General features: G+C 44.0%; 57 protein-coding genes, 1 tRNA gene, 3 pseudogenes and 1 riboswitch (2 of these 62 running past the window's edge). Of the genes and pseudogenes, 21 read left to right on the top strand and 40 right to left on the bottom strand.

Features of this window, described 5'->3' with window-relative positions:
* From KHQ79_RS08740 to betB, 3 genes are all read right to left on the bottom strand, one after another.
* Positions 1-20: the 5' end (the start) of an MOSC domain-containing protein gene (locus KHQ79_RS08740; RefSeq protein ID WP_225514844.1), read on the bottom strand. It extends 559 nt beyond the left edge of the window; only the first 20 of its 579 coding nucleotides appear in the window; its start codon is at positions 18-20; its stop codon lies off the left edge, out of view.
* 88 nt (positions 21-108) lie between these two features.
* Positions 109-1,317: a choline dehydrogenase gene (gbsB, locus tag KHQ79_RS08735; protein WP_032732389.1), complete on the bottom strand. Its 1,209-nt coding sequence runs from the start codon at positions 1,315-1,317 to the stop codon at positions 109-111.
* Between the two features lie 16 nt (positions 1,318-1,333).
* The gene (betB, locus tag KHQ79_RS08730; RefSeq protein WP_060399357.1) at positions 1,334-2,806 is read right to left on the bottom strand and encodes a betaine-aldehyde dehydrogenase; all 1,473 of its coding nucleotides are present in this window, start codon (positions 2,804-2,806) and stop codon (positions 1,334-1,336) included.
* Positions 2,807-3,004: 198 nt separating this feature from the next.
* On the opposite strand from betB, the gene gbsR reads away from it, so the two are divergent.
* From gbsR to ktrB, 4 genes are all read left to right on the top strand, one after another.
* The gene (gene gbsR, locus KHQ79_RS08725) at positions 3,005-3,547 is read left to right on the top strand and encodes a transcriptional regulator GbsR (RefSeq protein ID WP_003242257.1); all 543 of its coding nucleotides are present in this window, start codon (positions 3,005-3,007) and stop codon (positions 3,545-3,547) included.
* A gap of 206 nt (positions 3,548-3,753) precedes the next feature.
* A complete protein-coding gene (bslA, locus tag KHQ79_RS08720; protein ID WP_225514842.1) occupies positions 3,754-4,299 on the top strand; it encodes a biofilm surface layer hydrophobin BslA in 546 nt (181 codons plus the stop codon).
* A 145-nt stretch (positions 4,300-4,444) separates the two neighbouring features.
* Positions 4,445-4,593, top strand: a riboswitch (cyclic di-AMP (ydaO/yuaA leader).
* A 72-nt stretch (positions 4,594-4,665) separates the two neighbouring features.
* Positions 4,666-5,334 (top strand): potassium uptake protein KtrA, encoded by a 669-nt coding sequence (gene ktrA / locus KHQ79_RS08715; RefSeq protein ID WP_225514840.1) that lies wholly within the window; start codon positions 4,666-4,668, stop codon positions 5,332-5,334.
* A gap of 6 nt (positions 5,335-5,340) precedes the next feature.
* A complete protein-coding gene (gene ktrB / locus KHQ79_RS08710) occupies positions 5,341-6,678 on the top strand; it encodes a Ktr system potassium transporter KtrB (RefSeq protein WP_225514838.1) in 1,338 nt (445 codons plus the stop codon).
* 36 nt (positions 6,679-6,714) lie between these two features.
* On the opposite strand, the gene KHQ79_RS08705 is transcribed toward ktrB, so the two are convergent.
* From KHQ79_RS08705 to KHQ79_RS08690, 4 genes are all read right to left on the bottom strand, one after another.
* Positions 6,715-6,978: a YiaA/YiaB family inner membrane protein gene (locus tag KHQ79_RS08705; protein WP_003242249.1), complete on the bottom strand. Its 264-nt coding sequence runs from the start codon at positions 6,976-6,978 to the stop codon at positions 6,715-6,717.
* Between the two features lie 108 nt (positions 6,979-7,086).
* A complete protein-coding gene (gene lytG / locus KHQ79_RS08700) occupies positions 7,087-7,935 on the bottom strand; it encodes an exo-glucosaminidase LytG (RefSeq protein ID WP_003242246.1) in 849 nt (282 codons plus the stop codon).
* A gap of 151 nt (positions 7,936-8,086) precedes the next feature.
* The gene (locus KHQ79_RS08695; protein ID WP_225514836.1) at positions 8,087-9,622 is read right to left on the bottom strand and encodes an MFS transporter; all 1,536 of its coding nucleotides are present in this window, start codon (positions 9,620-9,622) and stop codon (positions 8,087-8,089) included.
* A 160-nt stretch (positions 9,623-9,782) separates the two neighbouring features.
* The gene (locus tag KHQ79_RS08690; protein ID WP_225514835.1) at positions 9,783-10,052 is read right to left on the bottom strand and encodes a hypothetical protein; all 270 of its coding nucleotides are present in this window, start codon (positions 10,050-10,052) and stop codon (positions 9,783-9,785) included.
* A 99-nt stretch (positions 10,053-10,151) separates the two neighbouring features.
* Between KHQ79_RS08690 and KHQ79_RS08685 the strand changes: the two genes are divergently transcribed.
* Entirely contained in the window at positions 10,152-10,637 is a 486-nt protein-coding gene (locus KHQ79_RS08685; RefSeq protein ID WP_225514833.1) for a cysteine dioxygenase, read from the top strand.
* Between the two features lie 107 nt (positions 10,638-10,744).
* Here KHQ79_RS08685 and KHQ79_RS08680 read toward each other — a convergent pair.
* The 3 genes from KHQ79_RS08680 to KHQ79_RS08670 all read right to left on the bottom strand — a co-directional run bounded on the left by KHQ79_RS08680 (position 10,745) and on the right by KHQ79_RS08670 (position 13,013).
* Positions 10,745-10,817, bottom strand: a tRNA-Ala gene (locus tag KHQ79_RS08680).
* A gap of 106 nt (positions 10,818-10,923) precedes the next feature.
* A complete protein-coding gene (locus tag KHQ79_RS08675; RefSeq protein ID WP_003242240.1) occupies positions 10,924-11,754 on the bottom strand; it encodes an undecaprenyl-diphosphate phosphatase in 831 nt (276 codons plus the stop codon).
* A 92-nt stretch (positions 11,755-11,846) separates the two neighbouring features.
* Positions 11,847-13,013, bottom strand: a complete 1,167-nt coding sequence (locus tag KHQ79_RS08670; RefSeq protein WP_100276246.1) for an AI-2E family transporter — start codon at positions 13,011-13,013, stop codon at positions 11,847-11,849.
* A gap of 180 nt (positions 13,014-13,193) precedes the next feature.
* Here KHQ79_RS08670 and iolU point away from each other — a divergent pair, with 180 nt between their 5' ends.
* The gene (gene iolU / locus KHQ79_RS08665; RefSeq protein WP_225514831.1) at positions 13,194-14,180 is read left to right on the top strand and encodes a scyllo-inositol 2-dehydrogenase; all 987 of its coding nucleotides are present in this window, start codon (positions 13,194-13,196) and stop codon (positions 14,178-14,180) included.
* A 40-nt stretch (positions 14,181-14,220) separates the two neighbouring features.
* On the opposite strand, the gene rhaA is transcribed toward iolU, so the two are convergent.
* The 10 genes and pseudogenes from rhaA to mcpB form a co-directional block, all read right to left on the bottom strand.
* Entirely contained in the window at positions 14,221-15,495 is a 1,275-nt protein-coding gene (gene rhaA, locus KHQ79_RS08660) for an L-rhamnose isomerase (RefSeq protein ID WP_225514829.1), read from the bottom strand.
* Positions 15,496-15,520: 25 nt separating this feature from the next.
* Positions 15,521-15,835, bottom strand: coding sequence for an L-rhamnose mutarotase (gene rhaM / locus KHQ79_RS08655; RefSeq protein WP_060399363.1), 315 nt, complete (start codon positions 15,833-15,835; stop codon positions 15,521-15,523).
* Between the two features lie 14 nt (positions 15,836-15,849).
* Complete coding sequence (gene rhaB / locus KHQ79_RS08650) at positions 15,850-17,310, bottom strand: rhamnulokinase (protein WP_225514826.1); 1,461 nt, start codon at positions 17,308-17,310, stop codon at positions 15,850-15,852.
* Positions 17,311-17,314: 4 nt separating this feature from the next.
* Entirely contained in the window at positions 17,315-18,091 is a 777-nt protein-coding gene (rhaR, locus tag KHQ79_RS08645) for a rhamnose catabolism operon transcriptional regulator RhaR (RefSeq protein WP_225514824.1), read from the bottom strand.
* Positions 18,092-18,148: 57 nt separating this feature from the next.
* Positions 18,149-20,218 (bottom strand): bifunctional aldolase/short-chain dehydrogenase, encoded by a 2,070-nt coding sequence (locus KHQ79_RS08640; protein ID WP_225514822.1) that lies wholly within the window; start codon positions 20,216-20,218, stop codon positions 18,149-18,151.
* A gap of 137 nt (positions 20,219-20,355) precedes the next feature.
* Positions 20,356-22,344, bottom strand: coding sequence for a methyl-accepting chemotaxis protein (locus tag KHQ79_RS08635; RefSeq protein WP_225514820.1), 1,989 nt, complete (start codon positions 22,342-22,344; stop codon positions 20,356-20,358).
* Between the two features lie 112 nt (positions 22,345-22,456).
* A complete protein-coding gene (locus tag KHQ79_RS22390) occupies positions 22,457-23,407 on the bottom strand; it encodes a methyl-accepting chemotaxis protein (protein WP_373695041.1) in 951 nt (316 codons plus the stop codon).
* Positions 23,402-24,298: pseudogene (locus tag KHQ79_RS22385) on the bottom strand (cache domain-containing protein); the annotation flags it as partial. The pseudogene KHQ79_RS22385 and the gene KHQ79_RS22390, both read right to left, overlap by 6 nt.
* 269 nt (positions 24,299-24,567) lie before the next feature.
* A pseudogene (locus tag KHQ79_RS08625) lies at positions 24,568-24,906 on the bottom strand (methyl-accepting chemotaxis protein); the annotation flags it as partial.
* A 162-nt stretch (positions 24,907-25,068) separates the two neighbouring features.
* Positions 25,069-27,057 carry a methyl-accepting chemotaxis protein McpB gene (gene mcpB, locus KHQ79_RS08620; protein WP_225514816.1) on the bottom strand — a complete coding sequence of 663 codons (1,989 nt, stop codon included), beginning with the start codon at positions 27,055-27,057 and terminating at the stop codon, positions 25,069-25,071.
* Positions 27,058-27,217: 160 nt separating this feature from the next.
* Between mcpB and KHQ79_RS08615 the strand changes: the two genes are divergently transcribed.
* Positions 27,218-27,955, top strand: a complete 738-nt coding sequence (locus KHQ79_RS08615) for a protein-glutamine gamma-glutamyltransferase (RefSeq protein WP_003242213.1) — start codon at positions 27,218-27,220, stop codon at positions 27,953-27,955.
* Between the two features lie 12 nt (positions 27,956-27,967).
* Here KHQ79_RS08615 and KHQ79_RS08610 read toward each other — a convergent pair whose 3' ends face one another.
* The 8 genes and pseudogenes from KHQ79_RS08610 to KHQ79_RS08580 form a co-directional block, all read right to left on the bottom strand.
* A complete protein-coding gene (locus KHQ79_RS08610; protein WP_003242211.1) occupies positions 27,968-28,222 on the bottom strand; it encodes a hypothetical protein in 255 nt (84 codons plus the stop codon).
* A 24-nt stretch (positions 28,223-28,246) separates the two neighbouring features.
* Positions 28,247-29,278: a nitronate monooxygenase gene (locus KHQ79_RS08605; RefSeq protein ID WP_225514814.1), complete on the bottom strand. Its 1,032-nt coding sequence runs from the start codon at positions 29,276-29,278 to the stop codon at positions 28,247-28,249.
* Between the two features lie 13 nt (positions 29,279-29,291).
* On the bottom strand, positions 29,292-29,690 hold the full coding sequence (locus tag KHQ79_RS08600) for a secondary thiamine-phosphate synthase enzyme YjbQ (protein ID WP_133486233.1): 399 nt from the start codon (positions 29,688-29,690) through the stop codon (positions 29,292-29,294).
* Positions 29,650-29,764: pseudogene (locus KHQ79_RS22380) on the bottom strand (hypothetical protein). The gene KHQ79_RS08600 and the pseudogene KHQ79_RS22380 overlap by 41 nt, the downstream one beginning before the upstream one ends.
* 43 nt (positions 29,765-29,807) lie before the next feature.
* Positions 29,808-31,472, bottom strand: a complete 1,665-nt coding sequence (locus KHQ79_RS08595) for a glycoside hydrolase family 13 protein (protein ID WP_225514812.1) — start codon at positions 31,470-31,472, stop codon at positions 29,808-29,810.
* Between the two features lie 124 nt (positions 31,473-31,596).
* A complete protein-coding gene (locus KHQ79_RS08590; RefSeq protein WP_060399373.1) occupies positions 31,597-32,889 on the bottom strand; it encodes a hemolysin family protein in 1,293 nt (430 codons plus the stop codon).
* A 43-nt stretch (positions 32,890-32,932) separates the two neighbouring features.
* On the bottom strand, positions 32,933-33,610 hold the full coding sequence (locus tag KHQ79_RS08585; protein ID WP_003242198.1) for a zinc metallopeptidase: 678 nt from the start codon (positions 33,608-33,610) through the stop codon (positions 32,933-32,935).
* Positions 33,611-33,650: 40 nt separating this feature from the next.
* Positions 33,651-33,914 carry a YuzI family membrane protein gene (locus KHQ79_RS08580; RefSeq protein ID WP_019259310.1) on the bottom strand — a complete coding sequence of 88 codons (264 nt, stop codon included), beginning with the start codon at positions 33,912-33,914 and terminating at the stop codon, positions 33,651-33,653.
* A gap of 46 nt (positions 33,915-33,960) precedes the next feature.
* Here KHQ79_RS08580 and mstX point away from each other — a divergent pair, with 46 nt between their 5' ends.
* Together mstX and KHQ79_RS08570 are read left to right on the top strand one after the other, a co-directional pair.
* Positions 33,961-34,293, top strand: coding sequence for a biofilm formation protein MstX (gene mstX / locus KHQ79_RS08575; RefSeq protein ID WP_225514810.1), 333 nt, complete (start codon positions 33,961-33,963; stop codon positions 34,291-34,293).
* The gene (locus KHQ79_RS08570) at positions 34,290-35,273 is read left to right on the top strand and encodes a potassium channel family protein (protein ID WP_003242193.1); all 984 of its coding nucleotides are present in this window, start codon (positions 34,290-34,292) and stop codon (positions 35,271-35,273) included. Before mstX ends, KHQ79_RS08570 begins: the two co-directional genes overlap by 4 nt.
* Here the strand turns inward: KHQ79_RS08570 and KHQ79_RS08565 are convergent.
* From KHQ79_RS08565 to KHQ79_RS08545, 5 genes are all read right to left on the bottom strand, one after another.
* Positions 35,270-35,674, bottom strand: a complete 405-nt coding sequence (locus KHQ79_RS08565) for a YugN-like family protein (RefSeq protein ID WP_003242191.1) — start codon at positions 35,672-35,674, stop codon at positions 35,270-35,272. The genes KHQ79_RS08570 and KHQ79_RS08565 overlap by 4 nt on opposite strands.
* A 59-nt stretch (positions 35,675-35,733) precedes the next feature.
* Positions 35,734-36,105: a hypothetical protein gene (locus KHQ79_RS08560; RefSeq protein ID WP_225514863.1), complete on the bottom strand. Its 372-nt coding sequence runs from the start codon at positions 36,103-36,105 to the stop codon at positions 35,734-35,736.
* A 58-nt stretch (positions 36,106-36,163) separates the two neighbouring features.
* Positions 36,164-37,516 carry a glucose-6-phosphate isomerase gene (locus KHQ79_RS08555; protein ID WP_003242188.1) on the bottom strand — a complete coding sequence of 451 codons (1,353 nt, stop codon included), beginning with the start codon at positions 37,514-37,516 and terminating at the stop codon, positions 36,164-36,166.
* Between the two features lie 110 nt (positions 37,517-37,626).
* Positions 37,627-38,799, bottom strand: coding sequence for an iron-containing alcohol dehydrogenase (locus KHQ79_RS08550; RefSeq protein ID WP_003242187.1), 1,173 nt, complete (start codon positions 38,797-38,799; stop codon positions 37,627-37,629).
* Between the two features lie 104 nt (positions 38,800-38,903).
* Entirely contained in the window at positions 38,904-40,067 is a 1,164-nt protein-coding gene (locus tag KHQ79_RS08545; RefSeq protein ID WP_003242185.1) for an iron-containing alcohol dehydrogenase, read from the bottom strand.
* Positions 40,068-40,297: 230 nt separating this feature from the next.
* On the opposite strand from KHQ79_RS08545, the gene KHQ79_RS08540 reads away from it, so the two are divergent.
* Positions 40,298-40,534: a DUF378 domain-containing protein gene (locus KHQ79_RS08540; RefSeq protein ID WP_003220771.1), complete on the top strand. Its 237-nt coding sequence runs from the start codon at positions 40,298-40,300 to the stop codon at positions 40,532-40,534.
* 44 nt (positions 40,535-40,578) lie between these two features.
* On the opposite strand, the gene yugI is transcribed toward KHQ79_RS08540, so the two are convergent.
* The 3 genes from yugI to KHQ79_RS08525 form a co-directional block, all read right to left on the bottom strand.
* Entirely contained in the window at positions 40,579-40,971 is a 393-nt protein-coding gene (gene yugI, locus KHQ79_RS08535; RefSeq protein WP_003228864.1) for a S1 domain-containing post-transcriptional regulator GSP13, read from the bottom strand.
* 202 nt (positions 40,972-41,173) lie between these two features.
* Positions 41,174-42,334, bottom strand: a complete 1,161-nt coding sequence (locus KHQ79_RS08530) for an aminotransferase (protein WP_003241096.1) — start codon at positions 42,332-42,334, stop codon at positions 41,174-41,176.
* Positions 42,335-42,835, bottom strand: coding sequence for an Lrp/AsnC family transcriptional regulator (locus KHQ79_RS08525; RefSeq protein ID WP_009968070.1), 501 nt, complete (start codon positions 42,833-42,835; stop codon positions 42,335-42,337).
* 150 nt (positions 42,836-42,985) lie between these two features.
* Between KHQ79_RS08525 and KHQ79_RS08520 the strand changes: the two genes are divergently transcribed.
* A complete protein-coding gene (locus KHQ79_RS08520; RefSeq protein ID WP_003241092.1) occupies positions 42,986-43,807 on the top strand; it encodes an alpha/beta fold hydrolase in 822 nt (273 codons plus the stop codon).
* 27 nt (positions 43,808-43,834) lie between these two features.
* On the opposite strand, the gene KHQ79_RS08515 is transcribed toward KHQ79_RS08520, so the two are convergent.
* Positions 43,835-44,095, bottom strand: coding sequence for a YugE family protein (locus KHQ79_RS08515; protein WP_060399377.1), 261 nt, complete (start codon positions 44,093-44,095; stop codon positions 43,835-43,837).
* Between the two features lie 83 nt (positions 44,096-44,178).
* Here KHQ79_RS08515 and KHQ79_RS08510 point away from each other — a divergent pair, with 83 nt between their 5' ends.
* The 3 genes from KHQ79_RS08510 to kapB all read left to right on the top strand — a co-directional run bounded on the left by KHQ79_RS08510 (position 44,179) and on the right by kapB (position 47,187).
* On the top strand, positions 44,179-45,342 hold the full coding sequence (locus KHQ79_RS08510; protein ID WP_225514809.1) for a MalY/PatB family protein: 1,164 nt from the start codon (positions 44,179-44,181) through the stop codon (positions 45,340-45,342).
* Positions 45,343-45,468: 126 nt separating this feature from the next.
* Positions 45,469-46,755, top strand: a complete 1,287-nt coding sequence (kinB, locus tag KHQ79_RS08505) for a sporulation sensor histidine kinase KinB (RefSeq protein WP_225514807.1) — start codon at positions 45,469-45,471, stop codon at positions 46,753-46,755.
* A 45-nt stretch (positions 46,756-46,800) separates the two neighbouring features.
* A complete protein-coding gene (kapB, locus tag KHQ79_RS08500) occupies positions 46,801-47,187 on the top strand; it encodes a kinase-associated lipoprotein KapB (RefSeq protein ID WP_003241083.1) in 387 nt (128 codons plus the stop codon).
* 27 nt (positions 47,188-47,214) lie between these two features.
* Here kapB and kapD read toward each other — a convergent pair whose 3' ends face one another.
* Together kapD and KHQ79_RS08490 are read right to left on the bottom strand one after the other, a co-directional pair.
* Entirely contained in the window at positions 47,215-47,832 is a 618-nt protein-coding gene (gene kapD, locus KHQ79_RS08495; RefSeq protein WP_003241081.1) for a 3'-5' exonuclease KapD, read from the bottom strand.
* 75 nt (positions 47,833-47,907) lie between these two features.
* Positions 47,908-48,111 carry a hypothetical protein gene (locus KHQ79_RS08490; protein ID WP_003241080.1) on the bottom strand — a complete coding sequence of 68 codons (204 nt, stop codon included), beginning with the start codon at positions 48,109-48,111 and terminating at the stop codon, positions 47,908-47,910.
* Between KHQ79_RS08490 and KHQ79_RS08485 the strand changes: the two genes are divergently transcribed.
* The 3 genes from KHQ79_RS08485 (at position 48,014) to KHQ79_RS08475 (ending at position 51,623) form a co-directional block, all read left to right on the top strand.
* A complete protein-coding gene (locus KHQ79_RS08485) occupies positions 48,014-49,222 on the top strand; it encodes a multidrug efflux MFS transporter (protein WP_332880198.1) in 1,209 nt (402 codons plus the stop codon). The genes KHQ79_RS08490 and KHQ79_RS08485 overlap by 98 nt on opposite strands.
* 92 nt (positions 49,223-49,314) lie before the next feature.
* Complete coding sequence (locus tag KHQ79_RS08480) at positions 49,315-51,189, top strand: transglycosylase domain-containing protein (protein ID WP_003241076.1); 1,875 nt, start codon at positions 49,315-49,317, stop codon at positions 51,187-51,189.
* Between the two features lie 20 nt (positions 51,190-51,209).
* Positions 51,210-51,623, top strand: coding sequence for a thiol-disulfide oxidoreductase DCC family protein (locus tag KHQ79_RS08475; protein WP_003241074.1), 414 nt, complete (start codon positions 51,210-51,212; stop codon positions 51,621-51,623).
* A 17-nt stretch (positions 51,624-51,640) separates the two neighbouring features.
* On the opposite strand, the gene KHQ79_RS08470 is transcribed toward KHQ79_RS08475, so the two are convergent.
* Positions 51,641-52,198, bottom strand: coding sequence for a YufK family protein (locus KHQ79_RS08470; protein WP_003220744.1), 558 nt, complete (start codon positions 52,196-52,198; stop codon positions 51,641-51,643).
* Between the two features lie 177 nt (positions 52,199-52,375).
* On the opposite strand from KHQ79_RS08470, the gene maeL reads away from it, so the two are divergent.
* From maeL to nupO, 4 genes are all read left to right on the top strand, one after another.
* Positions 52,376-53,977 carry a two-component system sensor histidine kinase MaeL gene (maeL, locus tag KHQ79_RS08465; RefSeq protein WP_225514805.1) on the top strand — a complete coding sequence of 534 codons (1,602 nt, stop codon included), beginning with the start codon at positions 52,376-52,378 and terminating at the stop codon, positions 53,975-53,977.
* Positions 53,970-54,677, top strand: coding sequence for a two-component system response regulator MaeM (gene maeM / locus KHQ79_RS08460; protein WP_003241069.1), 708 nt, complete (start codon positions 53,970-53,972; stop codon positions 54,675-54,677). Before maeL ends, maeM begins: the two co-directional genes overlap by 8 nt.
* 473 nt (positions 54,678-55,150) lie before the next feature.
* Positions 55,151-56,230: a guanosine ABC transporter substrate-binding protein NupN gene (gene nupN / locus KHQ79_RS08455; protein ID WP_019259322.1), complete on the top strand. Its 1,080-nt coding sequence runs from the start codon at positions 55,151-55,153 to the stop codon at positions 56,228-56,230.
* 75 nt (positions 56,231-56,305) lie between these two features.
* Positions 56,306-57,240, top strand: the 5' portion of a protein-coding gene (gene nupO / locus KHQ79_RS08450; protein ID WP_225514803.1) for a guanosine ABC transporter ATP-binding protein NupO. It continues 598 nt past the right edge of the window; the window shows 935 of its 1,533 coding nt (coding positions 1-935); its start codon is at positions 56,306-56,308; the stop codon falls past the right edge of the window.

Raw genomic sequence — 57,240 nt, 5'->3', positions numbered from 1 at the left:
GCAGTCATACGCTTCCACATCAGCCGGTACCTTCCTTCTTCTCTAAAATTTCCATCTATGCTTCATTATCCAAAAAAAATCCCGCTCTGTAAATGAGCGGGACATCGATTATACTGTTTTAGGTGTAAGGTTAAAGCAGCGCTTGTAGATCCAATTGTATGCTTTTTCATTTAAATCTCTAGGATTTCCGAAGGTTTGCGGATCTTTCATTGCTTCTTTTGACAAGCGTTCGATCATATCGGGTGATACTCCCTGCTCTTCTAAAGTCGGTACTTCTAAATCTTCAACAAGGTCATACATCCAATTAACAGATGCTTTCGCAGCTTCTTCTGTTGTCATATTGCTTGTATCAATACCGAACGCTTTCGCAATACGTGCAAACTTCTCAGGATAGCCCTTCCAGTTGTACTCCATGACAGGGCCCATCATCGCAGCCACACATTGACCGTGAGCGACTGGGATAATACCGCCAAGCGTTTGGCTCATCGCATGAGCCGCGCCCGCTGATTCACTGCCGTAAGAAAGACCTGCAAGCATCGCAGCCTGCGCCATTCCGTATCTTGCTTCCAGATCCTCTCCGTCAGCAAATGCTCTTCTAATGTAATGAGCGGCATATTCAATCGCCATCAAGGCAACTGCATCCGTAATTGGCTGCGCAAATTTCATAGTATAGCACTCAATGGCATGAGCAAGCGCATCAATTCCCGTCATGGCTGTTACATGCGGAGGCATTGAAATATGAAGCTCAGGATCAATGATGGTCAGGTGCGCTGCGATCAGCGGACCGCCCGTGTTGAATTTGAATTCTCTTTCTTCATCTGTGATAACCGCCCACTGGGTTACTTCTGATCCTGTTCCGGCCGTTGTCGGAATTGTCGTCAGCGGAGGAATGCGGTTTTCCAGCGGTTTTTTTCCATCTGCCGCTTCATAATCAAGCACGCTTCCTTCGTGAGTTGCTTCTACTCCGATTGCTTTCGCTGTATCCATGGAGCTTCCGCCTCCAACTGCCACTAAACCATTACAGTTCTCTTTTTTGTATAGCTCAGATCCTTCATTCACCAGACGGACAGGCGGGTTTGGCTCTACTTTATTAAAGAGCACCACTTCAATGCCTGCTTCTTTAAGTGATTCGATAACAGGATCAGCGACGCCGGCTTTATAAATCCCAGGGTCTGTGACAAGAAGTGCTTTTGAAACACCCAGCGCAGCTACTTCTTCACCCGTATGCTTGACGGCTCCGATTCCGTGCTTAATCACAGTCGGAATTTCAAATGTGTGGAATTTTTGCATGCTTTCTACTTTCATATTTAATGTCATCATCAATCTCCCCCTCTTATGAATTGAACCAATTAACCGCTGCTGGTTTTGTATTGCGATACACATGTTTGACTTCTGTGTATTCTTCAAGGCCCATTTTTCCAAGCTCGCGTCCGAACCCGGATTGCTTATAGCCGCCCCATGGCGCCTGCGCAAAATACGGATGGAAATCGTTAATCCAAACGGTTCCCATTCTCAAGCGGGCTGCTACGCGTTCACACTTTTCAATATCTTTTGACCATACCGCTCCGGCCAAGCCATAGATGGTATCATTTGCAAGCGCGATTACCTCTTCTTCCGAGCTGAAGGTTTCGACCGTCAATACAGGACCGAAAACCTCTTCCTGAACGATTCTCATGCCAGACTTGCAGTTAGAGAAAATAGTAGGTTCATAGAAAAACCCGTTTTGCAGCGCAGGATCTTCCGGGCGCTTGCCGCCTGTCTCCAGCTTTGCGCCTTCTTGTATTCCGATCTCTACATATTTTTCTACCTTTGCCCTGTGCTCTGCAGAAATAAGCGGGCCGCTTTCTGTCTCTGCGTGAAAACCGTTGCCGAGTTTTATGCGCTTTGCCCGTTTGACAAGCTCTGCTAAAAACTGATCGTGAATGGCATCTTCAACAAGCAAGCGGGAACCGGCAGAGCACACTTGGCCGGCGTGGAAAAATACAGCGTTTAATGCCTGATCAACCGCAACCTCTAAATCCGCGTCCTTGAAAACGATATTTGGATTTTTCCCGCCCAATTCAAGCGCGATTTTTTTGACATTTCCGCTTGCCGCCTGCATGATTTTTTTGCCTGTTTCGATTCCACCCGTAAACGAAATCAAATCGACGTCTTTGTTAGCGGCAAGCTCGTCGCCCACTGTGGCTCCCGGTCCAAGGACAAGATTCGCGACCCCTTTTGGAACACCGGCTTCTTCCATTAGCTTAAAGACTTTGATTGTCGTCAGCGGCGTGATCTCACTCGGCTTCATGACGATCGTATTTCCTGCAGCCAGTGCAGGCGCGATTTTCCAGCTCGCTTGCAGGAGCGGATAATTCCACGGAGTGATCTGGCCGCATACCCCGATTGGCTCTCTGATGATTTTGCTTTCCGAATCAGGGATCGGAGATGAAATGATCTCTCCGCCATCTTTGTCTGCCAATCCGGCGTAGTATTGAAAAACATTGGCGATATCGTCCATATCGGCCTTACTTTCTTCGAGTGTTTTTCCCGTATCAAGAGATTCAAGCTCAGCCAGTTCATCAAGATCGCGTCTGATTAATTCCGCAATTTTCAGAACAATATTCCCGCGTTCAAGCCCAGATAGAGATGGCCATTCTCCTTTGTCAAATGCTCTTCGCGCGGCTGCGATTGCCTTGATGGCGTCCTCTCGCCCTCCCTCGCTTACGGTTGCAATTTCTTCTTGATTAAATGGATTGATAATGCTTCGGATCTGCTCTTTTTCGGCACTGATCCATTCTCCGTCAATGTATAATGTTTGACTCATATAAGCCTCCTTGACGTAAATAAAGTTTGTTAAATAAAAATTTAATGTTTTTAACAACCTTAATCTAACACATGGTTTTTAAACTGTCAAAGCCCCATCTTGATTTTTCATTTTGACTTTTCTTTATGTTTCGTTAAGATAAAGAACATAAAGAAATAACTTAACGAATTTAATTTTCTAAAGGAAAAGAGGGTCAGTATGGATGAAAATCCAGAGTTTGCAACTATAGAACAGGCACGGGATCTTGTTATCGACTCCATTGCTGAAACGATGGATCTTTACGGAATTACCCGCAGTGTCGGGATCTTATATGGGACGATGTATATGAGGGATGAGATGACGCTTGACGAAATGCGTGAGGAATTGCAAATGAGCAAGCCAAGCATGAGCACAGGTGTCAAAAAGCTTCAGGACTTAAATGTAGTGAAAAAAACATTTCACCGGGGCATCCGTAAGCATACATTTGTGGCTGAAAAAGATTTCTTTAAATTTTTCACTAATTTCTTTCCGCCAAAATGGGAGCGGGAAGTTCAAGTGAATGTCGCAGCGATTGAGGAAGCTCAGGCTGATTTACAAGAGGTTTTAAGCAAGGAAGGTCTCAGTGAGGACATAAAAAATGAAGCGCTCCAGTTATACGAGCAGCTGGAAAGCTCTAAAGCCTACTATGACTGGCTGAAACGTCTTGCTGAATCGGTGCAGAGCGGGGAAATTTTTAAGTTTATACCGATCGAAACAAAGTAAAACAGAAAACGCCTGGGAAACCGGGCGTTTTTTTGTTCGTTTATATGTAATTACTACAAATTTGAAAAATACGGGAAAAACACCCCATTTACTTCCAAAATATTTGATGGTAATTTTATGTAGGTAAAATTTGTATTTGGCCATTCAGAGGAGGTGAAAAGCGGGCAGGCCTGTATATTTTATAACTTTTTAGGGGGAACTTTATTATGAAACGCAAATTATTATCTTCTTTGGCAATCAGTGCATTAAGTCTCGGCTTACTCGTTTCTGCACCTACAGCTTCTTTCGCGGCTGAATCTAAATCAACTTCCGCTCATACCGAGTCTACTATGAGAACACAGTCATCAGCTTCATTGTTTGCAACAATCACAGGGGCCAGCAAAACTGAATGGTCTTTCTCTGATATCGAATTGACGTATCGTCCAAACACGCTTCTCAGCCTTGGCGTTATGGAATTTACATTGCCAAGCGGATTTACTGCAAATACGAAAGACACGTTGAACGGAAATGCTTTGCGTACAACACAGATCCTCAACAACGGGAAAACAGTAAGAATTCCTCTGGCACTTGATTTGTTAGGAGCTGGCGAATTTAAATTAAAACTGAATAACAAAACACTTCCTGCCGCTGGTACATATACTTTCCGTGCGGAGAATAAATCGTTGAGCATCGGAAATAAATTTTACGCAGAAGCCAGCATTGACGTGGCTAAGCGCAGCACTCCTCCGACTCAGCCATGCGGCTGCAACTAATCTAAAAGACCGGTTCACGCCGGTCTTTTTTGCGTTTTCACCTCCCCTTTTTTCTCTATTTCCAGTTATCTTTTTTCTTGTTTAAAATTTAAATTGACAAACACTAGAAACAGGAGTAAATTCTTGAGTGTTCAATTTCATACAAACTCTTTTACCGCTTAATCAAACACGAACGGGGGAACCAACGATTGGCTGTTTTATTAACAGCCTTGGGGTGAATCTTACTAAGTAAGAGGGGGTACTCTGAATCCCTAATCCGACAGCTAACCTCGTAGGCGTATACAGAGAGGAGGTCTATTTTCGGCCATTCTTTGCAATGGCCTTTTTTGCTTCAAAAACGTTAATTTACTAAGGGAGATATGAACATTGGGAAGAATTAAAAATAAGCAATTTGCCGTGATCGGGCTGGGCCGTTTTGGCGGCAGCATTTGCAAAGAGCTGCATAGAATGGGCCACGAGGTCCTTGCGATTGATATCAACGAAGAAAAGGTAAATGCATACGCTTCTTACGCAACTCATGCAGTGATTGCCAACGCCACCGAAGAGAACGAATTGCTTTCATTGGGAATACGTAATTTTGAATATGTGATTGTTGCCATCGGAGCGAATATTCAAGCGAGTACGCTGACTACCTTATTATTAAAGGAGTTTGACATCCCGAACATTTGGGTAAAGGCGCAAAACTATTATCATCATAAGGTGCTTGAAAAAATCGGCGCTGACCGCATTATTCATCCTGAAAAGGATATGGGCGTCAAAATCGCACAAAGCCTTTCTGATGAAAACGTTTTGAATTACATTGATTTATCTGATGATTACAGTATTGTCGAGCTGCTGGCAACACGCAAGCTTGATTCAAAATCGATTATTGATCTGAATGTAAGAGCGAAGTACGGCTGCACGATCCTGGCTATTAAACATCATGGAGGTATTCGTCTTTCTCCCGCACCTGAAGACATCATTCACGAACAGGATTGCCTGGTAATCATGGGGCACAAAAAGGATATTAAACGTTTTGAAAACGAAGGGATGTAGACAAAGGTGACAATTCAAAAGGATAAAGTGATCAAATGGGTTCGGTTTACACCGCCTCAAGTGCTTGCAATCGGTTTTTTCCTTATCATTATCATCGGTTCTGGGCTGTTAATGCTTCCGATTTCTACAACGAAGCCATTGTCATGGATAGACGCCCTTTTTACTGCGGCTTCCGCTACAACCGTTACAGGGCTTCCAGTTGTCGACACCGGCACTCAATTTACACTTTTCGGGCAAACGGTCATCATGGGGCTGATTCAGATCGGCGGGCTTGGATTTATGACATTTGCCGTTTTGATCGTCATGATATTAGGAAAAAAAATCGGATTAAAAGAACGAATGCTTGTCCAGGAAGCCTTAAACCAGCCGACAATCGGCGGCGTCATAGGCCTTGTCAAAGTCCTGTTTCTGTTTTCGATTAGTATTGAATTGATAGCAGCACTCATTTTATCCATCCGGCTTGTGCCTCAGTATGGCTTGGCATCCGGCTTGTTTGCCAGTCTGTTTCACTCGATATCTGCTTTTAACAATGCCGGGTTTTCGTTGTGGCCGGATAATTTGATGAGCTACGTTGGCGATCCTACAGTGAACCTTGTGATTACTTTCTTATTTATTACAGGAGGGATCGGATTTACAGTTCTGTTTGACGTTATGAAACATCGGCGCTTTAAAGCCTTTTCTTTACATACGAAGCTCATGCTGACAGGAACGCTGATTCTGAATGCGATTGCTATGCTTGTGATCTTTATTTTAGAGTACAGCAACCCTGGCACGCTTGGCCACCTGCATGTAGGGGATAAACTGTGGGCTTCCTATTTTCAGGCAGTGACGCCGAGAACCGCAGGCTTCAATTCCCTCGATTTCGGAAGCATGAGAGAAGGAACAATTGTATTTACTTTATTATTGATGTTTATCGGAGCAGGAAGCGCCTCAACGGCGAGCGGCATTAAGCTGACTACGTTCATCGTGATTTTAACGTCTGTTATCGCTTATTTGCGAGGTAAAAAAGAAACGGTTATTTTCAGCCGTTCCATCAAATATCCGATTATCATTAAGGCTTTAGCTGTGAGCGTCACCAGTCTGTTCATCGTGTTTTTAGGAATTTCCGCCCTGACGATCACAGAACAAGCGCCCTTTATTCAAATTGTATTTGAAACCTTTTCCGCATTCGGAACTGTCGGTCTATCAATGGGATTGACTCCTGAACTCACAGCAGCAGGAAAATGTATTATTATTGTCATCATGTTCATCGGAAGAATTGGTCCTTTGACGTTCGTCTTTTCATTCGCGAGAACAGAGAAATCAAATATTCGTTACCCTGACGGCGAGGTATTTACGGGATGATAACAAAAAATCCGGCGATTTAGGCGCCGGATTTTTTTATGATTCGATATGAGATTGATTTTGTCTTTTTTCCTGCTCCGCAATGATTTCGTTATCTTCTGCGTTATCACGGGTCACTTTTTGTGTAAGAATCGCACCGACCGCTACAAGTATCATAACAGCAATGTAGTAGCCTTTTTCATTGAGTTCCAGGTTATCAGCATTATAGAGTCCGACACTAAACAAAAATACTCCCGCAAAAAAAGTGAAATAAGCTAATACTGTAAAAGCAACCGTGTTTCTCCGTCTATATTTCTGCACCTTTGTTCCCTCCTGAAAGCATAGTCAATAAGTGATAACTTCCGTGGAATATTATACCTCAAATTCCCCGGAATGGAACAAAGAATTAAAAATACCAGTAAAAAGGTCTCAGGTTGCTTCCTTTATTTCAACAGCTGAATCATCAATCCAGCCGATGAGTTTATCATTGATTTGAAATTGGTACCATACGGACTGGCCTTTCTGCTTTTTAGATACAACCTTTATGTCCTTGCCGACGTAAGATTGGGCAGATGTCAGTTTAATGGACCGATCATCAGTAGAAGGCTTGGACCATACGTCTTGAACGGCACTGTCTTTGATAGAACCGTATAAATCCACTGATTTCAGGGATGGATTTACCTCATCGTACTCATCTAAATCGTATTTTTCTACAATAGCGCTGATTTTGTCAGCGTAGTCAGGGTCTGTAGCATATCCTGCTGTTTGCAAGGCAGTTGCCGCTTCCTTATAATCCTCAGCCTCAAGCACCGGTTTATACTTCTTTTTATTCCACGATGTGCCGCGGACAAACAACTGGGCGTGGTCATTCATAGATTCAAAAAACGTGCTGTATTTTCGAAACTTCGCGCGAATGGTTTTTCTTTTCCCTTTTTCAAATTCGTCCGTTTCCATCGTGACGTGATGGCCTTTATAATTTCCTTTTACGCCAAAAAGGTTGTTGGCCTGAGCAGCAAGCTCGCTGTTCCCCCAGTCAGATTCGAGAATGGCCTGAGCGATCGTGATGCTGGGGAGGACATGATATTTCTCATACAAAATTTGTGCATGTCCGGACAGGCTGTCAATAAATACTTGCTGTTCATCAATTTCTTCAGGTTCTTTGGATGTTTCAATCGGTTTTGATAAAGTTGTCGCTAATACAAACAGGGCTAGCGGAATCGATACAATGAAAAATAGTGAAATGAAGAGTCTACGTTTTTTCAGTTTTTTACGGGCCATGAAAACCTTCCTTCAAGTTAAAAGATTACGAATGTAAAAGAATCTACTTTTAGAATTTTACTTGCACTTCTAATATTTTTCAATTCTTTAGGGATAAAGTTGTGAAAGGATTGCAAACAAAAAACCTTTTCCCTCAAGGAAAAGGTTTTGATCATATATCAAAATTCTGTTTAAACTTTCTGAGTGCATTACGATATTCTGTATCATGTATCACTTTATGTGATTTGACAGCAGCCTTTGACAGTCCATGTGCTGAAACGGCCGGTTTCGCTTTATCATGCGGTTTATGAGCCAGCTTGTGCCCCATACCTGTGGCGTTCATACAGAATGATAAACAAACGAGCAGCACGCTCAGGACAAAAGAAATGAAAAAGAGATCATGATAAGCAGTCATCATAGAATCCTGCATCGAACCGCTTTGTCTGGCAGCATCTTTTTTCGTAAAGATGCCGATGAGGATTGGAACTCCCATATAGACAAACAATCTTAAAAACTGAACAGCTGTCATTCTCTTGACCAAATCAGGCAGCGGGCCGCCCATAGCAGCTCCCATCAGCCCAGCGGCAACTGTCAGCCCTGTTCCAGCCGCAAGCATAATAAACAGCACTGCGAATATAGAGAGTGACGATTGATCCTGCATATGCAGCCATTGAAAATTCACAAACACGAGAATGAGGCCGCCGATAATACCGAGCATCCCTGGCCCGACTCTATCATAAAACAGTGCGCTCAAAATGGCCGCGATCGCCACTCCGATTAAAAGAGTCAAGTTTAAAAGAATGAGATGCTCCTGAGAAATATCATACATTTGACGGAGTAAGCCTTGAAAAGCAGCAAGGCTGACAGCTACCGTTATCGTCCCTGCAGCTATGATAAATAAGCCGAGCACCGGTTTTGGCAGCAGCATCAGTTTAATAGAAATAAAGGGGTTCTTCACTTTATATTCCACAATCAATAGAACAAGGAGCAAACATAACGTAATCCCGAAACCCGTCCATACATAACCTGATGAAAGCCCCCATTTTTGCAGAAAAATGAAAGTAACCGCTGAGGCTGCGGCAAGGCAAACAGATAAAAGGATTCCCGCACCATCTAGCGGCTGTTCTTGTTCTGCCGCCCCATGATGCTCATCATGAAGAAAGAAATAGCTCACCGCGACACCGATCAGTGACAGTGCGCCAAAGATAAAAAACAGCCATCTCCAGTGGCCGTAGCTTGTTGCAATTGTTCCTAGGATCGTACCGATGATAACAGAGCCATAAAATCCCCCGATCAGCACCAGCAGTGCATAATTCCTGCGGTCAATCGGAAATGACAGAACAAGCATAGGGATCATAATCATCAGCATGACGCCTGTAGCCGCTCCCTGTAAAAAGCGCCCTGCCGCCATCCATGCAATATCGCTCGAAAATGCGAAGAGCAGTGAGCCAAGTATAAAAACAGGTAATGAAGCCAAATAGATCGGACGGGCACCGAATTTTTTCCTCAGCAGCGGTCCTGCCGGCACTAATAAAGCAAAGGCCATATTGCCGATCAATATTGGATTTACTGATGTAAAGTCACTTGTTCCAACCGTCTTCTGAACAAGGCCTTGAACTGACGACAACGCCGTGTTAGACATCAATCCCGGCCCGACCGCTAAAACGGCAAGCAAAGAAATCACCCAATAGTGTTTTGCTGTCTTCATGTTGTCATTCCTTCCTATATGAATACATACGAAACACATCTTTTTTTGAAAACAAAAGAAGCTAATAGATTTTGCATGCCATTAGCTTTCATTCTAATTCTCTCCCCATCAGGGGACATGATATTATTTTATGATAATATGTGAATAAATGAGCATATACTCAAACATTATTCCAAACCGATGGTGTTTTGTCAATGGCGCAAATTTCAAGCACAAAACACGAACAGCTTTGCCCGGAGCCATAGGGCTCGAACTCCACTTCGTGAGCTTCCATAACCGAGTCAATCAAAGTAAGCCATTTTAAAAGTGCATCGGAAAAATCTTTCGCCTTCTTCTTAGGTAACGGCGGCGCTTTTCCGTTCACTTTTTTATTAAAATTCGAATTAATAAACATGAATAAGTTGTTGGCCGCACATTTTTTTGTGTTCACTAGGCGTTTGCCGCCTCTAAATTGTATATAGGTAAATATCATGAATTAATCTGCGAAATACCTATGCTAGTCAATAAATGACCCGGGAGGCAAAAACGTATGGAACTGTATGAGTGTATCCAAAACATTTTTAGCGGCTTGAAAAATCCATCGGTTAAAGATTTGAAAACTTCTTTAAAACAAATTCCACACGCATCAACATTGAGTCAACCGTATATTAAGGAACCAGACCAGTACGCTTACGGCCGAAATGCAATCTTTAGAAACAACGAATTGGAAGTTATCGTTATTAACATTCCGCCACACAAGGAGACAGCAGTACATGATCATGGTCAATCCATTGGTTGCGCAATGGTGTTAGAAGGAAAACTTCTCAATTCTATTTATCGCTCAACCGGCGATCACGCAGAACTCTCCAATTCATACTTTGTCCACAAAGGAGAATGTCTTATTTCAACTAAAGGTTTAATTCACAAAATGTCCAATCCTGCTTCCGAACGAATGGTGTCTCTTCATGTTTACTCCCCCCCTTTGGAAGACATGACGGTCTTTGAGGAACAAAGTGGTGTATTGGAAAGTTCATGATTTACAGGTGAACTGCTCTACTTTGACTTAGGATCAACAGAAGGGGGCAGCGAATGATCCTTTTATTAAAAACAAAAAAACCCTTATAGAATAAGGGTTTAAAGGTATGGAGCCAAGGGGGCTCGAACCCCTGACCTCTACGCTGCCAGCGTAGCGCTCTCCCAGCTGAGCTATGGCCCCGTATGTAACGTCATGTTTATTATAGATGATTTTTTGTTGAAAAACAAGCTGTTTCCTCTTGAATGAACAGAAAAAATAAGGCTCCAAAAGAGCCTTATTTTTCGGTTTACATCATGATTAAAAGTAATATCACACCGAGGATGATTCGGTAGATGGCAAATGGGACGAGTTTGATTTTGTTGATCAGTTTTAAGAAGAAACGGACGACAAACAGTGCGACAACAAAGGCGCAGATAAAGCCGACGATGAAAAACGGCATCAGGTCCGAGCTTAAACTGTCCCAATGCTTCACAAGGCTTAAAAAGCTCGCTCCCATCATGATCGGCATCGCCATAATAAACGTAAAGTCGGCTGCCGCGCGGTGGTTTAATCCGAGAATAACGCCCCCGGAGATGGTTGAACCTGAACGCGAGAAACCCGGCCAAAGGGCAAGACATTGGAATAAGCCGACCCCTATTGCCTGCTTATATGAAATGCGGTCGAGAGTGTCTGTCGCTGTTTTCCGTTTATTTACCCAATCAGCAAAAAGCATCAGGACTGCCCCGGCGATTAAACCGATGGCAACAGTTTTAACGGAAAATAAATATTCATCAATGTAATCCTCAAACAAAAAGCCGAGGACAGCTGCAGGCACGAGCCCGACGGCAATTTGCGCAATGCTTAATTTATGTCCCTGCTCCTGGTCGCTTGTAATATTCTTTTTTAAGCCGAGCAAATTCAAAATCCGGTCTTTAAACACGATCGCTACCGCTAAAATGGAGCCTAGCTGAATAACCACTTTGAATGAGTTGGCAGCTTCTTCTGACATCAGATCGCTTGATTTAAGCCAGATATCGTCTACTATGATCATATGTCCTGTCGAAGAAACCGGCGCGTACTCTGTCAATCCTTCTACGATTCCTAAAATGGCAGCTACAAACAATTCCCATAGAGTCATGATTTTGATTCTCCCCATTAGACATTTATTTTTTTACATAACGGGAGCTTTCCATAAATGGAAAGCCCGTCTTACATAACTATAAACGAAAATCACACTTTATGACCCGACGTATTTTCTTTTTTTTCTTCATCGTATAAGTGTGACTGCATTTTAAACCAGTCAAATAAATGTGTTGTAATGACTTTGGCAACTGCATAACCCGGAATTGCCAGAATGATTCCAACAACGCCAAACAGCTTGCCGGCTGTTAATAGCAGAAAAATAATCGTAATCGGGTGGATGTGAAGGTTTTTCCCCATAATTTGCGGAGAGATCAATTTCCCTTCAATCAGCTGAACAATGGTCCATACGATGACCAGCTTAAGCAGCATGAGCGGCGATGTCACTATGGCGATGATAATCGCTGGCGTAATGGCAATCGTCGGTCCTAAATATGGAACGATGCTTGTACAAGCCGCAATGACGGCTAGCAATGAAGCATAATCCAGCCCGATAATCAAATAACCGATAAACAGCAAAAACCCGATACAGAAGCTGACAATGATCTGGCCTCTGATATAAGAGCTTAACCGATGATTCATTTCGCTTAAGACTGTATATGTCTGTTCTTTCAATCGAGTCGGCACAAACTTCAGTATATAGACCGGCAACTTTCTTCCGTCTTTTAATAAATAGAAAAGAATAAACGGAACCGTGACGATCGAAATGATGATCTCAGTCAGTGCGCCGATAAAATTCCCAACGCCGGTAAAGGTGCTGTTCACAATCGTCGCCGCCTGATCTGAAATCTTTGTTGCGAGATCAGATATATTGATGTTCATCGTTTGCTGGGCCTGGTTGACGAAATTGCTGCCGATAAGCTGTTTCGTCTGACTTTCTACGATATCCACATATCTCGGGATGTTGTCAATCAAGCTCATAATTTGTTCTTTTAAAAAGGGGATGATGGACACGATCGTGATCGTGATCAGCCCGATAATCAATAGATATAACAGCAAAATAGAATAGATTCTTCTTATTCTTCTTCTCTCAAGGAAATCGACGACTGGGTTTAACAGATAAAACACAATACCCGTTAAAATAATCGGCAGTGAAATCGTTTTGAGAAGAACAATAATCGGGGTGAAAATGAATGATGTTTTTGTAAAAACAAGAATATTTAAACCAATCAGCAGCAGCACAAGCAAAAATAAAACAAACTTATTGTCCAAGAAGAATCGCTTGAATCTGCCGCTCCATGTTTGCAACGTCTCCACTATCGTTCCTCCGTCATACTTAGTTTAATTAAATTGTACACTATCGTCCCTATAATGAAAAATAATAACCGCTAATTGTTGGAAAAACCTCCTTGCTTTAAAGATGTGATTTGATCTATCATGTGCTTTTCTCCTTTTTAAGCTATAATTTAGCTATATCATACAAAAGGAGCGATAAGAGTGATACGTTTTGCAATAGTAGGAACCAATTGGATTACAGACCGCTTTCTTGAGTCAGCAGCGGAGATAGAAGATTTTCAGCTGACAGCCGTTTATTCAAGATCGGCTGAACGAGCTGCCGAGTTTGCCGCTAAACACGGTGCTGAGCACACCTTCTCAGATCTTCAGGAAATGGCGGCAAGCGATTGCTTTGATGCCGTATACATAGCCAGTCCGAATGCCCTTCACAAGGAACAAGCCGTTCTCTTTATGGATCATGGCAAGCATGTGCTTTGTGAGAAGCCGTTTGCTTCGAATGCAAAAGAAACGGAAGAGATGATCTCAGCGGCTAAGGCAAACGGCGTTGTCCTCATGGAAGCGATGAAGACCACTTTCCTGCCGAATTTCAAAGAGCTGAAAAACCACTTACATAAAATCGGCACTGTCCGCAGATTTACCGCAAGCTACTGCCAGTACTCCTCACGGTATGACGCATTCAGAAACGGAACCGTCTTGAATGCGTTTCAGCCTGAGCTTTCCAACGGATCATTAATGGATATCGGTGTCTATTGTATTTATCCTGCAGTCGTGCTGTTTGGTGAGCCGCAGAATGTGAAGGCAAACGGATATGCTTTGTCTTCCGGAGTGGATGGAGAAGGAACCGTCATTCTGTCTTACGACGAGTTCGAAGCCGTTTTGATGCATTCTAAAATCTCTACTTCTTATGCCCCGGCGGAAATCCAGGGTGAAGACGGAACGATTGTGATCGATACGATTCACCGGCCTGAACGAGTGGAAATCCGCTATCGCGACGGCCGCCTCGAAAACATCTCGATTCCTGATCCTAAACCGGCGATGTTCTACGAAGCAGAAGAATTTGTCACGCTCATAAAAGAGAAAAAGCAGGAATCGGAAGAAAATACATTTGAACGGTCTTTGATCACCGCCAAAATCATGGAAGAAGCAAGAAAGCAAATGGGGATTGTGTACCCTGCCGATCAAGCCTAAAAAAATCCGCCCGCGTGCAAAGGCCGCGGCGGATTTTTTATTAGACAATCGGAGTAGATGCATTCCTTTTTAAAAGCACCTTTTGTTCATACTCTTTTATGTCATGGAGCCATGCCTCTTTTACCGGCACGCCCATTTGTTCACAGTAGGAATCCCAGATGGCCCCGAAAGGATATGTTTTGAACTCCTCCATCAGCGCCAGCCTTTCTGTAAAGCGGCCCTCTTCCTGCAATTGTTTTAAATAGCCGTTCGGGAGAAGTAAGGCATACAATATAGCTTTGACCATATTTCTCGTTCCGATGGTCCAGGCGGCAACACGGTTAATGCTGGCATCGAAAAAATCGAGGCCGATAGCGACCTTCTCAAGTGCCTGATTGCGTACAATTTCAAGCGCGATTTCTCTCAATTCATCATCTAAAACCACAACATGGTCGCTATCCCAGCGAACGGGACGGGACACGTGCAAGGCGAGTTTATCTGTGTAAAGCAGCATGGACGAGATCTTATTTGATACCGTTTCAGTCGGGTGGTAATGGCCTGTATCAAGTAAACAAAGCTTATGATTCGTCAAAGCATAAGCTAGATAAAACTCATGAGATCCGACAACATATGATTCGGAACCAAGCCCGAACAGCTTGCTCTCGACTGAATCAAGATTGTGTTGTTCACTGATCTCCTCTGCGAAGATCCGATCCAGTGATTCTTTTAATCTTTTACGCGGTGTCAGCCTGTCACTTGGGATATCCTTATAGCCGTCGGGAATCCAAATATTCGTCAAGCAAGGTGTGCCTAATTCTTTCCCGAAGTATTCCCCAATACGGCGGCACGCGATACAATGCCTGATCCAATATTCCCTGATGTTCGGATCGGGGTGTGAAAGGGTGAGTCCGTCTGCCGCTTTCTCATGCGAAAACAAGGTGGGATTAAAATCTAAACCAAGACCGAGATCTTTTGCCCATTTCACCCAGTTTTCAAAATGCTGCGGCTTCAATTCGTCCCGTTCAGTCGCTTCCCCGTTTGTTTCTGCATATATCGCATGCAGGTTCACGCGGTGCTTTCCAGGAATGAGAGAAAGAGCCTTCTCCAAATCTCTTCTTAATTCTTCAGGGGTTTGCGCTTTTCCGGGATAATTGCCGGTCACATCAATTCCGCCTGAAAGCTCACCCTTATTTACTTCAAAGCCTTCAATGTCGTCACCCTGCCAGCAGTGGATTGAAATGGACACTTGCTCTAATTGCCGAAGCGCCTCTTCAACATCGATTCCCCATTTTTCATACGCCTGTTTTGCACTGTCATAATTGGCTTTTATGGTCATGCGTCTCTCTCCCTTTTTCAGTTTTTTAATCCAAATAAAAAACTTCCTTAAGATCTATCGAAACAGGACTGAAATCCGGATTGGTTTTCATTAATGGCGACATCGATTTCCACCATCTCTGGCAAACTTCAGTGTCCGCCATCTTTCTCCACTTCTCCTCATCCTCTATTTCTAAATAAGCAAAAAGCCGGCCTGTTTCTTCGTCTAAAAAAATGGAATAATGGTGCGCTCCATGAGCTTTGAGTGCTTCTGCCATTTCAGGCCAAATGTCATCATGCCGCTGTTTGTATTCCTCGTACTTGTCTTGATGGACAAACATGATACTGGCTTTTCTTTTCACACCTAATCACCTCTTCACCTTTTAGATAGCGCTTTCAAAACAGTTTGCCGAAATGACTGAATGATCGTGCTTCTGTCAATGTCTTTAGGTGTAAACACTTTGATCGGAAAGGAATTTCTGACGGCTTGCCGGGCTTCTTTTATGTCTTTGACTTCTTTGGCAGCAATCATTTGCATTAGTATATTTCCGATGGCGGTTGCCTCTATGGGCCCTGCGTATACCGCTTTTCCGCTCATGTCTGCCGTTAATTGATTTAAGAAGTCATTCCGGGCTCCGCCGCCAATGATATGAAGCTGCTGAATCGAATTTCCTGTGATCGTTTCCAGCTCTTTGATGGCTATCGCATAGATGATGGCTAAATTGCTGTAGATGCAGCAGGCAAGTTCGCCTGCAGTGCGGGGAATCTTCTGGCGGGTTTCTCTGCAATAATGTTGTATTTCCTCCATCATGCTGTCTGGATTCAGGAAACGTTCATCATTTAAGTTTATAAACTGCAGGAATGGTTTTGTTTTTCGGGCTTCTTCTGCAAGCTGCTGGAAAGAGTAATCTGCTTGTAATTGTTGTCTTACTTCCTGTATCACCCACATGCCGATGATGTTTTTGAGAAAGCGAATGGTGTTGTTTGCGCCGCGTTCATTTGTATAGTTGTTTTTTAAAGCCAGATCAGTTAATATCGGCGTTTTGTTTTCAACCCCGATTAACGACCATGTTCCGCTGCTGATATACGCCCAGCTATCGTTTACACCTGGAGCCGCGATGACGGCCGAGGCAGTATCATGCGTTGCGACTGTTATCACCTTGCAAGCCGGCAGATCATAATCCGGGAACCAATCATTTCTCAGCATGCCGAGCTCACGCCCCGGCTCAGTCAGCGGCGCAAATTGATGTTCCTGAACAGACACGGCTTTAAGCAATTCAGGATCAAGCTTTCCAGTTGAGACGTTTAAAAGCTGTGTTGTGGATGCATTTGTAATTTCCGTTACGGCTTTTCCGGTTAAACAATAGCCTAAATAATCAGGAACCATTATAATTTTGTCTGTTGTTTTCAGCAGCTCACGGTCTTCTTCATACAATTGATAAATCGTGTTAAAAGGCTGAAATTGTATTCCTGTTTTTTGATAGATTGTGTCTTTTGACAGGGTGTGTTCCAGTTTATCTATTGTGTGTTCTGTTCTTTTATCCCGGTAGGACATCACTTCCTGCAAACGATTGCCTTTGTCGTCCAGTAAGACATAATCAATTGCCCATGTATCAATACCGACGGTGCAGCGTTCATACCCAAGCGCTTTCACCTTTTGCAGTCCTTGCAGGATTTGTTTTAGCAAATGATCGATATCCCAAAAACAATGTCCGTCTCTTTGAATGAAGCCGTTAGCGAATCTGTGAATCTCTTGTACTTCAAGCTTCCCTTCCTTCAGTTCACCTACCATGACTCTCCCGCTTGATGCGCCTATATCAATGGCAGTATATATCATTCTTTCACCCTCTCTTCGGAAGGGGAACAGCTGTCACGTTCACCTTTTTGTCTTCAAGAGCTTTTACCGATACCGGATCAAGTCCGGAATCAGTAATAAGGCGGCTGATATCTTGCAGCGAGGCGATATGTGAAAACTCGCGGTTCCCCCATTTGCTTGAATCGGCCATCAAAATGGTCTGATCAGACCTTTCGATCATCCGTTTTTTGAGCAGTGCCTGCCACTCGTTTGAGTCGCTCATCCCGTTGTTTAAGTCAAATCCTTTACATGACAGAAAGGTTTTGTTGACATGGTAGGTCTCAAGTGAACGCTCTGCTAACGGGCCGGCAAACGATAATGATTTTGCCAGCAAAATGCCGCCTGTTGAAATGACTGATATGTTTTCTTTATTGCTGAGTTCAATAGCTGCCTTCATTGAGTTTGTAATGACGATGAGCTCAATATCAGGGAGTATTTTCGCCATGTACCAGGCGGTGGTGCTTGCATCGAGAATGATTCGGTCTCCGCTCTTTACATATTTGACTGCTTCGTGAGCGATGGCTTTTTTTTCTATGACATTTGTGATTTCCCGTTCAGAAAAATGAACTTCTGATTCCTGCTGCTGAATACTGACCGCTCCTCCGTGGCTTCGGCTCAGTTTATGTTCTTTCTCAAGCTTCTCAAGATCGCGCCGAATGGTTTCTTCTGTGACAGAAAATATGTCACTTAATTCGGATACGCGGATGCTTGAACGCATATTCACTATTTCTACTATTTTTTGCTGCCGTTCTGCTACTAGCATCGGTAACGCCCTTCCTCATATCGTAATCCGTCTTGTTATTTTTATCATAGCATACTTCTAACGCGTGAAAGCAGCAGGGACGCCGCCGTCTACCGTGATCATGCAGCCCGTTGTTTTTTCGGCTTTAGAAGAAGCGAAAAATGCGATGGCTTCGGCAATATCCTGCGGGTAAATATCGACGAGCAACGCCGTGCGTTTCCGGTAATGTTCCTCAAGCTGATCTGGTTCAATCCCGTATGCTGCGGCCCGTTCCTCCCGCCAGTTTGATCCCCAGATAGCCGATCCTTGAAGAACCGCATCCGGCAAAACGGAGTTTACCCGAATGCCGTATTCTCCTCCTTCAGCTGCGATACACCTTGCCAAATGGGTTTCAAGCGCTTTTACAGAGCTGTAGGCAGATGCGTTTTTACCCGCATAAACTGAATTTTTCGATCCGACAAATACCATACTTCCGCCTCTGTTTTGCTGTTTCATTTGTTTAAACGCTTCACGAGCCACAAGAAAATAGCCTGTGCCTAATACGTTCATATTAAGATTCCATTCTTTTAGACTTGTTTCGTCAAATGGGCTTGATGTGGCCAGCCCGGCATTATTGACGACGATATCAATGCCGCCGTAAGCAAGCGCCGCTTGTTCAAAGGCTGACTGTACTTCTTCTTCCTTTGTCACATCCATTTTGACAGCCATTGCCCGTCCTTCTCCGTATGCATCGTTTATTTCCCCGGCAATTTTCTGTGCGCCTTCTATATTTAGATCAGCTGCGATCACGTGCCCTCCTTCAGCTGCAAAGCGGCGGCATGCTGCACTGCCGATTCCGCCGGCTCCTCCTGTTATCAACGCTACTTTACGGGAAAATTCTGCTTCCGGCGGGGCCAGCGTGAGCTTGTATAATTCTAGCGGCCAATATTCGACATGGTAGGATTCATTTTCATTTAAAGAAACAAAGTGCCCAAAAGCTGTTGACCCTTTCATAACAGCGATGGCCCTCCGATATAAAGCGCCGCTTACTTTAGACATGGCGTAACTTTTTCCCGTATTCACCATTCCGATGCCAGGAATCAATATTACCCGCGGGGCTGATTCAAAGATTTGGTCCCCCTCCTGCTGATTGCGTGTAAAGTAAGCCTGATATTCTGATGTAAAACGTTCGACTCCTGATTTGATCAGATCCGCCAGCTTATGCACATCTTGAGTTTTCGGATTCCACTCAATGTACAGCGGAACCCGCTTTGTGTGAACAAGATGATCCGGACATGCCGCACCGATTTGCGAAAGCGCTGGCGCTTGGACACTGTTGACAAATTCTAAGACGTCATCATGATCATCATAGGAAAGGATCATTTTCTTTTCTTCACTGACAGCTCCTCTGATCACAGGCATGATGGCTGCTAAGATTTGTTTTCTTTGATCCTCCGGCAGCGGCTGATATCTTTTGCCTCCGAATATCTCATGTTGGTTGATACGATCGTTAATATACTGCTCAGCTTCTTGAATGATGGATATCGTTTTTTCATAACATGTTTCAGACGTCTCGCCCCAAGTGACTAATCCGTGTTTCTCCATTAACACAAGCTCTGCGTTGGGATTGTTCGCTACGCCTTCAGCGATCATTTTAGATAAAGTAAATCCAGGGCGTACGTATGGCACCCATACAAACCGGTTTCCGTAAATGTCTTCAGCGATTTGTTTTCCATTATCAGCGCAGCAAATGCTGATAATCGCATCGGGGTGGGTATGGTCAACGTGATTGTATGGCAAAAAAGCGTGTAGCAGCGTTTCAATTGAAGGGCGGGGATGCTTGCTGTCAATCATACAATGAGACAAGTAGTCTACCATTTCTTCATCTGACATGTGGTCCCTTTCGATCAGCGGGCGGATGTCATTTAATCTCAAACCAGTAAAGTTATGCGCTCTCATTGTTGCCAGATCAGAACCGCTTCCTTTCACCCACATGACTTCTGTTTCACGGCCTCTGAAATCCTTTTCCGTTGTTTTCATAGACGTATTCCCGCCGCCCCAGTTGCAGACAGTGCGATCTGACCCGATCAGATTGGACCTGTACACCAATTCCTCTACCCCTTTTTGCAGCTGTGCAGCATGATCTGAATCCCATACATGTTTCACCATATTTGATATTCCTCCGTCCCCTTTTTATTTGTATCCGCTTTCATTATATATGATCTTTGTTTGATTTTGAATTCTTTTTGTTTATTTTTGTTTTAATAAAAAAAGAAAGCGGCAGGATATGCCGCTTTCTCTTTCCATTACGATTCAATTTTAAATTTCTTCGTGATGTCCTGAAGTTCTTCCGCCATGTTTGCCAACGTTTCAGCTGAAGAGCTGATTTCTTCCATAGACGCAAGCTGTTCTTCCGCCGAAGCTGCGATGTCTTGAATGCCTGCAGAGCTTTCTTTCGCCACTGCAGAAATGTCTTCAACCGCACTTGACACTTCTTGTGATCCGTCTGACAGCTGTTCCACCGTCGCGTTCAGGTTTTGCAATTCGCCGGAAATTTGAGTTGTCATCTCATAGATTTGTTTAAAGCTTTCCGCTGTTTGGTCAGTAATCTGCAAGCCTTCCTTCACTTCATGATTCACGGATTGGAACATCGCAAGTGAAGTGCTGATTTCTCTGACAATCTCTTGAATTAACCCTTCAATTTCCTTAGCTGAGTCTGCTGATTGTACGGCAAGTTTTCTAACCTCTTCCGCTACTACTGAGAAGCCTCTTCCGTATTCTCCCGCTCTTGCCGCCTCAATCGCAGCATTTAATGCAAGCAGGTTGGTTTGATCAGCAATACCGTTAATCACATTCAAGATGCTTGTGATGTCTTGCGATTTTGTTTCTAGACCTTTCACAACCGCTTCCGCTTTTTGAACGGATTGGTCGATTGTTTTCATTTGGCCGACTGTGTGTTCAACCAGTTTCTCTCCGCTGCCCGCTGCCTCAGAGGACTGGATCGATGATTTCGTAATCGTTGAAGAGGCTTGAGCCACTTTTGAAATCCCGTGGTTCATTTGAGAAAGATGGTTTGAGCTTGTTTCCAGTTTCTCGCTTTGCGCCTCATTGCCATCTGAGAACTGTTCGATGGCGAGTGTAATGTGTTCAGTTGCTTTGCTTGTTTGGGCTGCGCTTGCCGTCAGCTCTTCAGAAGATGATGCCACGTTTTCTACAGACGTTTGAATGACACCAATAACAGAACGCAATGATGCAGACATTTCGTTAAAGCTTTCGCCAAGCTGGCCGAACTCGTTTTTCGAGTGAATGTCAATGACTTCTGTGAGATCCCCGCTGCTGATTTTCGCGGATGTAGAAACCAGTTTTCTTAACGGCTTGGTGATGGCCCGGATAATAAAGAGAATGAGTATGCCGCCGATCGCAATTGACACGCATAGAATGATAACCGCTGTGTTCAGTACCGGACTTGAAGCATCTTGCAATTCACTGACAAAGTATGTGCCCGCGATTTTCCAGCCTGTCAGTTTATTAGTCGTGAAGGCCATTTTCTTTTCTTTGCCTTCGAAGATATATTCAAATGAGCCGTCTTCTTTGGAATATACTTGGTTTGTCCAGTTGCCTGATCCTGTTGTCCCAGGCTTAATCGTCGGATGGGCGATATATTTTTTGTTGCCTGTTGTAATAAATGCAAAGCCATTTTTGCCGATTTTGATTCTCTGTGAAGCAGTAAGCACTTCATCCAGATTTAAATCAAGTGCTATGACTCCTGAGCCGTCTTTTATTTGTTTTGAAATTGTGACAACCATATCCCCTGTTGCTTCATCAGTATACGGTTCTGAGAAAACAGCCTGTCCTTTTTTCGCAACGGCTTGTTTGTACCAGTCACGTCCTGTCGGATCGAAGCCTTTAGGGACACCGCTATCCGGATATTTGTAAAGCTTCTTACTTTCGGAAGCCGCATAGATTGCTCCTACATCGTCGTTTAGTCTCGTGTACTGCTTAAGTTTCTCTTTCAGTAAGGTTTTGTTTTTGCCTTGTAATATGTCTTTATCGATTGTCTCACTATAATAATCTATTGCTTTCACTTTATCTTCCAGTTTATTTTGCAGCGTACTGTTGAGCTCTTCAACATTTCCCTTCGCGCTGTTTATCAGCTCTCTGTCTAACGCGTTCCAAGCTGATTGATAACTGAAATATGCTAAAACCCCAACCGGCAAAATAAGCACTGCCAGAAATGCAGCGATAAGCGGTTTGCTGATCGATGGCTGTTTGATCCATTTTATGAATTTTCCCATTCTTGCTGACTCCTCCTTTAAGCTAAATCTAATATCGTCAAACTAGGATAAAAGGTTTAATAAAAAAACTAAAAAAAACACCCAAGCGTACAGGCTTGGGTGTTTGGGCTCATTATTCGATTTTAAATCGTTTGGTCATGTCGCGAAGCTCTTCCGCCATAGACGAAAGGGTTTCTGCTGACGAGCTGATTTCTTCCATGGAAGCAAGCTGCTCTTCGGCTGATGCCGCGATATCTTGGATATGAGCTGAACTTTCTTTTGAAATCGATGCAATGTGCTCGGATGCTCCCGAAACTTCCTCAGAGCTCGCAGAAAGCTGCTGAACCGTCGCACTCATATTTTGCAGTTCGCCGGCGATTTGGTTCGTCATTTCAGAAATGCGTTTAAAGCTCATTTCTGTTTTATCTGTGATATCAAGGCCTGTCTGCACCTCTTGATTGACAGACTGGAACATGCCGAGAGATGTATTGATTTCCTTCACAATTTCGATGATTAATCCTTCAATCTCTTTTGCTGAATCTGCTGATTGAACTGCCAGCTTTCTCACTTCTTCCGCTACAACGGAGAAGCCGCGGCCGTACTCGCCTGCGCGCGCCGCTTCAATCGCTGCGTTTAGGGCAAGCAGGTTTGTCTGATCTGCGATACCGTTAATTACACGCAAAATATTGGTGATATCTTTCGATTTCGTTTCCAATCCGCGTACGACTTGTTCTGCTTCTTTAACGGACCTGTCAATGACGTTCATTTGGCCGACGGTTTGATGAACAAGCTTGCCGCCTTCACTTGCAATTTCTGTCGATTGAACAGATGAATCTGTAATTACTTCAGAAGCTTGAGCCATATTCGTCAATCCGTCATTCATTTGATAAATGTGCTCTGCTGCGGTTTCAATGTTTTCGTTTTGTTTTTCATTGCCGTTAGAAAATTGTTCAATCGCCAATGTAATGTGCTCTGTTGCCTTGCTCGTTTGCGCGGCTGATGCGGTCAGCTCCTCAGAGGAAGCCGCAACATTGTCTACCGAATCCTGGATGGCGTGTATGAGAGAACGAAGTGACGACGCCATATTGTTGAAGCTTTTGCCGAGTTCGCCCAATTCATCTTTTGAACGGATATCAATGGTTTCCGTCAAGTCTCCCTCGCTGATCCGCTTAGAGGAACCGACGAGCTGTTTCAGCGGCGTTGTAATCGACCGAATGATCAATGTCATAACGATAATCCCTATGATAATAGCTGCTGCCAAGACAATTAAAGCAATGTGAAGGACAGGCTGGGCTGCCTCATGAATTTCATCTAAATACATGGTCCCGCCGATTTTCCATCCCGTTAACTTGTTTGTGTCAAAGGCCATTTTTTTCTTATCGCCGTCCATCGTGTATTGAAAATCGCCTTTATCCGCATTTAGCACCTTGTCGAGCCAGTCGCCCTTCAATTCAGTTCCTGAGGTTTCATTAGGATGGGCGACAACCTTTTTGTCCTTCGTCATGATAAATGCGTAGCCTTGTTTACCGATATTGACTTTTTTAGTTGTTTTCAGCAGATTTTCAATCGTCATGTTGATTGCGATAACGCCTGAACCATCTTTTGTCTGTTGGGCGATTGTCACAACCATTGTATTTGTAGAAGCGGTTTTATAAGGGTCAGTCACAACAACTTTTCCTTTATTCGCAACCGCTTTTTTGTACCAGTCGCGTTCAACCGGATTATAGCCGCTCGGCATCGGAAGATCCGGGTAACGGGTGAAGCGCCCGTTTTTGTCACTTGTATAAATGGATTCTACATCTTTATTAATGCTGATATATTGTGAGAATTTCTCTTTAATGCTTGCATTGCTTTTTGCTTTATATCTCTCTTTTGTCAGCCATTCGCTGAAGTAAGCGGCGCTGTTTTCTTTTTCACCGATGCTGGTGTTAATAATTTCGTTTAATTGCTGTACATTTTCCAATGCGCTCCCCATCATCTGTCTGTCGAGTGAGCTGCTTGCCGATTGATAAGCAATGGCTGCCAATATGACAACCGGTATGATGAGGATCGACAGAAAGGAAACGAGAAGTTTCCGTGTAATTGATCTTTGTTTTATGAGTTGGAGTATTTTTTTCATCATTCATTTCTCCTTTTTTATGCTACCCTTCATATCGGCAGGAAATGGGTAAATATATACAGTAAAAAAGAAGAAATTTAACAAAAGTAACTAATTCCCCATAAATAGATAGTTATTTAGTCCTATTATCTATCCACCTTAAATCGTTTTGTCAGATCACGGAGCTCTTCAGACATTCTTTCAAGCGTATGTGCAGATGAACTGATCTCCTCCATGGATGCCAGCTGTTCCTCAGCAGAAGCGGCGATATCTTGGATGCCGTCCGAGCTTTCTTTAGAAATGGCCGTGATATCATTTGAAGCAGCGGAAATTTCTTGAGCTCCCGCTGACAGTTCCTCAACCGTCGCATTCATGTTTTGCAGTTCGGAAGCAATTTGATTGGTCATGTGCGATATATGTTTGAAGCTTTGTTTTGTTTCATCCGTCATGACAAGCCCTGTTTCAACTTCTTTGTTTACGGACCTTCTTTCAATCATTCACAAATTATATCAGCGGACCTTCCTTTATATTACATTGAAAATGAAAGTGAAAATGAAAAATAGTTCTAAAATCACCGAATGCACTAGGTCTTTGTTATGAATTCCTTATAAAAAAACAGCGCCTTGATAAGCGCTGTTTTTCTGCTTTTATTCAATTTTAAATTGCTTTGTCAGATCACGAAGCTCTTCTGCCATCTGTGCAAGGGTGGTCGCTGATGAACTGATTTCTTCCATTGAGGCAAGCTGCTCCTCGGCTGAGGCAGCAATGTCTTGAATGCTTGCCGAGCTTTCTTTCGACACATCGGCAATGCCGCTGACTGCTGCTGAAACATGCTGTGAACGGTCTGACAGCTGTTCGACTGTTGAATTCATCGTTTGCAATTTGCCTGCGATTTCGTTTGTCATGCTGAAAATGCTCTGGAAGCTTTCTTTTGTATTGTCTGTGACAACAAGTCCAGACTGTACTTCCTGATTCACTGCTTTAAACATATGAAGAGAGGTTTCGATTTCTGCTACGATTTCTTGGATCAGCTTTTCGATTTCTTTTGCTGAATCAGCAGATTGAACAGCCAGTTTGCGCACTTCCTCCGCTACGACAGAGAAGCCGCGGCCTGATTCTCCGGCACGCGCCGCTTCAATGGCTGCGTTTAATGCCAGCAGATTTGTTTGGTCAGCGATGCCGTTAATGACTCTCAAAATGCTTGTGATGTCTTTTGATTTTCCTTCTAAGCCTTTGACTACAGCTTCAGCCTGCTGAACTGATTGATTAATTGAGTTCATCTGTCCGACTGTCTGCTGGACAAACTTTTCACCCGTTCCGGCGATTTCTGTTGATTGGATAGACGCCTTTGTAATATCTGATGATGTTTGTGAGACTTGCTGGAGCCCTTCATTCATTAAATTCAGCTGTTGAGAGCTGGAATCAACCTTTTCGCTTTGCTCCTCGTTTCCGTTTGAGAACTGCTCAATCGCCATCGTGATATGCTCGGTGGCTTTACTTGTCTGTCCGGCAGATGCGGTAAGCTGTTCGGACGATGCGGCCACATTGTTCACCGAGTCCTGGATAGTGCCGATCAGTGAGCGCAGAGATTGTGCCATTCCATTGAAGCTTTCCCCTAGCTCTCCAAGCTCATCCTTCGAACGGATTTCGATCGTTTCTGTCAGATCTCCGCTGCTGATTGTTTTCGATGATTGAACGAGACGTTTTAACGGTTTTGTAATCGAACGAACGATAAACAGAATTAAAAGCCCGCCTGCCGCGATGGAGGCGATCAGCACGATCATGCCTGTTATCAAAACAGACTTTGAGGCATCCTTGATTTCACTCATATACATTGTGCCGGCAATTTTCCACCCAGTCAGTTCATTTGTTGTATAGGTCATTTTTTTATCTTCGTTACCCAGAGTGTACTGGAGGTCACCGCTGTCATTGGCATACATTTTGGCAACCCATTCTCCTGACAGCTTTTCTCCAGCCTTATGGTCCTGGTGGGCAACATAGGTTTTGTTTTTCGTTGCAATGAAAACATAGCCTTCTTTTCCGACCTTGATTTGTTTCATCTGTTCTAACAATTTATCAATGGTAATATCCATGGCGACAACGCCAGATCCATCCTTCAGCTGCTGGGCAATAGTAATGACCATGCTTCCGTCATTCGCTGCCACGTAAGGATCTGTCACTACAATTTCACCGCCGGCCTTCATCGCATCTTGATACCAAGGGCGCTGTCTCGGATCGTATCCATCCGGCAATTGTTCTTTCGGTGCTTGTACATAATTGCCGTTTTCTGCGCCTCCATAAATTCTGGCTACTCCTTGATTAATCGAGACATATTGTGAAAACTTAGCCTTGAGCTCTTCTTGATTAGACTTTCCTTTGAACGCGGAGTTTTTAAGAGATTCACTGAAAAAGGTAACTGCTTTCGCTTTTGCTCCCAGATCATTTGTAACGGTTGTATTAAATGTATCTACACTGTTTTTCGCATTTCCCATAATTTCCTGATCCAGCTTTCCGCTGGCGCTTCGGTAAGAACTAAATTCCAATATAAGAATAGGGATAATGAGAATTGCAATAAATGAGACGATTAATTTCCTTGAAATAGACGGTTTCTTCAGCCAGTTGATAAAAGTCTTCATGTCCAGTTTCTCCTTCGAGTTTGATACAGTATATATCGGCTGCTTAAAAAAGTTTTAAAATAAAAAATGGAAGAAGTTCTTTTTCGGCTGCCTTCTGTTTTTTTAAACTTTCATTGCCCAAGCCCTTTGCATATCTTATAAAAAACAAGGGGGGCTAAAGATGATTATTGTATCCGGACAATTGCTCCGTCCCCAAGATATTGAAAACTGGAAGATTGATAAGAATTTGAATCCGCTGTTAAAAGAGATGATTGAGACGCCCGTTCAGTTTGATTATCATTCAATTGCTGAACTGATGTTTGAGCTGAACCTGCGGATGAATATCGTTGCAGCAGCAAAAACGCTGCACAAAAGCGGAGCGAAGTTTGCCACTTTTTTGAAAACATATGGGAATACAAAGTATTGGAGGGTTTCACCGGAAGGCGCGTTGGAACTGAAATATAGAATGCCGCCTTCAAAAGCCATTCGGGATATTGCAGAAAATGGCCCGTTTTATGCGTTTGAATGTGCGACCGCAATTGTTGTTATTTATTATCTGGCCTTGATTGATACAATCGGGGAAAAAAAATTTGATGCCAACTTTGACAGAATTATTTTATATGACTGGCATTATGAGAAATTGCCGATATATACGGAAACAGGACATCACTTTTTCCTCGGAGATTGTTTGTATTTTAAGAATCCTGAATTCGATCCGCAAAAAGCGCAGTGGAGAGGCGAAAATGTGATTTTACTGGGAGAAGATAAATATTTTGCACATGGCCTTGGAATCTTAAGCGGACAGCAAATTATCGATAAGCTGAATTCTTTTAGAAGAAAGGGAGCCGTACAACCAGCCTACCTTATGTCTCAGGCGACCAGATTGGATGTTCCGTCTCTTTACCGCATCGTCCGCTAAAAGCCCCATCGCCTATTTCCGGGACGATGGGGTTTCAAATGCTTTTCGTTTTCGATAAAAAGGGGCTGTGCCAAAATACTGGTTCGCAGCCCATTCCATTTTTTCGAGGTCATTTCTTGTCACGATTGGATCTAAGCTGCTCCATTTAATAAAACGGACAAAATAGTACCCTTTGATAGGAGCCATTGTAACTTTTGAATGAGGCCAGCCTTCAAATACAAACTCAATTTTCCCTCTTTTTTTATAAGAATATTGAAGAATGTTCATCATCTGTCACCTCTGTTTATCAAGTTACGTTCGGCAAAGCTCGGCTAACAGCGTTTTCACATCAGCGGGCCCGTTAAGCATTCCGACAGATTGCCCGGCCCACAGAGACATGTACCCGGAATCTTTTTCACTGGCTGCGTGCTTTCTCATCGGCTTTGTTAACGTGTTTTGCAATGGATAAGGAAGCGCGTTTGCCTCCTCAGTTTGCTGCTCTTTCATCCATTGATTGACTATACCCCTTGCAGGCTTACCTGAAAACAATGAGGTGAGTCGCGTGTCTGTCCCCCGCGCTTTTTTTAATTCGCGGCTGTACGTTTCAGATACTTCGCATTCCTCACACATGAGAAACGGCGTCCCAACCTGTACGCCTTGGGCTCCGAGACAATGAGCGGCTTGGACGCCGCGCCGGTCGGCAATTCCGCCTGCAGCGATTACTGGAACGGAAACGGCGTCTGCCGCCTGGGGAATCAGCGACATGAGGCCCAGAGCGGATTCCCCGCTGACAGGCAGAAAGGAACCGCGGTGGCCTCCTGCTTCGCTTCCTTGCAGTACGATGATGTCCATTCCGCGTTCTTCAAGCAGGACAGCTTCCTGCGGAGTCGTAGCTGTCCCGATGAGAGAGCAGCCATTTTTCTTTAACGCTTGAATGCTTTCGTCCGGCGGAATGCCAAACGTAAATGAACAGGCTTTTACATTGTGTTTGAGAATGATGTTTATTTTATCATGGAAGTCCTTCCATTCTTCTTCCTCTGAAGAGAATGGAGAAGCCTGTTCGGCAAACGGAATTCTGTTTTTCCAAGTTTTAATCATGTCCTCATCCGGTTCTTTTCTGCTTTCCGGAACAAACACATTCACCTGAAATACTCGATCAGTCAGCTGCTGCATTTCAATGATTTGCTTTTCGAGCATGTCGGGACTGAGATATCCTGACGCCAAGCTGCCGAGCGCGCCTTCATTCGACACAGCGGCTGCCAGTCCGGGCGTGACAAGCCCGCCGGCCATTGGCGCTTGGATGACAGGTTTTGTCAGCGATAATGCTTTCATCCATTCTGTCATGAAAACCCTCCTGTTACCCTATGATTTTGATATAACATGTCCGTGTACGCGGCCCGTCAAATTCGCAGAAATAAATGCCCTGCCACGTTCCAAGAATGAGTCGGCCGTTGTCAATAATGACATGCTGTGAAGCTCCGACCGTACTCGACTTCATGTGTGCAGCTGTATTGCCCTCCATATGGCGATCCAGCTCGTGTTCCCATGGATAGACCTCATCAAACCTTCTGAGCATATCTTTTTTGACATCGGGATCGGCATTTTCATTAATTGTAATGCCGGCAGTCGTATGAGGACAATAAATCAGCGCCGCGCCGCTCGTTACACCTGTTTCTTGAAGAAACGCCTCCACCTCGCGGGTGATCTCAATCATTTCATCTCGTTTGGCCGTTTTGATTTGCAATGTTTTCAGCATTTGTTTCTCCTTTCATTTGTCCGCTCTATTTGCTAATTCGTTCTGTGTTCTTTTTTTCCTGTTAAACCACTCACATAAACTTGACAAAAACAAAAAACTCCAGTCTCTGGCTGGAGTTTAGCGCCATACATATATTCTTGCTTCATACGGCTTTAACAGTACTGATGTTATGTGCTTGTGCGGCTCTGTTTCCACATTTGACAATATGAGTGCGTCTGATGACAATGGCAATCCGGGGCGCTTGAAAAAAGCCGGCGTTCCTGTCAGATTGGCTGCAATCAGTGCAGTATGGCTCTCGTTTTTCCGAAGATATGCAAAGATTTGCTGATCTTCCGGTAAAATGAGCTCGTATGTTCCATTGATAAAAACATCGTATGTTTGACGCAGTTTGATCAAGCTTTTGTAAAAGTGGTATACGGATGATTTGTCGTTTTTTTGCGTCTCGGCATTCAGCCATTTGTAATTCTCATTGATTCCGATCCACGGTTTTGCATCAGAAAATCCGGCGTATGGATCAGCAGTCCATTGCATCGGCGTTCGTGAATTGTCCCTTCCCTTTTTCCAGACAATTTTCATCACGTCCTCGTGTGAAGCGCCTTTCGCTGTCTCTATATCATACAGGCGTTTCATGGCGACATCATCATAGTCCTCAATAGATGGAAATGCCACGTTTGTCATGCCTAGTTCCTGCCCCTGATAAATAAACGGTGTGCCTTTCATGAGAAAATAGACAGAAGCAAGCGCTTTTGCACTTTCTTTCAGGTACACTCCGTCGTCTCCCCACACAGAAACTGAACGGGGCTGGTCATGATTTTCCATAAACAGAGCATTCCAGCCGATCCCTTCAAGACTGTCCTGCCACTCTGTTAGAATTCGTTTGAAGGAAGCGATATCAATGCTTTCATTGATCTCTACATCCCACAGGCCGAGATGCTCAAATTGAAAAATCATGCTGAAGATGCCGTTTTTTTCACCAGCCCATTCAGCCGCTTCCTTTGCAGCGACACCGTTTGCCTCTCCGACTGTCATAATCGGATAGCGGGAAAATGTGTTTTCCTTTAGCTCTGTTAGCAAATCCATAATGCCGTCAGCATTCATATGATAAGGAAAGGAAGGAACGCAGTCCAGCCCTTTGGGATTCGGCATATCTGGAAGCCCCTCTTTTTTCTTAATATGCGTAATGGCATCCACCCGAAATCCGTCAATTCCTTTTTCAAGCCACCAATTGATCATGTCGTAAACGGCATTTCTCACTTTTTCATTTTCCCAATTCAAATCAGGCTGTTTTTTATCAAAAAGGTGAAGATAATACTGGCTTGTCTTTTGATCATACTGCCATGCCGGCCCGCCGAAAATACTTTCCCAATTGTTTGGCGCTTTTCCGTTTTTGCCGTCCTTCCAAATATACCAGTCGCGCTTTTCCGAGTGTATGGATGAACGGGATTCAATGAACCACGGGTGTTCGTCGCTTGTATGGTTCACGACAAGATCCATAATCAGCTTCATGCCCAGCTCATGAATGTCACCAAGCAGCTGGTCGAAATCAGCCATGGTGCCGAAATCGCTTAATATGTTTTTGTAATCCCTGATATCATAGCCGTTATCCGCATTGGGCGAATCGTACAAAGGGCAAATCCAGATGACGTCAGCGCCTAGCTCTTTTATGTAGTGAAGCTTGGATCTGATTCCTTGAATATCCCCGATCCCGTCGCCATTTGAATCTTTAAAACTGCGGGGGTAAATTTGGTAGACAACCGCTTCCTTCCACCAAGCCTTTTTCATACAGCCACTCCCTCCTAAGTGTCCCGGTCTATATATCTTATGTAGAAAAAAGGCTTTACAGCATTGCTTTTTCAGAAAACCGCCGATGTCATAAAAAAACAGCCGCTCAATCTTCGGCTGCTTTTTATAAAAAGTCAGTTTTTTTAATTTCTATAAAACGGATGTGATGATCTTCGGCGTCGAGGATTTTAAACTCACAACCCTCCGCGTGTATCACATCTCCTGCTTTCAGCTCCATTTTTTGCGTCAGAAGCCAGCCTGCAATCGTATCAATTTCTTCATTTTCAATGGCAATGTCGAGCAGATCGTTTACTTCGTCTATTAGCGCTTTTCCATCCATTACATAATGATGCTCGCCTTTTTTCAAAATGTGCGGCGTTTCATCCTGATCATATTCATCGCGAATTTCCCCGACGATTTCCTCGATAATATCCTCGACAGTGACAAGACCCGCCGTTCCCCCGTATTCATCTACGAGAATCGCCATGTGAATCCGCTCCTTCTGCATGCGGATCAAAAGCTGCTGAACAGGGATGCTTTCAATGACTCTGATGACGGGCCTCATAATCTGCTTCAGCTTGATCGGCTGTCCGAGAAAATAAGCTTTAAACATATCTTTGCTGTTGATGATCCCTAAAATATGATCCTTGTCTTCTTTAATGACAGGGTAACGTGTATACCGTTCATTAATGATGTGATGGATCGCTTCTTCAAGCGACTGCTCCAGAGAGATAACCGCAATTTCTGTCCGCGGAATCATAATCTCTCTCGCTACCCGGTTGTCGAATTCAAAAATCTTATTCACATAGCGGAATTCAGACTGATTGATTTCTCCCTTTTCATAGCTTTCTGAAAGGATCAGCCTCAGTTCCTCCTCGCTGATGACAACCTCATGCTCCTTCACTGAATGAAAGCCAAACAATTTCACAAGAAAACTTGCAGAGCCGTTCAACGCTTTAATAAATGGATACGTGATTTTATAAAACCAGATTAGCGGCTTTGCAATCCATAAACTGACAGCTTCAGCCTTTTGAATGGAAACCGTTTTCGGGGCAAGCTCACCCATCACCACATGCAAAAAAGTGACGATGATAAATGCAACGATAAATGTGACAATGTGGTTAAACGGTTCCGGCATGCCTGTCATTGTAAATAAGGGATGAAGAATGCGTTCAAATGTCGGTTCACCAAGCCATCCAAGTCCGAGGGCAGTAATCGTAATCCCGAGCTGGCAGGCTGATAAATACTCGTCTAGGTTAGAGATGATTTTATGTGCGGCAAGCGCCCGGCTGTCACCGCTTTCGATGAGCTGATTAATTTTTGAACCTCTGATTTTGACGATCGCAAATTCCGCTGCAACGAAAAGAGCCGTAATGCCAATCAAAACAAAAATGGCGATCAGTTGTAAAATAAGCAAAAAAAGCCCTTACCATAAATGGTAAGGGGCCACCTCCTTAACGTTAATTCTCATTACGACCGTTTAAGAAGATCATCACAAAGCGAAGAAGCTCAAACAGGGAAACCAGGGCGGCGGCCACATACGTTAAGGCGGCGGCGCTCAGCACTTTATTTACCCCATTCTCTTCATTGTTCCGGATGAATCCTTCTGACACAATAATTTGCTTCGCGCGTGAACTTGCATTGAATTCGACAGGCAATGTAATCAGCTGGAAAAAGACAGCGGCTGAAAACAAAATGATGCCAAGCCCGATCAGATTTAGGCTGCCGAGAAGCATGCCTCCTAAGAAAAGCAAAGGAGCTACACCGGATGCAAAATTCACGACTGGGAAGATTTTATGTCTCAGCACAAGCGCACCATATGACTCCTGATGCTGCAAGGCATGTCCGACTTCATGGGAAGCTACGGATATGGCGGAAATTGAGCGGCCGTAATAGACCGGCTCAGATAAACGCACCACCCGTCTTGTCGGGTCGTAATGGTCTGTTAAAGTGCCTCTTACCGGTTCGACCGGCACGTCGTAAAGACCGTTTATATCTAAAATCCGTCTTGCCGTTTCTGCCCCTGTACGTCCGCTTGAGGCTTCCACTTTTGAATATTTTTCAAAGTTGCTCTTTACTTTAAATTGTGCCCAAAACGACAATCCCAATGCGGCTATTGTTAAAAATATAAACAGCATTTTTCATCATCCTTTTTCCATGATCATTTCTCTATTACGATTATTTTAATGAGTTTTCTTTTCCGTGTACAGAAATGCGCTTCTTCCTCCGGCTCGGAGCACACAATCCGATCAGCAGAAAGAACAGACCTGCTGAAAACAAATAAAAGGAAAAGCTGCCGACCAGCTCTTTCAGAAAATGAAGCCAGGAGAAGCTGCCGGAAAAGTGATTATATGAATTCAAATCGAAAATAAATAAAATCACCGCGGATGCCGCCAGCTGCGTACCGATCAAAACCACGATCGTTCTTTGCAAGATCGTCATCTTTTTCATCCTTTTTGTTTTAGTTTATGGAGAAATCCATTTTTATATGTTTTGTTCATTTTTTGAAAAACATCATCGGAAGTGGGACATACTGTTAGAAAAAAGCACGGGTGTGATAGAAGCCATGAAAGTGACGAGTGAGGAAAAGGAACAGCTGAGCACAGCAATCGACCGAATGAATGAAGGGCTGGATGCATTTATCCAGCTTTATAATGAATCGGAAATCGATGAGCCGCTTATTCAGCTTGAAGATGATACAGCCGATTTAATGAAGCAGGCACGAGATATGTACGGCCAGGAAAAGCTAAACGAGAAATTAAATACCATTATTAAACAGATTTTATCCATCTCATTATCTGAAGAAGGAGAAAAAGAATGAAATCAAATCGGATATTTATTTCATGGCTCAGGTGGCCGTTATTTATCCGAATCGGGGTTATTATTTTATTTCTGATTCTTTTATTCGGCCAAATCATTTATGTACTTGAGCCGAAGCAGTTCACTTCGGTATTTGAAGGCATTTGGTGGGCTGTCGTTACCGTTTCGACAGTCGGCTATGGAGACTATGTGCCGCACACGCCGCTTGGACAGGCAGCCGGAATACTGCTGATTTTGAGCGGAGCAAGCTTTGTCACCGCATATTTCGCCACGTTATCTGCAGCCGCAATCAGCAGACAGCACCGCTACATCGAAGGAAAAGTCGCTTACAAAGGGCGGGGCCACATCATTATGATCGGGTGGAATGAAAAATCAAACCGGCTGCTGAAGGAGCTGCAGCTTACGGCCCCTTCCAAGACGGTTGTGCTGATCGATGAATCTTTAAAAGAAGGCCCGCTTATCGAAAACGTTCATTTCATACGCGGGCACGCTGCCGATGATGAGACACTGAAAAGGGCCAATGTTGCTGAAGCGGAGTCAGTGATGGTGACAGCTGATCAGTATAAAAGTGAAGCTGAAGCAGATATGCTGTCAGTGCTGATTCTTTTATCTGTTAAAGGGCTTAACCCCCTTGCATACTGTATCGTCGAGATTTTGACTGACCGGTTTGTCACCAATGCGGAGCGGGCAGGCGCTAATCAAATCATCGGAACTTCAGAATTTATCAGCCGGGCAATGCTGCAGCATTATCAAGTCAAATTACGGCCGTCTAAGCAGAACGGAATTAAGCTGACACTTGATCAACATGTGAAGCTTCTTTCTGTTCCTGACGATCTAAAGGGAGCTGCTTACAAAACGTGCGTCCTCCATTTCCTTGATCACAACACGACAATTATCGGCATACAAAAAGAGGAAGGGCCGATGATTTCCCCTCCTCTTACATATAAAGTGCTCGAAACAGACCAATTTCTTGCGATCTAATGCAGCAGAACATCCTCCAATTCTTTCACAAGGGAAGCGCCGATATCCAAATACGCCGGATCAATTTCCGCGTCGCGCCTTTCCGGCTCGGAAAATTGATTAAACAGTGATTGGAATGGCCCTCCCTCGGCATAATCGTCAAGATCCGCCTGAAACACCTGCCTCAGCATAAATGGCGTTCCGATCCGAACAGCCGCCCCGCGTTCATCGAGACTGCCCTGTACCGCATTGACGGGAATCCTTAAAAACAAATAGCCGTCTCTATCATCAATTTTATAATCAAAGTAGCCGTGATCGTATTCCCAGCCGCCGTTTATCACATAACCGAGCGGCTTCATTACTTGTTCCAGTTCTTGAAGCAGAAAAGACTGCCCATCTATCGCGGAAGGTATTGGTATCATCAAAATGCCCCTTTTTCACTTATCCTGTCCCGCCGAACAAGACTTCATTCAGAGGCGGACTACATGGAAATCGTTGTTTCTTTCGTGCGGCCAACAAAAAAGAAAGCGCATTCAATTAAAAAGTAAACAGCCATTGCCGCTGCAAGCCCTGCAGCAGATTCCCATGAAACATAAACAACTGCGGCATAGAGTCCTAATTTAGTGAAAAGAGTATGAGATCGTTTTAAATGCATCATCCGGTGTACCGCATCGGTAAAAAGCGCAAGCGGCAAACCAATGAGAAGAAAGGCGTGGATGAAAAAGTGTGATAGCGTGCCGCCGAAGCTTGAAGAAAACGCTGTATACACGGCATCAAAGGAGATTAGAATGCTTAGAACAGCTGCAGAAAAAACGGCAATGATGAGATGTTTAACCATTTGTTTCATGAACATCAGCACCTTTCTGATTTTATAAAAAGCCGACCGGCAAATGCCAGTCAGCTTTCTCACATTAATCTTCCAGACGTTTTTCAAGCTCTGCTTTTTTCTCTTCAAAGCCAGGTTTGCCGAGCAACGCAAACATATTGACTTTATACGCCTCTACTCCAGGCTGGTCAAATGGATTGACGCCAAGGAGATAACCGCTCATCGCGCAGGCTTTTTCGAAGAAATATACAAGGTATCCAAAAGTATATGCATTCAGCTCAGGAATGTTGACGATTAAGTTCGGAACATTTCCGTCTGTATGGGCAAGCATCGTGCCTTGGAACGCTTTCTTGTTAACGAAATCAATCGTTTTTCCGGCTAAATAGTTTAAGCCGTCAAGATCGTTATCCGCTTCTTCGATTGTCAGTTCATGTTTAGGTTTCTCTACGTTCAGCACCGTTTCGAATAAATCTCTGCGGCCTTCTTGTACATACTGGCCTAATGAATGAAGGTCTGTTGAATAGTTAGCTGAAGAAGGATAAATGCCCTTCTCATCTTTCCCTTCACTTTCTCCGAACAGCTGCTTCCACCATTCCGCAAAGTATTGAAGCGCCGGTTCGTAGTTGATGAGCATTTCGATTGTTTTGCCTTTATTATAAAGCACATTGCGAACAACCGCATATTGGTATGCAGGGTTTTCTTCCAATTCAGAAGTCGCAAAATCTTTGCTCGCATCCAGTGCGCCTTTCATCATGTCGTCAATGTTGACGCCGCTGACAGCAATCGGCAAGAGGCCTACAGCTGTTAATACAGAATAACGGCCGCCGACGTCATCAGGAATGACAAATGATTCAAAGCCTTCTTCGTTAGAAAGCGTTTTTAATGCGCCGCGCTCTTTATCAGTTGTCGCGTAAATCCGGGCTTTCGCTTCTTCTTTGCCGTATTTCTCCTCAAGAAGCTTACGGAAAATACGGAAAGCGATTGCAGGTTCAGTCGTTGTGCCTGATTTAGAAATCACATTAATAGAGAAGTCAACATCTTCAAGAAGATCCATGACATCTCTCATATAAGATGAACTGATGTTGTTTCCGATGAAAATAACTTGCGGATTGCCGCGTTTTGCCTTTGGCAATGTATTATAAAACGCGTGATTAAGCGCTTCGATCGCAGCCCGCGCGCCGAGATAAGAACCGCCGATGCCGACAACAAGCAATACATCAGAGTCAGATTTGATTTTTTCGGCGCTTTTTTTGATGCGCGCGAATTCTTCTTTATCATAATGTTCAGGGAGGTCCACCCAGCCTAGAAAATCGCTGCCAGCGCCTGTTTTTTCATGAATATTATGGTGTGCTGTTTTTACAAAGTCCCGTAGGTATGTAAGTTCATGTTCGTTGAAGAAAGTCAACGCTTTTGAGTAGTCAAAGCGTACATGCGTCATTGCTTGTCCCTCCATAACGGTATAATGTTTTCATCTTTCACTTTATATGAACTTATCTGTGAAATCAAGTCAAGAAGAAAGGGCGGAATGAATGGATTCCGCCCTTTGGATTATAGAGACGCGCGAAGGATGGCAAGTACGTCATCTTTGTTCAGTTTTTGGAAGTTGCCGAAGCCGCCGTGTTCCATTTCTTTGGCTGCGATATCAGCAATCAGCTCAAGCTTATCTTCTCCGATATTGTAATCGGCAAGTCGGGAAGGCGCGCCGAGGCTTGTCCAGAATGCAGACAGCTTGTCGATTCCTTCAAGTGCGATTTCTTTATCTGTTTTGCCTTCAGTATCAATGTCAAACATGTTGAGCATGAGGTTTTTGAAGCGGCCGACATTTGTATCAAGCGTGTATCTCATCCAGTTCGGGAACAGAATCGCCAGTCCGCCGGCATGCGGAATATCATACACAGCTGAAACAGCGTGTTCCATTGTATGAGAAGCCCAGTCGCCGAAGTAGCCCATTTGGAGCGTGCCGTTTAAAGCGATAGTGCCTGCATACAGGATTGTTTCACGAAGCTCGTAATTTTCCAGATCTTCAAGAAGCTTAGGCGCTGTTTCGATGACCGTCTGCAGAACCGCAAAGCACATTCTGTCTTGAAGCGGCGTGTTTTCGACATTATGGAAGTATTGCTCAAATACGTGGCTCATCATGTCAACCATGCCGTATACTGTTTGATTTTCTGGGACAGTGAACGTATTTACAGGATCTAAAATGGAGAAACGCGGATGAGTCACATTGCTGCCCCATACATATTTCTCGTTTGTTTCCCAGTTTGTAATCACGGAATCAGGGTTCATTTCAGAGCCTGTCGCAGCAAGGGTTAAAACAGTGCCGAACGGGAGCGCATCCTCTGCTGTTACTTTTTTGCTGAAAATATCCCAAGCGTCGCCGTCGTATTTGACGCCGGCAGCAATTGCTTTTGTGCAGTCAATGACACTGCCTCCGCCGACTGCAAGCAGAAAATCAATGTGATGCTCTCTGCATAGGTCTATGCCTTTTTCCACTGTCGCAAGACGCGGGTTCGGTTCTACACCTGACAGCTCATGAACCACAGCGCCTTCTTCTTTTAAAATGCCTGTGACTTGATCATAGAGGCCGTTGCGTTTAATGCTTCCGCCGCCGTAAACAAGCAACACATTCTTGCCGTATTGCTTTAATTCTTTTCTTAATTGTTCAATCTGGCCTTTTCCGAAGATCAGCTTCGTCGGATTATAATAAGTGAAATTTTCCATTGTAAAACCTCCAAATAATGCTGGTAAAAAAAACAGATTTTCCATTGTAACACAAGTTAACAAAAAGAAAAAGGGAAGCAGCCGAACGGCTGTTTCCCCTTTTTTTATAGAGATGCTTTCAAAATGGCAAGCACATCTTCTTTGTTGAGTGATTTAAACTGGCCGAATGTACCGTTAGCCATAGCCTTATCTGCAATTGTGTCAAGCTGCTCATCATTAATATCGTAATCAGCAAGACGGTTCGGAGCGCCAAGGCTTGTCCAGAATGCAGACAGCTTATCGATACCTTCAAGTGCAATTTCTTCATCTGTTTTACCTGCTTCTTCAACATCAAACACGCGAACTGCAAGCTGTTTCATGCGGGCAGGGTTTTCAGATAATGTGTGTCTCATCCAGTTCGGGAACAGAATCGCCAGTCCGCCGGCATGCGGAATGTCATAAACGGCTGATACTGCATGTTCAATATTATGAGTTGCCCAATCCCCTCTTGCACCCATAGAAAGCATGCCGTTTAATGCGATTGTTCCTGTATATAGGATCGTCTCACGCAATTCGTAATTTTCGAGATCATTGATCAGCTTAGGCGCTGTTTCAATGACTGTACGCAGAAGTGATTCACACATACGGTCCTGATACGGCGTATTTGATACATGATGGAAGTATTGTTCAAATACGTGGCTCATCATGTCAACCATACCGTAGATCGTGTGATTTTTAGGAACGGTGAATGTATTCACCGGATCAAGAATCGAGAATTTAGGGAATACGAGCGGGCTGCCCCAGCCGTATTTTTCTTTTGTTTCCCAGTTTGTAATCACCGAGCCTGAGTTCATTTCAGAACCAGTCGCAGCGAGAGTCAATACGGTTCCGAATGGCAAAGCATCCTTCGGCTGATGTTTTTTTGTGACGATATCCCACGCATCACCATCATACTTCGCTCCTGCGGCAATCGCTTTTGTACAGTCGATTACACTTCCGCCGCCGACAGCCAGCAAGAAATCAATGTTGTGTTCTTTACAGATGGCAACACCTTTATTAACAGTCGACACACGCGGATTCGGTTCAACGCCTGCTAATTCCTGCACGGTCACTCCGGCTTTATCCAGCTGTTCAATCACTTGATCATACAGGCCGCTGCGTTTAATGCTTCCGCCTCCGTAGACAAGCAATACGTTTTTCCCGTAAGGTTTGAGTTCCTCCGGCAGTCTTTCCACTTCCCCACGCCCGAAAATTAACTTGGTCGGATTCCAGTATGTAAAGTTTTGCATGACATCTCCTCCTTAGATTTTTTATTATGCAGAATGTCCTTACTACATGTAAAGCAATCAGCTCTCACCGAGTTGCATATCGCTTGGTTTTATATGGCAGGATGCTGGGAAAGAAACTGATATAGGTAAGGGAAGGCTGGATTCCCTCCATATGGAGAATGCATGTATAGATTCTCCAATATGTCACAATCTATAACTGTTTTAATAATTCATGGAGGAGGTTGCAGAACATGAGTACCATTCAGAGAATTTGTCTTGTTTTAACCATCATTGGCGCTATTAACTGGGGACTGATCGGATTTTTCCAATTTGACTTAGTAGCGGCCATCTTCGGCGGCCAAGGTTCAGCCCTTTCCCGCATCATTTACGGACTTGTCGGAATCGCCGGTTTAATCAACCTCGGTCTGCTGTTTAAGCCAAACGAGGAAAGATCACGTGAAGAGGCAGCAAATCCTGAAATGCGATAGGATAAAAAAGCACCGAACATTCCTGTCCGGTGCTTTTTTCATGCTTATTTTTTGATAAGATCTTTGCGGTTGGACATTTCGATCCACTCTTCAAGCTTATCTTTTAATGTGTTGAAACCTTGTGGTGTAGAAGCTTCTTCGCTTACTTGCGCAGCTTTAGGTTTTCTTGGTTTGCTTTCTTTTTTCTCAGGCGCAGCTTGTGTCGCACGAATTGAAAGGCTGATTTTTCCTTTTTCTTCATCAACAGCAAGTACTTTTACTTGTACTTCGTCGCCAACTGAAAGGTGCTCGTTGATATCTTTTACGAAACCGTGAGTCACTTCAGAAATGTGTACTAAACCTTGAGTTTCTTCATCTAATGCAACAAACGCACCATACGCTTGTAATCCTGTAACTTTACCAGTGTAAACACTGCCCACTTCAAATTTTGCTGCCATTCATAACAACTCCTAAGTTAAATTAAATATCTGTTTATACGCAATTTAAAATTATATCACACATGTCTTATTTCCGCAAAGAAAACTTTTTTTATAAAAAATCAGGTTTATGCACAGCAAAAAGGGGGTAAACTGAAAATACCAAAGGCTTTCTAGTATTCCCCCCTTTTATTGGATGCGAACAAAAGGTTCGTATCTTTTTTTATGTTGTTTTGTGCAGGAAGCGTTTTATTCTGACTAATGCTTCTTGAAGCTGCTCGATCGAGGTTGCGTATGAACAGCGAATATAACCTTCACCGCTCGGACCAAACACACTTCCCGGAACAACAGCCACTTTTTCCTGCGTCAGAAGCTCCTCGGCAAACTGCTCCGAACTCATTCCCGTGCTTTTGATCGATGGAAAAGCATAGAAAGCGCCGCCTGGATGATGACAGCTAAGGCCGATTTCATTGAGCGTTTCTACAAACAAATTCCGTCTTCTTCGGTAGCTTTTTTTCATTTTTTCTACATCTTCCATGCCGTTCTTCAGACCTTCCAAAGCGGCAAACTGCGCCATTGCCGGCGCGCACATCATCGCATACTGGTGAATTTTAAGCATTGCATCCCGAAGAACGGATGGTGCTGCGGCAAAGCCGAGTCTCCAGCCCGTCATCGCAAACGCTTTTGAAAAGCCTGAGATGACAACCGTCCGTTCCTTCATTCCCGGTAATGCCGCTATGCTTGTAAATTCCTCATCATATGTCAGCTCAGCGTAGATTTCGTCAGCTAAGACGATTACATCATGTTTTTTGGCAAACTCAGCAATCTCATTCAGCTCTTCCTTCGAATAAACCGAACCTGTCGGATTCGATGGCGAGCAGATGAGAATGGCTTTCGTTTTTTCAGTGACTGCCGCTTCAAAATCCGCAGCCGTTGCTTTAAATCCTTTGTCTGCCGTTGTGTGGACATGAACCGGAATGCCGCCCGCCAAAGAAACAAGCGCATCGTACGCCACAAAACACGGCTCAGGAATGATGACTTCCTCACCTGGATTCACAATAGCGCGAATTGCAATATCCAAAGCCTGACTTGCCCCTACTGTCACAATCAGCTCATTGTCTGGCGAGTAGCGAAGGTCAAACCTGCTGCTCAAATAACGGCTGATTTCCTCACGCAGTGAGTATAAACCGGCATTGGCTGTGTATGATGTATAGCCTTGTTCAAGCGAGAGAATGCTTGCTTCACGGACATTCCATGCGGTAACAAAATCAGGTTCGCCGACGCCTAAAGAAATGACGCCTTCCATCGTTGCCGCCAAATCAAAGAATTTGCGGATGCCGGACGGCTTTATTTGTTGTACATAGTCAGATAAATACGAAGTCATTTACGGGGACACCACGATTCTTTTGTCGTCGTCTCCTGTTTCAAACACTTTGCCGTCATGCTTGTATTTTTTCAGGATAAAATGAGTTGTCGTAGATACAACTGAATCAAGTGTGGACAGTTTATCTGAAACAAAACGCGCTACGTCAGACATCGAATTGCCCCGAATCACGACAGACAAATCGTACACGCCTGACATCAGGTAAACGGATTCAACCTCCTGGAACCGGTATATCCGTTCCGCCACTTCATCAAAACCGACTCCCCGCTTCGGCGTTACTTTGACGTCAATCATGGCTGTTACGCCTTCATGCCCGTCGACTTTTCGCCAGTCAATCATAGCGGAATAATCGATGATAACCTTTTCTTTTTCCAGTTTGTCAATAATTGTTTTCACTTCATTTACAGGGATCCCCGCCATCTTTGCAATTGTTTCTAAATCGGCGCGGCTGTTTTCGTCTAAAATTTCTAATATTTCTGTTTCTTTCTCTGTCAATTTCATTCGATTCACACCTTTGCAATGTCAAGAAATCTTCATGACATTATATCACGTTTTTTGACGAATGCTAAGAAAAAAACAAGGAGAAACTTCCGCTAGAATTGTCAATTTAAGGGCACAATACAGACATCTTATAAAAGGGAGTGACACAGAATGGAGGGGGTTTCACCAATAAGGCGGCTTACGGTCGATGGTGTCAATGTATACTATGAACATTATCAAAATCCGGGCAGGCAAACGCTTGTCTGCGTACACGGTTTTTTATCGTCTGCTTTCAGCTTCAGAAAAATAATCCCACTTCTCCGGGACAAGTACGACATCATCGCGCTTGATTTGCCTCCTTTCGGCCAATCCGAAAAATCGAAAACATTTATCTATACTTATCAAAACCTCGCGAAGCTTGTCATTGGGATTTTGGAACACTTGCAAGTCAAACAGGCTGCGCTTGTCGGCCATTCTATGGGCGGACAGATATCGCTGTCTGCTGTTCTGCAAAAGCCGGAGCTTTTTTCAAAGGTTGTGCTGCTTTGCAGTTCAGGGTATTTAAAACGTTCGCACCCGACAATCACTTTCGGGACCCACCTCCCGTATTTTCATCTTTATATCAAGCGCTGGCTCTCGAAAGAAGGCGTGATGAAAAATTTATTAAATGTTGTGCATGACAAATCGCTGATTGATGAAGAGATGATTGACGGCTATGGCAGGCCGTTTCAAGACGGGCAGATTTTCAAAGCCATGACAAGGTTTATCCGCCATAGAGAAGGAGATTTAGAACCCGAACAATTAAAGAAAATGAACAAGCCTGCTTTATTGATTTGGGGCGAGGAAGACCGAATCGTTCCTGTGGAGATCGGTAAACGGCTGCACGAGGATTTGCCTGATTCCGTGCTGTACTCACTTGGCCAGACTGGACACCTGGTGCCTGAGGAACGGCCTGAATTCGTTTCCGAACATATTGCAGAGTTTATTAAATAACAAAAAAACCGGTGTAGAACCGGTTTTTTAAGGCGTGCAGGAGCTGCTGTCTTTAATGAATAAAAGCTGGCCAGCCACTTCCCGGCAGCTGTCGATCGGCAGCGTTTGTTCAAAAGAAACTTCAAATATATGCTGAATGCTTTTCGCCAACACGTCGGGATCGTCTTCATCATAGACAGCCTGCACGACATCAACAGCTTCCGTTTCGTAAAATCCTTCTCCATATTTAAACGGGTCCCATTTGGCAATGATCTTGATCATTTCCCTGACCGCTTGACTTTCTTCCATAATCATCACCGCTTATAATAAGATTTGCAGTTCTATTTTATCATAGTTACGTTAAGAAGAAGAAACCATGAGGGGGTAACAGAATGAACTTTGATAAACGAGAAGAACGCCTAGGTACCCAATCGGTCAAATGGGACAAAACAGGCGAATTATTCGGCGTGACAGACGCACTCCCGATGTGGGTGGCTGATATGGATTTCCGCGCGCCGGAAGCGATAAATGAAGCATTAAAAGAGCGCCTTGACCACGGGATTTTCGGTTATACGGACCCAGATCAAAAAACGAAGGATGCTGTGTGCAGATGGATGCAAAACAGGCACGGCTGGAAGGTGACCCCCGAAAGCATCACATTCAGCCCGGGCGTTGTCACAGCTTTGAGCATGGCGGTACAAGCTTTCACGGAACCTGAAGACCAAGTGGTTGTCCAACCTCCTGTTTATACACCTTTTTACCATATGATTGAGAAAAACGGCCGGCGCGTTTTACATAATCCGCTGCTAGAAAAAGATGGCACATATGCAATGGATTTTGAGGACTTGGAGGCGAAGCTCAGTGATCCAAGCGTTAAAATGTTTATTTTATGCAATCCTCAAAACCCTTCAGGGCGTTCGTGGAGCCGGGAGGATTTACTGAAGCTCGGCGAATTGTGCCTTGAGCACGGCGTTACAGTTGTATCAGATGAAATCCATTCCGACTTGATGCTGTACGGAAACAAACACACGCCGTTTGCTTCTCTCTCTGACGATTTCGCTGAGATATCCGTGACATGTGCTGCGCCAAGCAAAACATTTAATATCGCCGGATTGCAGGCGTCGGCCATCATTATTCCGGACAGGCTGAAGCGCGCCAAGTTTTCCGCAAGCCAGCAGCGCAATGGTTTAGGCGGGCTGAACGCATTTGCAGTTACGGCGATCGAAGCTGCTTACTCAAAAGGCGGACCGTGGCTCGATGAATTGATCTCTTACCTTGAGAAAAACATGAACGAAGCTGAAGCCTTTTTGAGCTCCGAGCTCCCAAAAGTCAAAATGGTGAAGCCGGATGCATCTTACCTGCTCTGGCTCGACTTCAGCGCTTACGGCTTGTCCGACGCTGAGCTTCAGCAAAGGATGCTGAAAAAGGGGAAAATTATTTTAGAGCCCGGGACGAAATACGGGCCTGGCGGAGAAGGATTTATGCGCCTGAACGCGGGATGCCCTCTCGCAACCTTACAGGACGGCCTGCGCCGCATCAAAGCCGCATTAGCGTAAATATAGCTGTTGAACGCCTTTACGTCTTCATTCGTAAAGGCGTTCTTTATAAAGGAATTTTATATTTTACTTCTAATATTTAGTGTTATAATAGATTCATATTTTATACGAAAGGATTTCACACGAATGGAAATTCTAAAAGACTATCTCCTGCATATTTGCTTTATTTTGTTTCCTATTCTTCTCTACCAAGTGTTTTGGCTTGGAAAGCCGGCGATCCTTGTGCCCAAAATAAACAGCGGATTGGTCACGTTATTCGCCTGCGGCGCCTCCATTTTATGCATTATATTCCCTATTCATGAAATGAACTACATACAATACGGCCTTCAGATGATTCCCGTTATCATTTGTTTATTTTACGTTAGTACTGCTTCCGGGCTTACAGTCGCCGCATCTGTCTTATGTTTTGAACTGCTGTTTTATGAACCTTCCGCAATGTTTGTTTTCACTTTGCTGCCTTTTCTTACTATCATCCCAATATTATTTCAGAAAAAATGGCCATTCATGTCCAAAGCGAGAAAACTGCTGCTGTCTTTATTGATCGGCTGCTTGGAGATCTTCTTATTTTTCGCCTCCAGCTGGATTTTTTCTGGCTTGAATATTTTAAATTTTCAAAAATCAGGAATTTTACTATATGAGGCGGCTGTCTCTGGGCTGTTCCGCTCCAGCGTTCTTCTTTTAAGCATCTATATTATTGAAAGCATCGCCGAAAATATCGCCCTGCGTTCACAGCTGATCCATTCAGAAAAAATGACGATTGTGAGTGAACTGGCAGCGAGCGTCGCTCACGAAGTCAGAAATCCGCTGACAGTAGTCCGCGGGTTTGTCCAGCTGCTTTTTAATGACGAAACCCTTCAAAACAAAGCGAGTACAGATTACAAAAAGCTTGTACTGTCAGAGCTTGACCGGGCGCAAGGCATTATTACAAACTATCTCGATATGGCCAAACAGCAATTGTACGAAAAAGAGGTTTTTGATTTATCAGCTCTTATCAAAGAGACAAGCTCCCTTATGGTGTCGTATGCCAATTACAAGTCTGTAACCGTTGAGGCCGAAGCAGAGCCGGGCCTTTCAGTATACGGAGACGCAACAAAGCTGAAGCAGGCTGTCATCAACCTGATGAAAAACAGCATTGAAGCAGTTCCCCACGGGAAGGGAATGATCCACATATCAGCCAAAAGAAGCGGCCATACGATCATGATTAACATCTCAGATAATGGAGTCGGCATGACAGACCATCAAATGCAAAAACTCGGCGAACCTTATTATTCATTAAAAACGAACGGAACGGGACTCGGGCTCACCGTGACCTTTTCCATTATTGAGCATCATCACGGGACCATTTCGTTTAACAGCAGCTTCCAAAGAGGCACCACGGTGACGATTAAGCTTCCCGCCGACCTTCCTCACTAGCAAATCGATTGGAACTTTAATAGAATAAATGCGAGGTGATGACAGATGAGCACGTTTGAGACAGGCTCTATCGTTAAAGGATTTTATAAAACAGGTGTATACATAGGAGAAATCACTGCTTGCAGGCCGCAGCATTATTTAGTGAAAGTCAAAGCGGTTCTCACCCATCCCGCTCAAGGGGACCTTCATCATCCAAAACAGGCTGATGTGCCGTTTTTCCATGAGAGAAGAGCGCTCGCATACGGTGAACAGACCAATATCCCCCATCATATGGTGAAGCCTTATGATGGCGAAGTGCCGGATTATACCGAGTCTCTGCGGGAGGCGGCAGCACAGCTGAGAGCCAAATTGAATGAGGATGGTTCGGAGTGGGCAAAGCGCTCCCTGAATAATCTGGACGTTTTAGAAAAAGAATATTTTAACCGGCCATAACCCAGTCTGACAAAAGATTGGGTTTTTTTAAGTTGCGCGTTTAAACAGTTCGGATAAATCGATTCTTTCGCCGATTGTCGGCGGTTTTGGCTTTTCGAGATACTGCTTATCCTGCTCAACAAGCTTAAAAAGCTTATATGCTGTGAGGGCGTCATCAAGCGCTTTATGATGGGTGCCAGTTCCGGTATCTCCATACTCCTCGGCAGCTTTCCATAAACCCGTCAGTGTCCGGTCTCCAAAAAAGTTTTTGTATTCAAGCGATAAATCTCTCATTTCTCCCTTAAACGGGAAAGGAATATGGTTAAACATACAGTTTTGCTTCAGCACTTTCATGTCCATGTTTCCCCACGTAATTATCGTGCTGTTCTTCTCAGGATCAAGCTCGTTTAGTTTGCGGATGAAATCCTCGAACCTCATCCCCTCGTCTACCTGCTTTTGGGTTATTTTTAAAAACGATTTGCAGCGTTTTGTCAGCTTCGGGAATTTTTTCGGTCTGATATAGCTCGAAAACGTCTCAACTACTTCATCATCAACCGACTTTACAATTCCGGCTTCAATGATTTCCGGGAAGAAATTTTGCGGGCTGTACTTTCCATCAGGCATCGTAAATTCGAAATCAATAATGAGTAAGCTGTTTGTCGTCACCTTTTTACACCTGCCTTTCCTCCGATCAGAAAATGCTATCTTTATAGTATATCAATTCCCCTTCTCGACCTTTCTTCATTTTCTAAAAATAATGAATTTCCCCAGCCGCTTTGTTTCTTTTAAATCGTGAATCGTTTCTTTATAATTAGTAAGGAACCCGAAATAATAAGAAGGTGATGTTATTTCTATCCGTAAGAAAAACTTTGTCATTGTGTGGCTGGCGAATTTCTTTGTATCAGCCAGCACAACGATGATCGTTCCTTTTCTCTCCTTATACATTGAGACGCTCAGCACTTTTTCAAACGGCTTTGTGCAAAGGTGGAGCGGCTATGTGTTCGGCATTACATTTCTCATGGCGTTTTTGGTATCCCCGTTTTGGGGGCGGTTCGGAGACAAACGCGGATACAAGAAAATCCTCATGGCAACCGGAACGGGCATTGCCCTCAGTATTTTATTCATGGGCTTTGTTACATCGGTGTACCAATTGTTTTTTCTGCGTATGGCAATGGGGCTTGTAACCGGATTCATCCCGACATCTCTTGCGATGATTTCGGCACAGACTCCGAAGAGCTCAGCCGGTAAAACCCTCGGCACGCTGCAAATGGGGCAAGTGTCCGGGAGCTTGTTCGGCCCGCTTTTGGGAGGCATGCTTGCTGATCGTTTCGGCTTTACGTATACCTTTTTTATCACATCCTTTGTGATTTTCTTATCTGTTCTTCTCGTGTTATTCGGTGTCAAAGAACAGCCTCTTGCAGAAAAGGCAGCCAAACGTACGTCTTACTCGAGAAAAGAAGTGCTCTCCTATATTTTTCACCAGCCGGCGCTTTGGGTCATGATGCTGTTAACCATGCTGATTCAAACAGGAAATTTCAGTATCCAGCCGCTGCTCGCTTTATATGTAAATGAGCTGCACGGACCTGTCAATCTTGCCTTTTTCTCCGGCATGGCATTTTCAGCAACGGGACTCGGAAGTTTGCTGCTGGCTAGAAAATGGGGAGACCTGGGCGACCGCTACGGCCACCGCCGCATTTTAATCGGACTTTTACTCGCCGCCTCTATCTTTTTTATTCCGCAGGCGCTCGCGTCCTCGCTCAGCGTGCTCCTTGTTTTCAGATTTTTATTTGGAATGGCGATGGGCGGCTTGCTGCCATGCATCACGGCAGCGATCCGCGTACAGGCTCCCGGCAGCATCCAAGGAGAAGTTCTCGGCTACAACGTCAGCTTTCGCTTTTTAGGAAATGTGCTTGGGCCTCTTCTCGGCGGAATCATATCGAGCCATTTTACAATTTCGGCCGCCTTTTATGTCACAGCGTTTCTCTTTTTCGCCGGCGCCTGCCTGCTTTGGATCATGCAGAAATTCCGGAAAGATTCTTATGCCAAAGCAAGCTGATTCTCAGAAAAAACTAAGGAATCTTCTAAATTTAACCTTCTCGTAAACTCAAAAGAATGGTACGATATGGCTAGAATTTAGGAGAAAAGAGAGTGACCATGTTACGAAAAATAATCGGATGGATTTTGCTCCTTTGCATAATCCCATTGTTTGCATTTACAGTTATCGCTTCCGGAAAAGAAGTAAAACAAATGAAGTCCCTGGATCAGGTGCTTGATAAAAATATTAATCTGAAAGATATCAGCCTTGTTCAGAACAGCTACATGTATGACAGGGACGGCTCCCTTGTTTCGGAAATCGTCAGCGATCACGAAAACCGCGTGCTCGTTCCATTTGACAAGATTCCCGAGGAAGTCAAACAGATTTTCTTAACGTCTGAGGACAAACATTTTTACGAGCATAAAGGCTTTGACTTTATGGGAATGGTGCGGGCAACTGCTTCTAACGTAAAAGACAAAAAAATTGATCAGGGCGCCAGCACCATCACACAGCAGCTTTCAAGAAACTTGTATTTAAGCCACGAACGCTCCTTCAGCCGCAAGCTGACTGAGCTCGCGTATTCTTATCAGCTAGAGAAAAAGTATACGAAAAATGAAATTCTTGAAGCTTACTTAAATACCATTTATTTCAACAATGGCGTTTACGGCGTCGGTTCAGCGGCTGAATTCTATTTCAGCAAACCGCTCAAATCTCTCACAGTGGGAGAAATGGCTTTTATTTGCGCTATACCTAATAACCCTACATTATATGATCCTCTCAAGCATTTTGACTACACGAAAAGCCGTCAAGAACGTTTGCTTAAAGGGTTAAAAAATGCCGGTGTCATTACGGATAAAGAGCTGAAAAAAGCCGTAAAACAAAAAATCAAACTGGATGTTGAAAAAAGAGAAGATAAATATCCGGACTATGTTTCCTATGTCAATGATGAATTCACTCAGCTGGTGTCTGAATCAGAAGGCTTTGATAAACGTCTTCAAAAAGCGTCAGGAAAACAAAAAGAAAAGATCGAAAACGAGCTGTCCGCAAGAGTCAGCACTCTGATGAAAGACGGCGTAAAAATTTATACCGCACTTGATCCGTACATGCAAAATCAAGTTGTGGCACAAATGAATTCCAAACTCCCGTATGCGGACGTACAGGGCGGAGCGGCTGTGATTAATCATCAGACGCATCAAATCATCGCTCTATCCGGCGGGAAAAACTATCAAAAATATGATTTTAACCGCGCCTACCAGGCATACAGACAGCCGGGTTCATCCATTAAGCCACTTCTTGATTACGGCCCTTATATTGAACAGACCGGCGCGACAGCAAGCAGCTCCATTGATGCCAGCAAGTTTTGCAGCAGAGATTACTGTCCGCAAAACTACAATAACCGCACGTACGGCACAGTGACGCTCGATACGGCGTTTAAAAATTCATATAATACACCGGCCATCAGAATGCTGGACCGTGTGGGAATCCAAAGAGCATTCAGTTATATTGAGCCGTATCATTTTTCCAAACTGGTCGACAGCGACTATCTTCTCCCGGCGGCGCTTGGCGGATTTACAAACGGCATGACGCCTCTTGAGATGACAAAGGCATATACGACATTCGGCAACAGCGGAAGCTATACGCCGAGCCATGCGATTACAAAGGTGACCGATTTAAAGGGAAAAACGCTTTATAAATGGAATGATAAGTCGACTCAAATATTCAGCGTCCGCACGAACATGCAGCTGAAAAAACTAATGTCTTCCGTTGTGAAAAGCGGGACAGGGAAAAAAGCATATTTTAAAGCGCCTTACATCGGCGGTAAAACAGGAACATCAAATGATTATCACGATATGTGGTTCGTCGGCCTGACAGATACGTATACAATGGGTGTTTGGGTCGGAAAAGATACACCGAGCAGCGTTGAATATCTTCACAGCATCAGCCCTCAGCTTTCCATCTGGAAAGGAACGCTACAAACGGCTTATTAAAGAATCGGAGGGGATCTGGCGTGCAATCAGAACAAATTCCAAATCGCGTTTTGCTGTTTGACGGCGTGTGCAATTTATGCAACGGCGCCGTGCAATTTATCATTAAGCGTGATCCGGACGGATTGATTTCTTTTACATCGCTACAGTCGGAAACAGGTCAGAGCCTGCTGAAAAAGAGCGGGCTCCCGACTGATCAGTTTGACAGCTTTGTCTTTATTGAAGACGGCCGAGTTTACACAAAGTCAACTGCAGCCATAAAGGTTTTCAGGCATCTGCGGGGCCCATGGCGGCTCTTCGTCCTGTTTTTCGCAGTGCCGAAGCCTGTCAGAGATATGGTCTATTCTTTCATTGCCAAAAACCGCTATAAGTGGTTTGGCAAAAAAAATGAATGTATGCTCCCCTCCCCTTCTATTAAAAAAAGATTTTTACCGTAAACGAAAAAATGGCTAGCTTACACAGGTAAGCTAGCCATTATGCTATTATAAAGCTTGATAAATATGAACAGAATACCGATAACAAAGGTAAACCAAAACAGCAGTTCCAATAGAATGAATCCGACTAATGACATGAGAGAAAGCGTTGAATAAATCCGGTATACGATAAACACAAAGTAAGCGAGCGTGACGACCGCAAACCAGATCACAATCCAGATGACATTTTGCAAGAGCACAAAGGATAAAATCCCGCCTCCTAAATAAATCATGGAACCCATTCTGATTTTTTTCAGATTGTTCCCTTCCGGATCGTTAGCAAAAAACAGCAATGATAGCTCAGTCACGGTATTCGCAATTAATTTCAGAGCGGACAGAACCATAAAGTATAAAAGTGCAAAGGCAGCAAATAACGCAAGCCTGATCCCTTTCTCTGAAAAATAGTCGAGCATTCCATCATACATTCCAAATGAAGACAGCATCTTCAACGCATAAAGTGAAGTTGAAATGGATAAAGACGAACTAAAAAGCAGGATCGCAATCAGCGGAAAGTATCCCGTCAAATAAGTATTTTTCATATAAAAAAGTCCCTTTCTATAATCTACCTCATTTATTATGGAGGACTTAAAACACATTGACAAGATAAATTATTCCATTTTTTCTCCTTTTTACGAATTACGATCCCAAATCTTCACAAAGCAGCTTTTTGAGAGTAAAGTAGTACGCAGGAATCATAAAACGTAAGGAAGTTTACTATGAAAAAAACATTGAAACTGCAAACCAGACTCACCATATTTGTTTGTATCGTTGTGTTGATCGCACTGCTCATTACGTTTTTTACAGTCGGTGCCCAAACCACCAAACGGATTAGAGATCAGGAAAAAGCCACAGCGATGCAGACCGCTGAAATGGTAGCCGAAGCGCCGATCACAGCCTCTGCTTTAGAGAGCGGAAAAAACCAGAAGGAACTGCAAAGCTACACAAAGCGGGTTCAGAAAATCACCGGCACGGAATTTGTCGTTGTCATGGATATGAACGGCATTCGCAAAACCCATCCTGACCCAAGCAAAATCGGGAAAAAATTCATGGGCGGTGATGAAGCCGAAGTACTAAAAGGACATGTCCACATCAGCACAGCCTCTGGCACTCTCGGGAAATCACAGAGAGCATTCGTCCCTGTCTACGCCGAGAATGGAAAACAGGTCGGTGCAGTTGCGGTCGGGATCACTGTAAATGAAATTGATGAAGTGATCAGCCACAGCTTACGGCCGCTCTACTTTATTATCTGCGTCAGCATTTTCGTTGGTGTGATGGGAGCTGTTATCGTCGCCCGTACGGTGAAAAATATTATGTACGGACTTGAACCTTATGAAATTGCGACTCTTCTTGAAGAACGGAGCGCGATGCTGGAATCGACGAAGGAAGGAATACTTGCTGTCGATGAAAACGGCAAAATCAAACTTGCCAATGCGGAAGCAAAGCGCCTATTCGTGAAAATGGGCATTAATACAAATCCCGTTGATCAGGATGTAAATGACATCTTGCCGAAAAGCCGCTTGAAAAAGGTGATTGAGACAAAGAAACCTCTTCAAGACAGAGACGTCCGCATTAATGGATTAGAGCTTGTATTTAATGAAGTTCCCATCCAGCTGAAAGGACAAACCGTCGGAGCGATTGCGACATTCCGCGACAAAACCGAGGTAAAACATTTAGCTGAACAGCTTTCCGGTGTTAAAATGTATGCAAACGCACTGAGAGCGCAGTCTCATGAATTTATGAACAAACTGCATGTGATATTAGGTCTCGTCCAGCTGAAAGAGTATGACGATCTTGGAGATTATATTAAAGATATTGCGATTCAGCAAAAATCAGAAACAAGCGAAATTATAAATGATGTCAAAAGCTCCGTGCTGGCTGGTTTTCTGCTCGGAAAACAAAGCTTCATACGGGAGCAGGGCGCAAACCTTGATATTGAATGCAGCGGTGTCATCCCGAACGCGGCAGATCCTTCAGTCATTCATGAACTTATTACAATCATCGGAAATCTCATCAACAATGCCTTGGACGCCGTTGCCAATATGCCGAAAAAACAAATTACCATGTCCATGCGTTTTCATAACGGCATACTGGACATTGAAATTACCGATACAGGAGCAGGCATGTCTGAAGAAGATCAAGCCAAAGTATTTGAACAAGGCTATTCAACAAAGGGCAAAAACCGGGGATTTGGCCTTTATTTTACACAGCAAAGCATCGAAAATTTAAAGGGCCAAATGATCCTCACAAGCGAAGAGAATGAAGGAACGACATTCAGTCTTCGCATCCCGTACGAACCGAAGGAGGAAAATCATGATTAATGTACTAATAGTTGAAGATGACCCCATGGTGGGTGAATTAAATAAACGATACTTAAGCCAGATAGAAGGCTTTCAGCTGAAAGGCATCGCCTCTTCCTTTCAAAGCGCTCTGCATATTTTAGGAGAGCATCACATCGACCTCATTTTGCTCGATATTTATATGCCGGGTAAAAACGGGCTTGAACTGCTGACGGAACTGAGAGCCCAAAATGAAGCGGTTGACGTCATTGTCATCTCAGCGGCCAGTGAGCTTGACGTTATCAAGAAAACACTTCGTTACGGAGCTGTCGATTATTTAATCAAACCGTTTGAATTTGAACGTTTCCAAACTGCCCTGTCTGATTACAGACGAAAACAAAAGGTATATTCAACCCATCGCAACATGAGCCAAAAAGAACTGGACGCCGAGCTTTTTCAAAAGAAAGAAGCAACAGAAAAAGTGCAGCTTCCTAAAGGCCTGACAAAAAGCACGCTGAAGCTGATTTGGTCCAGTATCCAGTCATTTGAAAATGAATCATTTACGACAGAAGACCTGGCAAAGCACACAGAAATCTCTCAAGTATCCATACGAAAATACTTAAAGTTTCTTGAAGATATACAGGTTCTGAATGTAGAAATGGCGTACGGAACAATCGGAAGACCTGTGTTTCAGTACAACGTCAACACAGGAAACCTTAACGCAATTAAGCAATTTCTATAAAAAACCGCACTGTTCACTCTGAGCAGTGCGGTTTTTTCTGTCATATCTCTTGCCAAGATCCTTGATTCTATTGATGATAAGTTATACAAGAATAATAAAGGACTTTTTACACTTTTGATCAAACAATTCTAAAAATATATATTTTTTAAAAAATTATGCGGAATTCTATTTATTTCTTGTAAGTAAAATGATAAATTATGATTGGTTAGTTGATCCCAAAAACTAAGTCATAAGTCTCACTTCAGAAAAAGATGTCACGGTTTTCCGCCCGGAATGCCTTCCGCATCCTTCTCTTCCCCGCCTTTCGAAGGAAACACTCACACCACGCTTATTCAGGGAAGATCAGAACTGTCTCAGCGCATTCCATTTGTTATTATCAGAAAATTTTATTGATTCTAAGAAATTGTTCAGGACAGCCCATCACATGACTGACCGGATCAGCTTTGAACCAAATTTTTCTGGGGGGTTATATCTTGAATAAACGAAAAATCGGATTGGCGATGTCACTTGTGATCGCAGCAGGCACCATTTTAGGAGCATGCGGAACCAGCGATAAAAGCAGCGGCACAAACACTGACAAAAACAAATTCAGTGTGGCAATGGTTACTGACGTAGGCGGAGTGGATGACAAATCCTTCAACCAATCAGCCTGGGAAGGCATTCAAGCCTTCGGGAAAGAGAACGGGCTGGAAAAAGGCAAAAACGGTTACGATTACCTTCAATCAAAATCAGATGCTGACTATACAACAAATTTAAATAAATTAGCACGTGAGAATTTCGACTTGATTTACGGCGTCGGCTACTTAATGGAGGACTCAATCAGCGAAATTGCTGACCAGCGCAAAAATACAAACTTTGCGATCATAGATGCTGTTGTCGATAAAGACAACGTCGCAAGTGTTACGTTTAAAGAGCAGGAAGGCTCATTTCTCGTCGGAGTGGCCGCAGCCTTATCAAGCAAATCACAAAAAATCGGATTTGTAGGCGGCATGGAATCTGAGTTAATCAAAAAATTCGAGGTCGGCTTCCGTGCCGGCGTGCAGGCCGTAAACCCTAAAGCCGTTGTCCAAGTAAAATATGCGGGCGGTTTCGATAAAGCCGATGTCGGCAAAGCCACCGCCGAAAGCATGTATAAATCGGGCGTAGATGTGATTTATCACTCCGCAGGCGCCACTGGCACAGGTGTCTTTACAGAAGCGAAAAACCTAAAAAAAGAAGATCCGAAACGCGATGTCTGGGTCATCGGTGTCGATAAAGACCAATACGCAGAAGGCCAGGTAGAAGGAACAGATGATAACGTCACCCTCACTTCCATGGTCAAAAAAGTAGATACAGCGGTTGAAGATTTAACGAAAAAAGCAAGCGAAGGAAAGTTCCCGGGCGGCGAGACGCTCACCTACGGCCTTGATCAAGACGGGGTCGGCATTTCCCCATCTAAACAAAACCTATCGGATGATGTGATCAAAGCGGTTGATAAATGGAAGAAAAAAATCATCGACGGATTGGAAGTGCCGGCAACTGAGAAAGAGCTGAAAACCTTCAAAGCTGAATAAGAATCGCAGGGATAAGGAGGTCGAGCCCTTATCCCTTGTTTTTCTTTTATATTGAATAAAGGAGCGGTCAAATCAGTGGAATATGTCATTGAAATGCTCAATATCCGCAAGGAGTTTCCAGGTATCGTCGCCAATGACAATATCAATCTTCAGGTCAAAAAAGGCGAAATACACGCGCTGCTCGGTGAAAACGGAGCGGGGAAATCAACGTTGATGAATGTCCTTTTCGGCCTGTATCAGCCGGAGCGGGGTGAAATTCGGGTGCGCGGCGAGAAGGTGCACATCAACAGCCCGAACAAAGCGAATGACCTTGGAATCGGAATGGTGCATCAGCACTTTATGCTTGTTGACACCTTTACAGTTGCTGAAAATATTATTCTCGGGAAAGAGCCAAAAAAGTTTGGCAGAATTGACCGGAAGCGGGCTGTCCAAGAGGTGCAGGACATTTCCGATCGATACGGCCTTCAGATTAATCCTAAAGCAAAAGTTGCTGACATATCAGTCGGCATGCAGCAGCGCGCAGAAATACTAAAAACCCTCTACCGCGGGGCTGACATTTTGATTTTTGACGAACCGACGGCTGTATTGACGCCTCATGAAATCAAAGAACTGATGCAAATCATGAAGAATCTGGTCAATGAAGGGAAATCAATCATCTTAATCACCCATAAACTGAAAGAGATTATGGAGGTTTGTGACCGCGTGACCATTATCCGCAAAGGAAAAGGCATCAAAACACTTGATGTCCGTGATACAAACCAAGATGACCTCGCCAGTCTTATGGTCGGCCGCGAAGTATTGTTCAAAACTGAAAAGAAGGCTGCTCAGCCGGGAGCGGAAGTGCTTGCGATTGACGGAATGACCGTAAAGGATACCCGCGGAATAGAGGCAGTCAGGAATTTGTCGCTTTCTGTTAAAGCGGGAGAAATCGTCGGCATAGCCGGTGTCGACGGAAACGGGCAATCGGAGCTGATTGAAGCGATAACAGGACTCCGCAAAACAGATTCAGG

This window comes from Bacillus sp. TSO22, from assembly GCF_020223595.1.
GTDB lineage: Bacteria > Bacillota > Bacilli > Bacillales > Bacillaceae > Bacillus > Bacillus inaquosorum.
Note: the sequence above shows the minus strand (reverse complement) of the source record. Positions and strands in the feature narration are given on the sequence as shown.

What these genes read in the sequence shown, in the direction of transcription:
- KHQ79_RS08610 (WP_003242211.1), bottom strand. Translation starts at nt 28,222, where the DNA reads ATGAACATTCTTCAATATTCTTATAAAAAAAGAGGGAAAATTGAGTTT.
- gbsB (WP_032732389.1), bottom strand. Translation starts at nt 1,317, where the DNA reads ATGACATTAAATATGAAAGTAGAAAGCATGCAAAAATTCCACACATTT.
- mstX (WP_225514810.1), top strand. Translation starts at nt 33,961, where the DNA reads ATGTTTTGTTCATTTTTTGAAAAACATCATCGGAAGTGGGACATACTG.
- KHQ79_RS08525 (WP_009968070.1), bottom strand. Translation starts at nt 42,835, where the DNA reads ATGAAATTGACAGAGAAAGAAACAGAAATATTAGAAATTTTAGACGAA.
- bslA (WP_225514842.1), top strand. Translation starts at nt 3,754, where the DNA reads ATGAAACGCAAATTATTATCTTCTTTGGCAATCAGTGCATTAAGTCTC.
- KHQ79_RS08635 (WP_225514820.1), bottom strand. Translation starts at nt 22,344, where the DNA reads ATGGGAAAATTCATAAAATGGATCAAACAGCCATCGATCAGCAAACCG.
- KHQ79_RS08555 (WP_003242188.1), bottom strand. Translation starts at nt 37,516, where the DNA reads ATGACGCATGTACGCTTTGACTACTCAAAAGCGTTGACTTTCTTCAAC.
- lytG (WP_003242246.1), bottom strand. Translation starts at nt 7,935, where the DNA reads ATGGCCCGTAAAAAACTGAAAAAACGTAGACTCTTCATTTCACTATTT.
- KHQ79_RS08640 (WP_225514822.1), bottom strand. Translation starts at nt 20,218, where the DNA reads ATGGTGAAACATGTATGGGATTCAGATCATGCTGCACAGCTGCAAAAA.
- KHQ79_RS08615 (WP_003242213.1), top strand. Translation starts at nt 27,218, where the DNA reads ATGATTATTGTATCCGGACAATTGCTCCGTCCCCAAGATATTGAAAAC.
- rhaB (WP_225514826.1), bottom strand. Translation starts at nt 17,310, where the DNA reads ATGATATATACTGCCATTGATATAGGCGCATCAAGCGGGAGAGTCATG.
- KHQ79_RS08580 (WP_019259310.1), bottom strand. Translation starts at nt 33,914, where the DNA reads ATGACGATCTTGCAAAGAACGATCGTGGTTTTGATCGGTACGCAGCTG.
- KHQ79_RS22390 (WP_373695041.1), bottom strand. Translation starts at nt 23,407, where the DNA reads ATGGCGTCGTCACTTCGTTCTCTCATACACGCCATCCAGGATTCGGTA.
- mcpB (WP_225514816.1), bottom strand. Translation starts at nt 27,057, where the DNA reads ATGAAGACTTTTATCAACTGGCTGAAGAAACCGTCTATTTCAAGGAAA.
- KHQ79_RS08685 (WP_225514833.1), top strand. Translation starts at nt 10,152, where the DNA reads ATGGAACTGTATGAGTGTATCCAAAACATTTTTAGCGGCTTGAAAAAT.
- KHQ79_RS08545 (WP_003242185.1), bottom strand. Translation starts at nt 40,067, where the DNA reads ATGCAAAACTTTACATACTGGAATCCGACCAAGTTAATTTTCGGGCGT.
- KHQ79_RS08510 (WP_225514809.1), top strand. Translation starts at nt 44,179, where the DNA reads ATGAACTTTGATAAACGAGAAGAACGCCTAGGTACCCAATCGGTCAAA.
- maeM (WP_003241069.1), top strand. Translation starts at nt 53,970, where the DNA reads ATGATTAATGTACTAATAGTTGAAGATGACCCCATGGTGGGTGAATTA.
- yugI (WP_003228864.1), bottom strand. Translation starts at nt 40,971, where the DNA reads ATGGCAGCAAAATTTGAAGTGGGCAGTGTTTACACTGGTAAAGTTACA.
- KHQ79_RS08675 (WP_003242240.1), bottom strand. Translation starts at nt 11,754, where the DNA reads ATGACTCTATGGGAATTGTTTGTAGCTGCCATTTTAGGAATCGTAGAA.
- rhaR (WP_225514824.1), bottom strand. Translation starts at nt 18,091, where the DNA reads ATGCTAGTAGCAGAACGGCAGCAAAAAATAGTAGAAATAGTGAATATG.
- KHQ79_RS08585 (WP_003242198.1), bottom strand. Translation starts at nt 33,610, where the DNA reads ATGCTGTTTATATTTTTAACAATAGCCGCATTGGGATTGTCGTTTTGG.
- kinB (WP_225514807.1), top strand. Translation starts at nt 45,469, where the DNA reads ATGGAAATTCTAAAAGACTATCTCCTGCATATTTGCTTTATTTTGTTT.
- KHQ79_RS08560 (WP_225514863.1), bottom strand. Translation starts at nt 36,105, where the DNA reads ATGTTCATGAAACAAATGGTTAAACATCTCATCATTGCCGTTTTTTCT.
- maeL (WP_225514805.1), top strand. Translation starts at nt 52,376, where the DNA reads ATGAAAAAAACATTGAAACTGCAAACCAGACTCACCATATTTGTTTGT.
- betB (WP_060399357.1), bottom strand. Translation starts at nt 2,806, where the DNA reads ATGAGTCAAACATTATACATTGACGGAGAATGGATCAGTGCCGAAAAA.
- kapB (WP_003241083.1), top strand. Translation starts at nt 46,801, where the DNA reads ATGAGCACGTTTGAGACAGGCTCTATCGTTAAAGGATTTTATAAAACA.
- gbsR (WP_003242257.1), top strand. Translation starts at nt 3,005, where the DNA reads ATGGATGAAAATCCAGAGTTTGCAACTATAGAACAGGCACGGGATCTT.
- KHQ79_RS08595 (WP_225514812.1), bottom strand. Translation starts at nt 31,472, where the DNA reads ATGAAAAAGGCTTGGTGGAAGGAAGCGGTTGTCTACCAAATTTACCCC.
- KHQ79_RS08515 (WP_060399377.1), bottom strand. Translation starts at nt 44,095, where the DNA reads ATGGAAGAAAGTCAAGCGGTCAGGGAAATGATCAAGATCATTGCCAAA.
- KHQ79_RS08570 (WP_003242193.1), top strand. Translation starts at nt 34,290, where the DNA reads ATGAAATCAAATCGGATATTTATTTCATGGCTCAGGTGGCCGTTATTT.
- KHQ79_RS08695 (WP_225514836.1), bottom strand. Translation starts at nt 9,622, where the DNA reads ATGAAGACAGCAAAACACTATTGGGTGATTTCTTTGCTTGCCGTTTTA.
- KHQ79_RS08530 (WP_003241096.1), bottom strand. Translation starts at nt 42,334, where the DNA reads ATGACTTCGTATTTATCTGACTATGTACAACAAATAAAGCCGTCCGGC.
- KHQ79_RS08550 (WP_003242187.1), bottom strand. Translation starts at nt 38,799, where the DNA reads ATGGAAAATTTCACTTATTATAATCCGACGAAGCTGATCTTCGGAAAA.
- KHQ79_RS08605 (WP_225514814.1), bottom strand. Translation starts at nt 29,278, where the DNA reads ATGACAGAATGGATGAAAGCATTATCGCTGACAAAACCTGTCATCCAA.
- KHQ79_RS08520 (WP_003241092.1), top strand. Translation starts at nt 42,986, where the DNA reads ATGGAGGGGGTTTCACCAATAAGGCGGCTTACGGTCGATGGTGTCAAT.
- KHQ79_RS08600 (WP_133486233.1), bottom strand. Translation starts at nt 29,690, where the DNA reads ATGCTGAAAACATTGCAAATCAAAACGGCCAAACGAGATGAAATGATT.
- KHQ79_RS08540 (WP_003220771.1), top strand. Translation starts at nt 40,298, where the DNA reads ATGAGTACCATTCAGAGAATTTGTCTTGTTTTAACCATCATTGGCGCT.
- KHQ79_RS08565 (WP_003242191.1), bottom strand. Translation starts at nt 35,674, where the DNA reads ATGATACCAATACCTTCCGCGATAGATGGGCAGTCTTTTCTGCTTCAA.
- KHQ79_RS08470 (WP_003220744.1), bottom strand. Translation starts at nt 52,198, where the DNA reads ATGAAAAATACTTATTTGACGGGATACTTTCCGCTGATTGCGATCCTG.
- rhaA (WP_225514829.1), bottom strand. Translation starts at nt 15,495, where the DNA reads ATGACCATAAAAGCCAATTATGACAGTGCAAAACAGGCGTATGAAAAA.
- KHQ79_RS08490 (WP_003241080.1), bottom strand. Translation starts at nt 48,111, where the DNA reads ATGTATAAGGAGAGAAAAGGAACGATCATCGTTGTGCTGGCTGATACA.